The sequence below is a fragment of the Streptomyces sp. CB01580 genome (assembly GCF_001905795.1).
In the GTDB taxonomy this organism is placed as follows: Bacteria; Actinomycetota; Actinomycetes; order Streptomycetales; family Streptomycetaceae; genus Streptomyces.
The window spans coordinates 115,343-172,574 of the sequence record NZ_LIXJ01000020.1 but is presented as its reverse complement, the minus strand read 5'-3'; the positions used below and the strand labels follow the sequence as shown (position 1 = coordinate 172,574).

Genomic DNA, 57,232 nt, shown 5'->3' with positions numbered 1-57,232 from the left:
CGGGCACCAACGCCCCCGTGATCCTGACCATCCCCACCGTCAAGGTCACCCCGCCCATGGTCAGCCGCCTCGGCGAGGTGCTCAGCAACCACCGGGGCGACACCGAGGTGCGGATCAGGCTCCAGGGCCCCCGCAAGACCACGGTGCTCCGGCTCGACCGGCACCGGGTGAAGCCCGACCCGGCGCTCTACGGCGACCTGAAGGTGCTGCTCGGACCGTCCTGCCTGGCCGGCTGAACAACCGGTCCCGCGACGGCGGGACTCGCGCACCGGGACACACGCCTCGGGCACGCGCACACCGGGAGACATTGCCGGGGCGTGCGCGCACGGAAGGCGGGTGTGCACGTGAGGAGCACACAGGGGCGCCCCCGCACATGGCGGGGGCGCCCCTGTCGGTCCCGCGGCCTGTCACCGGACGACCGGACATTATCGGTCAGTTGTGGCCGAAGCGGCGCTGGTGCTTACGGGCGGCATCGGAAGGGCTGCCCTGGGCCTGCGACTGCTGTATCTGCGACTCGTACGAGGTCTGCTTGGCCTCTTCCGCGCCCTGCTGGGGTGCGGACGTGCGGTTCTGCCGGCTGCTCTGCTTGCGGTTCTTGTTCTTGGCCATGGTGTTCCTCCTGGGGGACTCTCGGGGCCAGGACCGCGTCCAGGCTCACATAATGGGATGAACCGTGCATGTTGGATCATTACCGTGCGTTATGACGATGTGGCCAGGGTGTACAATTCGCGCCTTCCCGGGTTCGCCACGCCGATGATCGAGTTCCGGCCGTTTACCCCCGCGCATTCGGGCAGACTCGAAGGAAACTCTTCGCAAAGACCACACCCGAACTCCCGGAAGAGGGTGGAACGCGTGGACCGTTGCGTCGTCCTGGTGGACGCCGGCTACCTGCTGGGTGCGGCCGCGAGCCTGCTGGCCGGGGAACCTGCCCGTTCCCGCATCACCGTCGACCACGCGGCTCTCATCCGAGGGCTGCGCGAGCTGGCGGAGGCCGATACGCGGCAGCCGTTGCTGCGGATCTACTGGTTCGACGGCGCCCCCGACCGGGTGCCGCAGCCCGAGCACCGCAGACTGCGCGTGATGCCCCGGGTGACCGTCCGGCTCGGCGCCCTGACCCGCAGCGACGGGCGCTGGGCACAGAAGGGCGTCGACGCCGCGATGCACGCGGAGCTCACCGAACTGGCCAGGAACCGGGCCTGTTCCGACGTGGTGCTGGTGACCGGCGACGGGGACCTGCTGCCGGGCCTGATGTCGGCGAAGGAACACGGCGTCGCCGTCCATCTGTGGGCCGTGCAGGCCGCCGACGGCGACTACAACCAGTCCGAGGACCTGGTCGCCGAGGCCGACGAACGCCGGGTGCTCGACCGGACCTGGATCACCCAGGCCGTACGGGCCAAGGAGACCGGCGGCGTCTGCGCCCCACCGCCCGCACCCGGTCCGGAGATCGCCGCGATCCTCTCCGCGCCGCTCCCGGAGGCGGCCCTCGCGGCGTCCGCCGAGCGGGCGTCGGAGGCGCGGGTGGCGGCCGAGGCCGACGGGAGCGCCCCGCAGCCCGAGGAGGACGGCGCCGCCGAGCGGCCCGGCCCCGGGGGAAGGGGCGTGCCCACCCCGAAGGACCTGGCGGGCAGCCTGCGCGGGCCCGGCACCCAGCCCTCCGCCCCTTCCGCGTCGGCGGGCGCCACGCTGCGCTGGTCCTCCGACAAGGGCTGGATCGAGCGCGGCGGACCGCTCGGCGAACCCGCCGACACCGCGTCCCTCCCCACGCTGGCCCAGCTCACCAGCGCCGAGCAGCGCTGGGCGGACCGGGAGGAGGACATCACCACCGTCGGCGGCGACCCCTTCGAGGTGGGCCAGGTCTTCGCCCGCCGCTGGATGGAGCGGCTGTCCGACCACACCCATCTGCAGAAGCTGTCGACGATGTACCCGCGCGTCCCGCACCGCATCGACGGCGAACTGCTGCGCTACGCGGCACGCTTCGGCCTGCTCGCCCACAAGGACGACCAGATCGACGAGCACGACCGCTATGCCATCCGTGCGGGATTCTGGCGGGAGATCGACGTACGCGCGGCGGCGGGGCGCACCCCGGTGCCGGAGCGCACGGGTTCTTCCGGGGACTGACGGCGTCCGGGGCGCCCGGTCCGGGACCGGACGCGCCCCGTCCGCGCGCCCGGAGGCGCACCGGGCGCGCGGACGGACGAAGCGGCCGGTGGGAGCGGTGCCTACGTCGGCCGGGCCCGGCCCCGGGCGTGATCCGGGTCGCGCGACCCCGTACTCTCGTACCTCGTGAGTACGGGCACGGCACAGGCGCAGACGCGGACCGGGACCGTGTGCGCGGTGCGTGACCTGGTCAAGACCTACCCCGCCGCACGCGGCCGTCGCGGCGCACCGGCCACACCGGAGGTCCGCGCCACCGACGGCATCAGCCTGGACGTGCGGCGCGGCGAGATCTTCGGACTGCTCGGCCCCAACGGTGCCGGGAAGTCCACCCTGGTACGGCAGCTCACCGGGCTGATGCGGCCCGACTCCGGCAGCGTCACCGTGCTGGGCCACGATCTGGTGCGCCACCCCGAACGGGCCTCCCGGCTGATCGGCTACCTCGGGCAGGAGTCCACCGCCCTCGACGAGCTGACCGTGTCGCTCGCCGCCGAGACCACCGGCCGGCTGCGCGGTCTCGCGGTGGCCGAGGCCCGGGCCGAGCGCGACGACGTGCTCGACGAACTGGGCCTCACCGGCATCGCCGGACGCCCCCTGAAGAAGCTCTCCGGGGGACAGCGGCGGCTCGCCTGCTTCGCCGCCGCGCTGGTCGGCGAGCGGCCCGTGCTCGTCCTGGACGAACCGACCACCGGAATGGACCCGGTCGCGCGCCGCGCGGTGTGGGCCGCCGTGGACCGGCGCCGGGCCGAGCGCGGCACGACCGTCCTGCTGGTCACTCACAACGTCATCGAGGCCGAGACGGTCCTCGACCGGGTCGCGGTGATCGAGCACGGCCGCGTCATCGCCTGCGACACGCCGAACGGACTCAAGGAGCGCGTCGCCGGTGAGGTCCGGGTGGAGCTGGTGTGGCGCGAGCGGGCGCCGCTGGACGTCCCCGAGGTGGCCGCGTTGCGCGGTTCGGCGCAGGAGTCCGGGCGGCGCTGGGTGCTGCGGCTCGGGCCCGACGAGGCACGGGCCGCGGTCGCCGCGGTGACCGGCGGCGCGGCGTTCGCCGCGCTCGACGACTTCACCCTGGCGACGCCCAGCCTGGAGGACGTCTATCTCGCGCTCGGCGGGGACGTGCGCAAGGGGCTGGTGAAGTCGTGACCGGGGCGACCGGTACGGGCGGGACGGCGGGGGCGGCCGAGGTGTCGCGGGTGGCAGGGGCGGCCGGGTGCGCGCGCGTGGCCGGGCGGCGAGTGGACAGGAGCAGCGCCAGGTGACGAGCATCGTTCCCGCGCAGGCGGTGGCCGGACCGGTCGGTCCCGCCACCGACGTCCGGGCCGACGGCGGCGACGGCCACGACGGGGCGGCCCCCGTGCCGCTCGCGCCGCGGGCCCGGCTGTTCCCCTCGCTCGCGGCCGTGTACCGCGCCCAGCTGTCCCGGGCCCGGGTGGCCCGTATTCCGCTGCTGTTCGTCGCGACGTTCCAGTCCGTCGGGATCATGGTGCTGATGCGCGGGGTCGTCGACGGCGGCTCCGAGGCACGGGCGGTCGTCGCCGGTTCCAGCGTCCTCGTGGTGGCGTTCGTCGCGCTCAACCTGCTCGCCCAGTACTTCGGGCAGCTGCGGGCCGGGGGCGGACTCGACCACTACGCCACCCTGCCGGTGCCGCCCGCCGCCGTGGTGCTGGGCGCGGCAGGGGCGTACGCCTCCTTCACCGTGCCCGGCACGATCGTCACGGCGGTCGCGGGGAGCGTGCTGTTCGGGCTTCCGCTGACGCATCTGTGGGTGCTCGTCGCCGTCATCCCGCTGTCCGGGGCGGCGCTCTCCGGGCTCGGCGCCGCGCTGGGGCTGCTCGCGCCCCGGCAGGAGCTGGCCACGCTGCTCGGGCAGCTCGGCATGTCGGCGGCGCTGCTGCTCGGCGTCCTGCCGGCCGACCGGCTGCCCACCCCGGTCGACTGGGCGCGCGATCTGCTGCCGTCGACGTACGGGGTCGAGGCGCTCGCACGGTCCTTCGACGCCCATCCGGACTGGGCGGCCGTCGTCCTGGACCTCGCGGTCTGCGCGGTCGTCGGCGTCCTCTCGCTGGCCGCGGCCACCTGGGCGTACCGCAGGGCGGCGGTCCGATGAGGCGGTGCGCGGGGATGCCTGGCACGATGGCACGGTGACCGCACCTCTGACGCCGCCTCACCGGCCCTCGTCCGACAACCCCTGGCAGACCCCGCAGCACTGGGACGGTCCCGGGAAGGCGGGCCCCGGATCCCGGCCGGCTGCGGAGGGGGAGGGGGACCCCGGACCGGAACTGCTGCGCGCGGTGGCCGTCGCCCTGCTGGTGACCGTGGCCGGTGCCGGGCTCGGGCTCCTGTGGGTGTGGCTCGCGCCGAGGGTTCCGCTGATCTCGGACGGCACGGCCGTCTTCCTCCAGGACAGCGAGGGCGAGGAGGCGATCGGCGCCGACGGCACGTTCGTGCTGCTGGCCCTGGGTTTCGGGGCCCTGACCGCCGCGCTGGTCTTCTGGTTCCGGCGCCGCGGCGGTGTCGCCACGGTGGTGGCGCTCGCGGTGGGCGGGGTGCTCGGATCGCTGCTCGCCTGGCGGCTCGGCGAGTGGCTCGGGCCGGACCAGGACGTGGTCGCCCACGCGCGGGCGGTCGGCAAGGGCGTGGTCTTCGACGCGCCGCTCCAGCTGAGGACGGCGGTCGCGGCATGGCTGGCCTGGCCGGTGACGGCGATGGTGGTGCACCTCGCGCTGACGGCGCTGTTCGGGCCGAGGGACCCGGAGCCGGAGTGGGGCACCTTCCCGGGGTGGGCGGCCGGCGGCCCGGTCCCGGGCGCGGGACACGGGGCCGCAGGGCCGGGGACGGCCCCCGGCGGGAGTGTCCCGCCGGTTCCGCCGACCGGCTCGTAGGCACGGACGAGGGGTGAGGGAGCGCCCGCCCGGGTGCAGGCAGGTGCTACCCGCGGCCGATCTCCGCGAACACCGCCCCCGTCAGCGACGCCAGATCGTCGGGGGACAGCTCTACTTCGAGCCCGCGGCGGCCCGCCGACACACAGATCGTCCCGTGCGCGCGGGCCGACGCGTCCAGCACCGTGCGCAGCCGCTTGCGCTGGCCCAGCGGCGAGATGCCGCCCCGCACGTAACCGGTGGTGCGTTCCGCCGCGGCCGGGTCGGCCATCGAGGCCCGCTTGCCGCCCACGGCGGAGGCCAGCGCCTTGAGGTCGAGGGTGCCGGCCACCGGGACGACCGCCACGGTGAGGGTGCCGTCCACGTCGGCGACCAGGGTCTTGAAGACTCGGTCGGGGGAGACGCCCAGGGCCTCGGCGGCCTCCTCGCCGTACGAGGCCGACGCCGGATCGTGGTCGTAGGAGTGGACGGTGAAAGCCGCACCGGCCGCGGTCAGCGCGACCGTCGCCGGAGTGCCGCCGGACTGTTGCTGCTTCTTCGGCTTCTTCGCCACGGTGAGGATTCCTCGGGTGGTCGGTTCGTCGGTCGGAGCGATCCGGTTCGTCGGCCGGAGGTGCTCGGGCCCCGGTGGTCCGTCGGTCAGTTGGGGTGGGTCGGGGCGCGCGTCAGCTCCACGGCGGGCAGCGACGGGAGATGCCGTATGACGGCGGTCTCGGCGCGCAGCATCTTCAGCTCCTCGCGCAGCCTGGTCGCGGTGTCGGCGGCCTGGAGCAGCCGCTGCTTCGCCGGGACGTCCAGCACGGCCGCGGCGGCGACGAGGTAGGAGACGACCGAGGGGTCGTCGGGCAACTCCGCCCCCGTCGTCAGGGAACGTCGGCTCGCCCCGGCCAGGCGCTTCTGGTAGCCGCGGAAGGCCCGCAGCACGCCCTCGGCGAGCGCGCCCGCCTCCTCGCCCGGTTCCTCGTCCAGTTCGCGGAGCTCCGCCGTCAGGTAGGGGCCGCTCGCGTCGACGGAGAGCAGCTCGACGCGGGTGGTGCCGGTCGCGAGGACCTCGAAGGTGCCGTCCGGCCGTTCCCGGATCTTCGCCGCGTCGGCGATGCAGCCCACCGGGTGGAAGGCCCGGATCGGGTCGGGACCGAAGCCGTCGGCGGGGCCGCGCCCGGCGGAGTCGTGTGCCTCCCCCGGCATTCCGGTGGCCGTCGGGGCGACCTCGTGGCCGTCCCGGATCGCGACCACCGCGAAACGGCGGGGTTCGTCCTCGTCGGTCCGGAGCAGTTCGCGCATCATGGCGCGATATCGCTCCTCGAAGACGTTCAGCGGCAGCACGAGGCCCGGGAAAAGCACCGCGTTCAGCGGGAACAGGGGCAGGCGAGCGGTGGTCACAGCGGTCAAGCGTAATGGCCGCGCGGACGGCCCCTGCGGGCCCGCCCCGGCAGGGGCCCCGTACCGGGCGTCCGGGACCGTGCCTCCTCCCGCGCTTCGAGGAACCGTCCCAGCGGGTCCTCGGAGACCGACGCCCACGGGAACGACGTCGCGTGGGGCCCGATCCGCCGGAACTGTTCCAGCGCCGCGTCCCACCGGCCCCGGGCCACCAGCACGTACGCCAGCAGGTTGCGGACCTCGGCGGGCCAGGGGTCGCCCGGCGCGAACGAGGCGGACAAGGCCGCCGCCAGGTCCGCCGCCGCGTCGACCCGTTCCTCCTGCACCGGGGTGGTCCGTCCCCCGGACCCCTCGACCAGCAGGGAGTACGCCGCGCGCAGGGGCAGCGCCCGCACCAGCGAGCCGGGCAACGAGTCCTCGGCGGCCCGCTCGGCGAAGTCGAAGCACTCGCGGTGCGAGCCGTACCAGGCGGCCGAGAGGTACCGCAGGGCCGCGACATGGCAGCCGTAATGGTGCGAGGAACGCCGGACCGCCTGCTCCCACAGCGCCTCGAACGCGGTGTGCGTGGCCCGGGTGCCGCGGGCGTGGTCGAGCGCGAGCCGCCACGGCACCGGGTCGCGCGGATCGCTCTGTGCCGCCGCGGTGATCAGCGGCATCACCTCGCGCAGCTGCTCGGCCCGTACGGGCGACTCCCAGGCCCTGCGGACCGCCAGCTCGGCCTTGACGAGCAGCGCGTCGGGATCGTGCGGGGCGGCGGCCAGCCACGCGGTCAGCCAGCCGTCACGACTGCGGGCGAACGTGACGAGCCGGCCGAGGTACCGGTCGCGGTTCTCCCACTCGGCGCCGTCCCGGGTGGCGGCGAGGAGCTCCGCGGCCGGTTCGTACGTCCCGGCGGCGGCGGCGACGAGCGCGGGGGAGAGCCGTTCGTCGGGAGCGTCGAGCAGCACCGCGCCGTCCGCTGTCGGCCCGGCGGACTCCTGCGGGGAGCGCCGGGCCGTGCGCGTGGCACGGAGCAGGGAACGAAGGAGTGACATGGTGCAGACCATTGAAAAGCGCTGGTCGGGACGGCGCCAGTGGGGTGCTGTGAAGCTTTGGTGCCGAGTGAACGGGTTGTACCGGGCAAGGGCAATAAAAAAGCAAAGGAACGCGGGGCCGGGCGGTCGGTCCACGGCGAGGGGCGCTGCACGGCGGCCCGGCCCCGCGGGCGCCTCAGGGCCTGTCGGGTGACCTCTGGCCGGGCGGCCACGCCCTGGCACGCACGCTTCCGGCGTTGCCGGGATGTCCTGGTAGCGGCGCTACCAGGACATCCCGGCGCCTTGGAATCGCACGCACCACGTCGCGTCCGCTTTCCGGCCGAAGGTCACCCGACAGGCTCTCAGCCGCGGCGCAGCAGCCGGGAGGCGCCCGCCGCGACCGTCGTGGCCAGGATCCAGCCCAGCAGGATCAGCGCGGCCGACCCCCACTGCCAGCCGTCCTTCATCCGCCAGTAGCCGTCCTGGCCGAGGTTGATCACCGGTATCAGCAGGTCGAGCGCGTACAGCGCGGGGTTCCACTCCGGATGTTCGTCCTCCTTGATCGGCGCCGGGGCGTGCCGCGAGAAGGCCAGCGTCCCCGCCGCCCACAGCACCGCCATCCACACCGCGGCCCGCCCCGGCCGGTAGCCGTACGCCACCGTCCAGTCCTGGAGGAACCCCCAGAGCTTCGCGGCGAGCGGCAGCGTCTCGCGCCGCCGCCGCTGCTTGGCCAGCAGCACCTCGCGGGCGTCGGCGTCCTCCCCGCAGTTCCGCAGCACCGTCGCCAGGCGTTCGTACGGCTCCGGCACGTACTCCGGGGTCGCGGCGGCCACCCACTCCAGGCGCCGGGCGAGCGGGAAGTGCCCGTAGGGGACGAGGTTCTCGTACACGAAGCCGCCCATCGCCAGACCGCCGGGTCCCGGCCAGCTGGTCGACACGTCGATCAGCGTGGCCACCCGCGCGCCGTTCAGCACGACCCGGCCCTCCTCCGGCCGCTCCGCGTTGAACCGCAGCTCCGGGGTCACGATCCGGCGCAGCGACAGCTCCTCGTGCCGGGCCAGCACGAACCGCGCCTTGTGCAGGTCGACCGCGTCCCCGAACCGCCCGTCGTCCAGCCGCACCCCGCCCCGGCACTCGAAGGTCTGCGAACGCGTGCCGCGCGCCGGGGTCGGCGCCATGACGATGCCGTACGGGGGAGTGGTGCCCTGGATCCCGGTGTCGACGCTCACCCACGCCTCGCTCATGTACAGCGACCGCTCCACCGTCAGCTGGGGCGCGTTCAGCGCGCGCCGGCCCTCCCGGCCGCGCAGCCGGCTGCCGCGCAGACTGAGCGAACCGCCGACCTTCGCCCCGCGCAGGCTCAGCTCGCCGCGCGCCTCCACCAGCTCCGCCTGGAGGTCCTGGGCGACCGCGAGGCCGTCGGCGGCCAGGGCGCGCCCGTTGCGGTCGGGGCCGATCTCGATCTGGTTGATCAGCAGATCGGTGCCGATCTGTGCGTCGGTGAGCCGGATCCCGCGACGGACCCGGCAGCGCGGCAGATGCAGATCGCCCTCGGTCCGCAGCCGGGCCGCCTCCAGCCGGGGCATCGCGCAGCCGACGATCCGCAGTGTCGTGAAGTGGCACTCCGGGAACACCACCTCGTTCTCGAAGCGGCAGCCGGTCAGCTCGACGTACGGCGAGACACGCCCGCCCGCCAGATCCAGCGTGCCGGTGATCCGCACCCCGCGGAGCTTCAGCGCCGCGACCCGCCCGGGACGCGGCGGCGGCCCCGACAGCAGCAGCCGGGCCACGACACGCCCGTCCACACTCCGTTCCGGACCCCAGACGCACGGGGCGAACGGGTCGTCCCGCGCCGGGTCGCGGTCCCGCAGATCGTAGGTGCTGCCGTTCCGGAACGCCTGCCACATGCCCAGCTCCGCCGCGCTGAGACCATCCGGGAAATCGCCGTCGTGCGCTTCGGTCACGGGTGTACCCCCTTCCGCTCTCGGAGCTGTTCTTCCCTCTGCGTGACGACGTGAACGCTATGGGGCAGCGGTCACGGCCGGGACGCGTATCAGCCAGTGAAGCGGTGACGGCGGGGGGACACGTATCAGCCAGTGATACGGACACCGGGACGACGGGTGCGGTCTGCGAGAATTGCGGTGTGATCTCTCGAATCGATCTGCGCGGCGACGCCCTCCCCGAGGGCCGAGCACTGCGCGACCTGCTGCCCCGTGCCGAGTTCGACGTGGAAGCCGCCCTGGAGAAGGTGCGGCCCATCTGCGAGGACGTGCATCATCGGGGCGACGCGGCGCTGATCGAGTACGCGGAGAGGTTCGACGGCGTGCGCCTGGACCGGGTGCGCGTCCCCGCCGCCGCGCTCACCGAGGCGCTGGCCGGACTGGACCCGCTCGTCCGCGCGGCCCTGGAGGAGTCGATCGCGCGCGCCACCCTCGTCCACGCCGAGCAGCGCCGCGCCCCGCACCCCGTCCGGGTCGTGCCCGGGGGCACCGTCACCGAGAAGTGGGTCCCGGTCGAGCGGGTCGGGCTCTACGCGCCCGGCGGCCGGTCCGTCTACCCCTCCTCCGTGATCATGAACGCCGTGCCCGCGCAGCAGGCCGGCGTCGCCTCCGTCGCGCTCGCGTCCCCGCCGCAGAAGGAGTTCGGCGGCCTGCCGCACCCGACGATCCTCGCCGCCTGCGCCCTCCTCGGCATCGACGAGGTGTACGCGGCCGGCGGCGCCCAGGCCGTCGCGATGTTCGCGTACGGCACCGAGACCTGCGCGCCCGCCAACATGGTCACCGGCCCCGGCAACATCTGGGTCGCCGCCGCCAAGCGCTACTTCACGGGACGCATCGGCATCGACACCGAGGCCGGACCGACCGAGATCGCCGTCCTCGCCGACGACACCGCCGACCCGGTGCACGTCGCGTCCGACCTGATCAGCCAGGCCGAGCACGACCCGCTCGCGGCCGCCGTGCTCGTCACCGACTCCGAGGAACTCGCGAACGCGGTCGCCAAGGAACTGGAGCCGCAGGTCGCCGCCACCAAGCACGTCGAGGACCGGATCCTCCCCGCCCTGAGCGGCAGGCAGTCCGCGATCGTCCTGGTCGACGGCCTCGACGAGGGGCTGCGCGTGGTCGACGCGTACGGCGCCGAGCACCTGGAGATCCAGACCGCCGACGCCGCCGCCGTCGCCGAGCGCGTGAAGAACGCGGGCGCGATCTTCGTCGGCCCCTGGTCCCCGGTCTCGCTCGGCGACTACTGCGCGGGCTCCAACCACGTGCTGCCGACCGGTGGCTGCGCCTGTCACTCCTCCGGGCTCTCCGTGCAGTCCTTCCTGCGCGGCATCCACATCGTCGACTACACGCGCGGCGCCCTCGCCGACGTGGCGCACCACGTGGTCACGCTCGCCGAGGCCGAGGACCTGCCCGCCCACGGCGCGGCCGTCAAGGCCCGCTTCGGATGGAAGGTGCCGAACCGGTGAGCACTTCCTCCGAACGCCCCGTGCGCATCGACGACCTCCCCGTCCGGGACGAACTGCGCGGCAAGTCCCCCTACGGCGCGCCGCAGCTCGACGTGCCCGTACGGCTGAACACCAACGAGAACCCCTACCCGCTGCCCGAGGCGCTCGTCGACCGGATCGCCGAACGCGTCCGCGAGGCCGCCCGCGACCTCAACCGCTACCCCGACCGGGACGCCGTCGAACTGCGCACGCAGCTCGCCCGCTACCTCAGCCGCACCGCCGGGCACGAGGTCGGCCTCGCCAACGTCTGGGCCGCCAACGGCTCCAACGAGGTGCTCCAGCAGCTGCTCCAGACCTTCGGCGGCCCCGGCCGCACCGCGATCGGTTTCGAGCCCTCGTACTCCATGCACGCCCTCATCGCCCGCGGCACCGGCACCGGCTGGATCTCCGGTCCGCGCAACGAGGACTTCACCATCGACGTCGAGGCCGCCCGGAAGGCGATCGCCGAGCACCGGCCCGACATCGTCTTCATCACCTCGCCCAACAACCCCACCGGCACCGCCGTCGACGCGGAGACCGTCCTCGCCCTGTACGAGGCGGCCCAGGCGGCCGGGCCGTCGATGGTCGTCGTCGACGAGGCGTACGGCGAGTTCAGCCACCACCCCTCGCTGCTCCCGCTGATCGAGGGCCGTCCGCACCTGGTGCTCTCGCGCACCATGTCGAAGGCGTTCGGCGCCGCAGGGCTCCGCCTCGGCTACCTCGCCGCCGACCCGGCCGTCGTCGACGCGGTCCAGCTCGTGCGGCTGCCGTACCACCTGTCCTCCATCACCCAGGCCACCGCCCTCGCCGCCCTGGAGCACACCGATACGCTGCTCGGGTACGTCGCCCAGCTCAAGAGCGAGCGGGACCGGATCGTCGAGGAGCTGCGCGCCAAGGGCTTCGAGGTCGTCGAATCGGACGCGAACTTCGTCCAGTTCGGCCGCTTCGCCGACAGCCACACCGCCTGGCGTCGGATCCTCGACCGGGGCGTCCTGGTCAGGGACAACGGCGTACCGGGATGGCTGCGGGTCTCCGCGGGCACCCCGGCGGAGAACGACGCGTTCCTCGACGCGGTCGACGGACTGCTCGACGGACCCGCGGCCGACGCACCGACGGCATCGGTCGCACGTGAGATCAAGAAGGAGCACGACGCATGACCCGCGCGGCCCGCGTAGGCAGAGTGGAACGCACCACCAAGGAAACCTCGGTGCTCGTCGAGATAGACCTCGACGGCACCGGCTCGGTCGACGTGTCGACCGGCGTCGGCTTCTACGACCACATGCTCGACCAGCTCGGCAGGCACGGGCTGTTCGACCTCACGGTCAAGACCGACGGCGACCTGCACATCGACACCCACCACACCATCGAGGACACCGCCCTCGCGCTCGGCGCCGCGTTCAAGCAGGCCCTCGGCGACAAGACGGGCATCTACCGCTTCGGCAACTGCACCGTCCCACTGGACGAGTCGCTCGCCCAGGTCACCGTCGACCTCTCCGGACGCCCCTACCTGGTGCACACCGAGCCGGAGAACATGGCGCCCATGATCGGCACCTACGACACGACGATGACCCGGCACATCCTGGAGTCCTTCGTCGCCCAGGCGCAGATCGCCCTGCACGTCCACGTCCCGTACGGGCGCAACGCCCACCACATCGTGGAGTGCCAGTTCAAGGCGCTCGCCCGCGCCCTGCGCTACGCCAGCGAGCACGACCCCCGGGCCGCCGGGATCATCCCCTCCACGAAGGGCGCGCTGTGACCGGCCTCAACACCATATTGATCGTCGTCGGCCTGTTCCTGGCCGGCGGCGTCTACTCCTTCTCGAAGCAGAAGATGCCCAGGGGCGTCATCGTCCTGCTCGGGCTCGGGTCCGCGATGTGCCTGGTCGCGGGCGTCATGCGGATCCAGGGACTCTGGGACTGAGGTACGACTGGTGAGCGACAACACGAAGTGCGGGAAGAAGAAGGTCGTCGTCTTCGACTACGGCTTCGGCAACGTCCGGTCCGCCGAACGGGCCCTCGCCCACGTCGGCGCGGACGTCGAGATCACCCGCGACTACGACGCGGCGATGAACGCCGACGGGCTGCTGGTGCCCGGCGTCGGCGCGTTCTCCGCCTGCATGGAGGGGCTGCGCAAGGCCCGCGGCGAATGGGTCATCGGCCGCAGGCTGGCCGGCGGCCGGCCCGTCATGGGCATCTGCGTCGGGATGCAGATCCTCTTCGAGCGCGGCATCGAGCACGGCGTGGAGGCCGAGGGGCTGGACGAGTGGCCCGGCACCGTCGGCCCGCTGAAGGCCCCGGTCGTGCCGCACATGGGCTGGAACACCGTGCGGGCGCCCGAGGACTCCCAGCTGTTCGCCGGGCTCGACCCGGACGCCCGGTTCTACTTCGTGCACTCCTACGCCGTGCACGAATGGAGCCTGGAGGTCACCAACCCCAAGATCCGCGCGCCCCGGGTCACCTGGGCCACCCACGGCGAGCCGTTCGTCGCAGCCGTGGAGAACGGTGCCCTGTGGGCCACCCAGTTCCACCCCGAGAAGTCCGGCGATGCCGGCGCCCAGCTGCTGACCAACTGGATTGAGACGCTGTAATGCCGAAGCTTGAACTCCTCCCCGCCGTCGACGTCCGCGACGGCCAGGCCGTCCGCCTCGTCCACGGCGAGTCCGGTTCCGAGACCTCCTACGGCGACCCGCTGGAGGCGGCCCTCGCCTGGCAGCGGTCGGGCGCGGAATGGCTGCACCTCGTCGACCTGGACGCCGCCTTCGGCACCGGGGACAACCGGGAGCGGATCGCCGAGGTCGCCCGCTCCATGGACATCAAGGTCGAGCTCTCCGGCGGCATCCGCGACGACGCCTCGCTCGCCGCCGCCCTCGCCACCGGCTGCACCCGGGTCAACCTCGGCACCGCCGCCCTGGAGACCCCCGAGTGGGTCGCCAAGGTCATCGCCGAGCACGGCGACAAGATCGCCGTCGGCCTCGACGTGCGCGGCACCACGCTGCGCGGCCGGGGCTGGACCCGCGACGGCGGCGACCTCTACGAGACGCTCGCCCGCCTCGACTCCGAGGGCTGTGCCCGCTACGTCGTCACCGACATCGCCAAGGACGGCACCCTCCAGGGCCCCAACCTGGACCTCCTGAAGAACGTCTGCGCCGCCACCGACAAGCCCGTCGTCGCCTCCGGCGGCGTCTCCTCGCTCGACGACCTGCGCGCCGTCTCCGCGCTCGTCCCGGACGGCGTCGAGGGCGCGATCGTCGGCAAGGCGCTCTACGCGAAGGCGTTCACCCTCGAAGAAGCACTGAGGGTGGTCTCGGAATGACCGAATCCGTCAACCGCGTCTCCTCGGGCGCCCCCTGGGAGGAGAGATTCGGCTACTCCCGTGCGGTCCAGCTGCCGAACGGCCTCGTCCTGGTCTCCGGCTGCACCTCGGTGGAGAACGGGCAGATCTCCGCAGGCGGCCCGTACGAGCAGACCGTCACCTCCTTCAGGGTCGCCTTCGACGCGCTGAAGCAGCTCGGCCTGGGCCGCGAGGACGTCGTCCGCACCCGGATGTACGTCACCCACGCCCGGGACGTGGACGAGGTGGGCCGCGCCCACAAGGAGCTGTTCGACGACGTCCGCCCCGCCGCGTCGATGCTGATCGTGGCGGGCCTCGTGGACCCGAGCCTGGTCGTCGAGGTCGAGGTCGAGGCGTACCGGGGAGGTGCGCGATGAGCCTCGCGGTACGCGTCATCCCGTGCCTGGACGTGGACGCCGGCCGGGTCGTCAAGGGCGTCAACTTCCAGAACCTGCGCGACGCGGGCGACCCCGTCGAGATGGCGAAGCTGTACGACGCCGAGGGCGCCGACGAGCTGACCTTCCTGGACATCACCGCGTCCAGCGGCGACCGCGAGACCACCTACGACGTGGTGCGGCGCACCGCCGAACAGGTGTTCATCCCGCTCACGGTCGGTGGCGGCGTCCGCACCGCCGACGACGTCGACAGGCTGCTGCGGGCCGGCGCGGACAAGGTCGGCGTCAACACCGCCGCGATCGCCCGCCCCGACCTCGTCCGGGAGATCGCCGAGCGCTTCGGCCGCCAGGTCCTGGTGCTCTCCGTGGACGCCCGGCGCACCCCCACCGGCGGCTTCGAGGTGACCACGCACGGCGGGCGCCGGGGCACCGGCATCGACGCCGTCGAATGGGCGCACCGGGCCGCCGAGCTGGGCGCGGGCGAGATCCTGCTCAACTCGATGGACGCCGACGGCACGAAGGACGGCTACGACACCGAGATGATCACGGCCGTGCGCAAGCACGTGACCGTTCCCGTCATCGCCTCCGGCGGCGCCGGCCGGCTCGCGGACTTCGCGCCGGCCATCGCCGCGGGAGCCGACGCCGTGCTCGCCGCGTCCGTCTTCCACTTCGGCGACCTGCGGATCTCCGAGGTCAAGGCGGCGCTCAGAGAAGCCGGACACCCGGTCCGCTGACCGTACGGGCATCCCGTCCGCCGTACCCGCCGCGCATCGGCCGGTACGGCGGACGGCTCCTGCCGAACGCCGTCGGGGCAGCCCCGGGCCTACATCCCCAGCTCCGCCGTCCGCAGCCGGGACACCGCCTCCTGGTCGCCGTCCAGCCCCACCACCGCCGCGTCCTGGCGGCCGAACGCGAACAGCAGCAGCTCGCCCGGCTCGCCGGTCACCGTCACCACCGGGGTGCCCTTGTGGGCCACCACCGTCTGGCCGTCCGGGCGGCGCAGCACCAGCCCCACCGGGGACCTGCGGCCCAGCATCCGGGCCGTCCGCTCGGCCCGCGACCACAGCAGATCGGCGAAGACCGGGTCCAGCTCGCGCCGCGACCAGTCCGGCTGGGCCCGGCGCACGTCCTCCGCGTGCACGTAGAACTCGACGGTGTTGGCCGCCTCGTCGATCTGCTTCAGGCCGAACGGGGACATCCGCGGCGGCCCGGTGCGGATCAGCTGGATCAGTTCCTCGTACGGCTTCGCCGCGTACTCCGCCTGCACCCGGTCGAGCCGGTTCTTCAGGACGCCCAGCACCACACCTCCCGCCGCGTCCGGCCGGCGCTCCCGCACCACCACATGGGCGGCCAGGTCCCTGGTCGTCCAGCCCTCGCACAGGGTCGGGGCCTCCGGTCCCGCCGCTTCCAACAGGTCGGCGAGCAGGAGTCGTTCACGCTTCGCATGGGTCGACATGCCCGCCAGCGTACGACCACCGCGCCCGGTCCGCCCAGCGGACGCCGCCCCGGACCGACCCCCGGCCACGGCACAATGGGCGCATGACCAGCGCGCCCGCCCCAGGCACCCCGACGCCGCAGAGCAACCTCGACCCGGACATCGCCGCCCGCCTCAAGCGCGGTGCCGACGGGCTCTTCCCGGCCATCGCCCAGCAGTACGACACCGGCGAGGTGCTGATGCTCGGCTGGATGGACGACGAGGCCCTGCACCGCACCCTCACCACCGGCCGCTGCACCTACTGGTCCCGCAGCCGTCGCGAGTACTGGGTCAAGGGCGACACCTCGGGCCACATCCAGACGGTCAGGTCCGTCGCCCTCGACTGCGACGCCGACACCGTCCTCGTCAAGGTCGACCAGACGGGTGCCGCCTGCCACACCGGCGACCGCACCTGCTTCGACGCCGACGTCCTCCCGCTCGCCCAGTAGGGTTCGGCGCCATGGATCTCGACACGTTCCGCAAGCTGGCCGTCGAACGGCGCGTCATCCCCGTCAGCCGCAGGCTCCTCGCGGACGGCGACACCCCGGTCGGCCTCTACCGCAAACTCGCGGGCGGGCGCACCGGCACCTTCCTCCTCGAATCCGCGGAGAACGGCCGCACATGGTCGCGCTACTCCTTCATCGGCGTGCGCAGCGCCGCCACCCTCACCGCACGCGACGGCCGGGCGCACTGGCTGGGCACCCCGCCCGTCGGCGTCCCCGTCGACGGCGATCCGCTGGAGGCCCTGCGCGCCACCGTCGAAACCCTCCACACCCCGCGCGACCTGGTCGCCGACGCCGGGCTGCCCCCGTTCACCGGAGGCATGGTCGGCTACCTCGGCTACGACGTCGTGCGTCGCCTGGAGCGGATCGGCGACAGCACGACGGACGACCTGCGCCTCCCCGAGCTGACCATGCTGCTCACCTCGGACCTGGCCGTCCTCGACCACCGGGACGGCAGTGTCCTGCTGATCGCCAACGCGATCAACCACAACGACCTCGTGACCGGCGTCGACGAGGCGTACACGGACGCCGTCGCCCGCCTCGACGCCATGGAACGGGACCTCTCGCGCCCCGTCGAGAACGCCCCCGCCGTCCTCCCGCCCTCCGAGCTGCCGCCGTACACCGCGTGCTGGGGCGGCGAGTCGTACCAGCGCGCCGTCGAGGACGTGAAGGAACGCATCAGGGCCGGCGAGGCGTTCCAGGTCGTGCCCTCCCAGCGCTTCGAGACCCCGTGCACGGCGAGCGCGCTGGACGTCTACCGGGTGCTGCGCGCCACCAACCCGTCCCCGTACATGTACCTCTTCCGGTTCGACGGATTCGACGTCGTGGGCTCCAGCCCGGAGGCCCTCGTCAAGGTCGAGGACGGACGGGCCATGGTGCACCCGATCGCCGGGACCAGGCACCGCGGCGCCACCCCGCAGGAGGACCAGGCCCTCGCCGAGGAACTCCTCGCCGACCCGAAGGAACGCGCCGAGCACCTCATGCTCGTCGACCTCGGCCGCAACGACCTGGGGCGGGTCTGCGAACCCGGCACCGTCGAGGTCGTCGACTTCATGTCGATCGAGCGGTACTCGCACGTGATGCACATCGTCTCCACCGTCACCGGCCGGGTCGCCGAGGGCCGCACCGCCTTCGACGTGCTGACCGCCTGCTTCCCCGCGGGCACCCTCTCCGGCGCCCCCAAGCCCCGCGCGATGCAGATCATCGAGGAGCTGGAACCGAGCCGCCGCGGCCTGTACGGGGGCTGTGTGGGCTACCTCGACTTCGCCGGGGACTCCGACACCGCCATCGCGATCCGGACGGCGCTGCTCCGTGACGGCACGGCGTACGTCCAGGCCGGGGCGGGCGTCGTCGCCGACTCCGACCCGGTCGCCGAGGACACCGAATGCCGCAACAAGGCCGCGGCGGTGCTCCGGGCCGTCCACACCGCCAACCGGCTCGGCGGCGTATGAGGCGGCGGGGGCCCTCGCGGCGGGCGGGGGACCCCGCGTCCGGCCACGGACCGGGCCGTGAGGGATAGTGGGGTACGTGAGTGCTGTCCCCGTACCCCAGCCCCGTACCCGCACGGCCGCCGCACCCGGCGCCGCGGCGAGCCGCCGCAGCCTGGCCGCCGGCCTGCTCCTCGGGGCGGCCGGCGCCACCGTCGTCCTGCTCGCCTCCGGCCAGACCTGGGCCGAGGGCCGGGCGTCCGTCGTCGGCGGCTCCCTGCCCCTGACGGCCGACGGCCAGGACGTCACCGGCCTCCCGGCGGCCCTCGCCGTCGTCGGCCTGGCCGCCCTCGTCGCCGTCTTCGCCGTCCGCGGCGGCGGACGGCTGGTCGTCGCCGGGCTGCTCGCCCTCAGCGGCCTCGGCGCCGCACTGAGCGCCGGCCTCGGCGCCTTCGACAGCTCCGCGCTGGACGAGAAGGCCGCGCGGACCACCGGCGACACCTCGGCCACCGTGCAGGCCCTCGCCCACACCGCGTGGCCCTACGTCACCGCCGCGGGCGGCCTGCTGATCCTCCTCGCCGGGCTGCTCGCCCTGCGCTACGGCAGACTCTGGCCCGGCATGTCGGGCCGGTACGAGCGGGACGGCACACCCCGCCCGCGCCGGGCCGCGGGCAGGGCCCCGGACCCGGACCGGCCCGAGGACCTCTGGAAGGCCCTGGACCGGGGCGAGGACCCGACGGGCTAGACCCCCAGCTCACGCCCTACCCGCACGTACGGGACAATGGGGCGGAGCTTTCTGCACAGCGGCACCACAGCGCCACCAGCTTTGCGTACAGCGACACCAACAGCGCAACACCAACAAGGAGCAACTCATGGCGGGCAGCAGCCACGGACACACCCCGGCCGCCTGGACCGGTGTCCTCATCTCCTTCTTCGGCTTCTGCGCCGGGGGCATCTTCATGGTCGCGGCCAACCCGGTCGGGTTCTGGGCCAGCATGGGCATCATCCTCCTCGGCGGGGTCGTCGGCCTCGCGATGAAGATGGCCGGCCTCGGTACGCCGAAGGAGACGCCGGAGGTGGCCGCCGCCCGGGCACGCGCCGCACAGGCGCAGATCTCCTGACACGCGCGAAAGCCGCACGAACGCGAGGCGCAGCCCGGGTACGGGCTGCGCCTTTCCGCGTCAGCGGGGACAATCACCGGGTGGACGCATCGCCGACTTCTGCCGCACCGCCGTCGCACGGCCCCGGGCCCGCGGACGCCGCCCGCCCGCCGACGCCCGGTCGGCCGCCGTTCCTGCCCCCTGCCCCGGCCCCCGGGCCCGGGCCCGGCGCACGCCTGCGGCGGCTCGCCGTCCCGGTGGGCGTCATGGCCGCTGTCGTCGGGGCCTTCGGCTACGTCGGTGCCGTCGACCCCAACGAGCCGGGCCACTACCCGGCCTGCCCGCTGCTCCGGCTCACCGGCCTGTACTGCCCGGGCTGCGGCGGTCTGCGCAGCGCCCACGCCTTCGCGCACGGCGACATCGCCGCCGCCCTCGGCTCCAATGCCCTAGCCGTGGCCGGATACGTGCTCTTCGCCGTCCTGTGGGTGGTCTGGACGGCCCGCGCCGCCCGGGGAAGGCCCATGAGCATCGCCGCGGGCCCCGCCGTCTGGTGGGGGATCGGGGCCGTGCTGATCGTCTTCTCGGTCGTCCGGAACCTCCCGTTCGGGGCGGCGCTGGCGCCCTGACCGTTCAGCTGGTGGGACGACCGCCGACCGGATTCGGGCCTCGGCCCTCCTGCGGATAGCATTGACATGGCTGATCCTGTTCCCTCATCACCTTCCAGGAAGGGGGGCCGCTCGCGTGAGTGTGCTCGACGAGATCATCGATGGCGTACGTGCCGACCTCGCGGAGCGGCAGGCGCGTGTCGGCCTCGACGAGCTGAAGGAACGCGCGCGGCGCGCTCCCGCGGCCAAGGACGGGGCCGCGGCCCTGCGCGGCGAGGGCGTCAGCGTCATCTGCGAAGTCAAGCGGTCCAGCCCCTCCAAGGGGGCGCTCGCCGCGATCGCCGACCCGGCCGCGCTCGCCGCGGACTACGAGGCGGGCGGCGCGTCCGTCATCTCGGTCCTCACCGAGGAGCGCCGGTTCGGCGGTTCGCTCGCCGACCTGGAGGCCGTCCGCGCCAAGGTCGACATCCCGATCCTGCGCAAGGACTTCATCGTCACCTCGTACCAGCTCTGGGAGGCCCGCGCCTACGGCGCCGACCTCGCCCTGCTGATCGTCGCCGCCCTCGACCAGGAGGCCCTGGTCTCCCTGATCGAGCGGGCCGAGTCCATCGGCCTGACCCCGCTCGTCGAGGTGCACGACGAGGAGGAGGTCGAGCGTGCCGTGGACGCCGGGGCGAAGGTGATCGGCGTCAACGCGCGCAACCTGAAGGACCTCAAGGTCGACCGCTCCACCTTCGAGCGCGTCGGCCCCGAGATCCCGGACCACATCGTCAAGATCGCGGAGTCCGGTGTCCGAGGCCCGCACGACCTGATCGCGTACGCCAACGCGGGCGCCGACGCGGTGCTCGTGGGCGAGTCCCTGGTCACCGGCCGCGACCCCCGGGGCGCCGTCGCCGACCTGGTCGCCGCGGGTGCCCACCCGGCGCTGCGGCACGGACGGGGCTGACCGCGACCGTGACCGCCGACCGTCCCGAGCCGTCCCGCACCCGGCAGGCCCCGCGCCCGGCCGGTGCGACGGCTGCCCGGGGCCCGTACGTGCCGTCGGCGCGCGGCGGTCACCCGCTCGTCCCCCTCGACCATCCCCAGCCGAGGCGCTGCGCGCCGCCCTTCTGGCACCGGGGCTGCCGCGCCCCGGCGCGCCGGGTGCACGGCCGAAGGGTGCGGTACGTGATCGGCGACGAGCCCGGTCAGGTCAACGGCATGCGATGGCGCACGGGGTCCGCGCCGTAGCGAGCCCCGGTCGACGTACCCGCACCACCTCTGTACGTATGCCCGCACCGCCCGACCGCTCCCGGTCGCGGCGGCGCTCCGCTCACGGCGCATACGGTGAACCCACCTGTTGCGATGTCGAGGAGCACGTCGGATGTCATCTGACTTCTTCATTCCGGACCCGGAGGGTCTGATCCCCAGCGCCGAGGGCTACTTCGGTGCGTTCGGCGGCAAGTTCATTCCGGAGGCGCTCGTCGCCGCCGTGGACGAGGTCGCCGTCGAGTACGACAAGGCGAAGGCCGATCCTTCCTTCGCCGCCGAGCTGAACGCGCTGATGGTCGACTACACCGGCCGCCCCAGCGCGCTGACCGAGGTCCGGCGCTTCGCCGAGCACGCGGGCGGGGCCCGCATCTTCCTCAAGCGCGAGGACCTGAACCACACCGGCTCGCACAAGATCAACAACGTGCTGGGCCAGGCGCTGCTCACCCGGCGCATGGGCAAGACCCGGGTCATCGCCGAGACCGGGGCCGGCCAGCACGGCGTCGCCACCGCCACCGCCTGCGCGCTCTTCGGACTCGACTGCACCATCTACATGGGCGAGATCGACACACAGCGCCAGGCACTGAACGTGGCACGGATGCGGATGCTCGGCGCCGAGGTCATCGCCGTGAAGTCCGGCTCCCGGACGCTCAAGGACGCCATCAACGAGGCGTTCCGCGACTGGGTCGCCAACGTGGACCACACGCACTACCTCTTCGGCACCGTCGCCGGACCGCACCCCTTCCCCGCCATGGTCCGCGACTTCCACCGGGTCATCGGCGTCGAGGCGCGCCGCCAGATCCTGGAGCACACCGGCCGGCTGCCGGACGCCGCGATCGCCTGCGTGGGCGGCGGCTCCAACGCCATCGGCCTCTTCCACGCCTTCATCCCGGACGCCCGCGTCCGGCTGATCGGCTGCGAGCCCGCCGGGCACGGCGTGGAGACCGGGGAGCACGCGGCGACCCTGACCGTGGGCGAGCCCGGCATCCTGCACGGCTCGCGCAGCTACGTCCTCCAGGACGACGAGGGCCAGATCACCGAGCCGTACTCCATCTCGGCCGGTCTGGACTACCCGGGCATCGGCCCGGAGCACGCGTACCTGAAGGACACCGGCCGCGGCGAGTACCGCGCGGTCACCGACGACGCCGCCATGCAGGCGCTGCGTCTCCTCTCCCGCACCGAGGGGATCATCCCGGCGATCGAGAGCGCCCACGCGCTGGCCGGGGCCCTGGAGGTCGGGAAGGAACTCGGCAAGGACGGACTGCTCGTGGTCAACCTGTCCGGCCGCGGCGACAAGGACATGGACACGGCGGCCCGCTACTTCGGGCTGTACGACGAGACCGACGGGGTCGTCGAGGCCGATGTGGCCGACGGGGAAGAGGAGGTCACCAAGTGAGCGGCAATGTCGAGTTGCTGAGTTCCACCCTCGCGCGGGCGAAGGCGGAGAACAGGGCGGCGCTCATCGCGTACCTCCCGGCGGGCTTCCCGACCGTCGACGGCGCGATCGCCGCGGTGAAGGAGGTCGTGGCGGGCGGCGCGGACATCGTCGAGGTGGGGCTGCCGCACAGTGACCCGGTCCTCGACGGGCCGGTCATCCAGACCGCCGACGACATCGCCCTGCGCGGCGGCGTCAGGATCGCGGACGTGATGCGCACGGTCCGCGAGGCGCACGAGGCGACCGGCGCTCCGATCCTCGTCATGACGTACTGGAACCCGATCGACCGGTACGGCGTCGAGCGCTTCACCGCCGAACTCGCCGAGGCGGGCGGCGCCGGGTGCATCCTGCCCGACCTGCCGGTCCAGGAGTCCGCGCTGTGGCGCGAGCACGCCGACAAGCGCGGTCTGGCGACCGTCTTCGTGGTCGCCCCCAGCAGCAAGGACGAGCGCCTGGCCACCATCACGGCGGCCGGTTCCGGATTCGTCTACGCGGCCTCGCTGATGGGCGTCACCGGCACCCGCGAGTCCGTCGGCGAGCAGGCCCAGGACCTGGTCGAGCGCACCCGCGCCACCACGTCCCTCCCGGTCTGCGTCGGCCTCGGAGTCTCGAACGCCCGGCAGGCCGCCGAGGTCGCGGGCTTCGCGGACGGGGTGATCGTCGGTTCCGCCTTCGTCAAGGGGATGCTCGACGCCCCCGACGAGGAGGCCGGCCTGGCCGCGGTCCGCACTCTGGCGGGTGAACTCGCCGAGGGCGTCCGAAAGCGCTGAGAAGGTCCGGCCGCGAGATCCGCGGCCGGACCACCCACCCGGACGACCCGCATCGGGAGTCATCCGAACGGGTGGACCTGGACCGGGGAGGCACGCGTGTGCCTCCCCGGTTCGTTGCTGCGGGTGTGAGCGAGAAGAACGAACAGGGAAAAAGGGCCGCGCGAGACCGGCTCGTCCAGCAGCGCGAGCGAGAGAAGGCCCGCGAGCGACGCAGGCGGTCGATGATCGTCGGCGGCGCCGTGGTGGGGGTGCTGGGGCTGGCCGCCGTCGTCGGCGTGATCGCCGCGAACACGGGCGGCAAGGGGGAGAAGGAGAAGGCGGCGGGTCCCCTCGTCGCACCGTCCGGCGCCACCGGCAAGGACGGCCTGGCCATCCGGTCCGGCCCGGACGACGCCCCGTCCACGCTCACCATCTGGGAGGACTTCCGCTGCCCGGTCTGCGCCCAGTTCGAGAACGCCTTCCGGGACACCTTCCACGAGCTGGAGCGGGCCGGACGGATCAGGACCGAGTACCACCTGGCCACGATCATCGACGGCAATCTCGGCGGCTCGGGATCGCTGCGGGCGGCCAACGCGGCGGCCTGCGCGCAGGACGCCGGCAAGTTCTCCGCCTACCACGACCTCCTCTACCGCAACCAGCCGCAGGAGTCCGTCGACGCCTTCGCCGACAACGACAAGCTGATCGATCTCGCGGGCAAGGTCCCGGGCCTCGACACCCCGGCCTTCCGCGGCTGTGTGAACGACGGGAAGCACGACAGCTGGGTCCAGAGGTCCAACGCGGTGTTCCAGAACAGCGGATTCGGCGGCACGCCGACCGTGCTGCTCAACGGCGACCCGATCTTCCCGAAGAAGGGGAACGAACCGATCACCGTGGCGAACCTGAAGAAGTGGGTCGCCGAGGCCGAGAAGGGCAGGAAGCCCGCCACGGGCACGCCCACGCCCGCGTCCGGCGCCCCCGCCTCCGGCACGCCTGCCTCCGGTGCGTCCGCGACCCACACGTCCGCCCCCGCGTCCGCCGCACCGACGCCCGCCGCGGGCGCGTCCGCCACGACCCGGCCGGCCGCGCCCCCGCCCGCCGTGGCACCGCCCGCTCCGTCGGGTTCCTGACCGCTGCGCGCTGACGGCCCGGGGAGCGCCTCGCCTTCCCGGGCCTGCGGAGAGCCGCCTCCCGGGCCGGGGAAACGGGTCGCGAAGGCATGAGCCGTGAGGGCGCGGGACGCGGGAAACGGGCGGGGGAGGCGTGGGCTGCGGGGCGCGGGGACGACGTGCCTGTTACGCAGACGTTGCCGAGCGGCTTGCCCCGGGCCCCACCCGGCAGGGTAGCGTCGACCTTGCCATGGACCTTGCCTACATTCCCAGCCCGTCGACCGGCGTGATCAATCTCGGCCCGATCCCGCTCCGCGGCTACGCGTTCTGCATCATCATCGGTGTCTTCGTCGCCGTCTGGTTCGGCAACAAGCGCTGGGTCGCCCGGGGCGGCCGTGCCGGCACCGTCGCCGACATCGCCGTCTGGGCGGTGCCCTTCGGCCTCGTCGGCGGCCGTCTCTACCACGTCATCACCGACTACCAGCTGTACTTCGGCGAGGGCGAGAACTGGGTCGATGCCTTCAAGATCTGGCAGGGCGGACTCGGCATCTGGGGCGCGGTCGCGCTCGGTGCCGTGGGCGCCTGGATCGGCTGCCGCCGTCGCGGCATCCCGCTGCCCGCCTGGGCGGACGCCCTCGCACCCGGCCTCGCGCTGGCCCAGGCGATCGGCCGCTGGGGCAACTGGTTCAACCAGGAGCTGTACGGCCGGCCGACCGATCTGCCGTGGGCGCTGAAGATCAGCGAGGGCCCCAACAGGGTCGCCGGCACGTACCACCCGACGTTCCTGTACGAGTCGCTGTGGTGCATCGGCGTCGCCCTGCTGGTGATCTGGGCGGATCGCCGTTTCCGGCTCGGACACGGCCGGGCGTTCGCGCTGTACGTCGCCGCGTACTGCGCGGGGCGCGGTTGGATCGAGTACATGCGGGTCGACGAGGCCCACCACATCCTGGGCCTGCGCCTGAACGTGTGGACCGCGCTGATCGTGTTCGTGCTGGCGGTCGTCTACATGGTGCTCTCCGCGAAGCTGCGACCGGGCCGCGAGGAGATCGTGGAGCCGGCGGCGGCCGAGGAGGCGGCGCTGGACGCCGACGCCGCGAAGGACGCGACGGACGGCAAGAACGTCGAGGACGGTGACGTCCCGGGCACGGCGGGCGGTTCGGACACCGCGGCCGCGTCCGACACGAAGCCGTCGGAGAAGAACGCTGCCGCGAAGGCGGCCGAGAAGGCTTGAGCCTTGTGCGCGGGGACACCGGGCCGTTCGGCCCGGTGTCCCCGCGCCGCCGACCGCCACCGGTGCCGTGATGCGCAGTAGCGACGGCACCTCCCGGACGTCGCGGCGCAGTTCTTCGAGTCCGTTGTGCGGCTGGTCCACGTCCCGACGCGAGGCGGTCACCGCGGTGACCGCCTCGCTCGCACGTTCGTCCGCGTTGCAGGCGCTGGTCCGCGTCTCGTGCCAGGACGTCTTCGGATCACCTGGACCGGGCCCGGTCGGCTTGGCGATCTCCGGCCCAGGCGCAGCAGCATCGTGAAGTCGGCCAGGCTCACGCCGCGCAGCCCTCCCAGGGTTGCGTCGAACCGCTTCACCAGGGCCGTCCGGGCCCTCAAGACGCAGGGGAGGCGTGGCCGGGAACGCTCGACGCCGCGGTGCCGGGAGTGCGGCCGAAGGGCCGGAATCAACCCGCCGACAAGGCAAGGAGCGCTTCAGTCGGCCCGACTGGCCGACTGAAGCGCTCACCGGAGAGGCCCGGGCGGGGCGGTCGCCGGAGGTGGCGGGTCAGCGGGTGGCGAGGAGTTCGAGCGTATCGATCACGCGGTTCGAGAAGCCCCACTCGTTGTCGTACCAGGCGACCACCTTGACGTGGCGTCCGTCGACCCGGGTGAGGGCCGAGTCGAAGATCGACGAAGCCGGGTTGCCCGTGATGTCGGACGACACGAGCGGGTCTTCCGAGTACTCCAGTACGCCGGCGAGAGGCCCCTCGGCGGCGGCGCGGTACGCGGCCAGCACCTCGTCGCGCGTCACGTCGCGGGCGACGGTCGTGTTGAGTTCGACGATCGAGCCCACCGGGACCGGCACACGGATCGAGTCGCCCGACAGCTTGCCGTCGAGGCTCGGCAGCACGAGGCCGATCGCCTTGGCGGCGCCCGTGGTGGTCGGCACGATGTTGACCCCGGCGGCGCGGGCGCGGCGGGGGTCGCGGTGGGGGCCGTCCTGCAGGTTCTGCTCCTGCGTGTAGGCGTGCACCGTCGTCATGAAGCCGTGCTCGATGCCGGCGAGCTCGTCGAGCACCGCGGCCAGCGGCGCGAGCGCGTTGGTGGTGCAGGAGGCGTTCGAGACGATGGTGTGCACGTCAGGGTCGTACGCGTCGGTGTTGACGCCGTACGCGAGCGTCACGTCCGCACCGTCCGACGGGGCGCTGACCAGGACCTTCTTCGCACCCGCGTCGAGGTGGCCGCGGGCGGCCTTCGCCGAGGTGAAGCGGCCGGTGGCCTCCAGGACGATGTCCACGCCGAGCTCCGCCCACGGCAGCTGCGACGGCTCGCGCTCGGCCAGCACCTTGATGCGGCGGCCGTCCACGACGAGGACGTCCCCGTCGACGCTCACCGGGCGGCCGAGGCGGCCGGACGTCGAGTCGTAGGCCAGCAGCCGGGCGAGCGCGGTGGGCTCCGTGAGGTCGTTGACGGCGACGACCTCGAAGTCGCTGTCGCGCTCCAGCAGTGCGCGCAGCACGTTGCGTCCGATGCGGCCGAATCCGTTGATGGCGATGCGAGTCATGAATGGTGTCCCTTCGGTTCGCCATCACTGTCGCCTGCTTCGTCCGCCCGCGACAGCGGCATGATCGCCACGGTTCAAAAGCATCTCGCCAGGTGGTAGTGGGTTACTCCCCCTGTGTGAAGGTGCGCCGGTACTCGCTCGGCGTCGTGCCGAGGATCCGCTGGAAGTGCAACCGCAGGTTGGCGCCGGTGCCGAGACCGACGTCGGTGGCGATCTGCTCGACGCTCCGCTCCGAACGTTCGAGCAGTTCGCGGGCCAGGTCGACGCGGGCCCGCATGACCCACTGCATCGGCGTGTATCCCGTGTCCTCGACGAAGCGCCGCGAGAACGTGCGCGGCGACACCGCCGCCTGCCGGGCGAGTGCTTCGAGGGTGAGGGGCTGGTCGAGCCGGTGCAGCGCCCACTCGCGGGTGGCGGCGAAGCGCTCGCCGAGTGGCTCGGGCACGCTGCGTGGCACGTACTGTGCCTGACCGCCGCTGCGGTAGGGGGCTGCGACGAGGCGTCGGGCCGCATGGTTCGACGCGGCCACTCCGAGGTCGCCGCGCAGGATGTGCAGGCACAGGTCGATGCCCGAGGCGGCGCCGGCCGACGTCAGGACGCTGCCCTCGTCGACGAACAGAACGTTCTCGTCGACCTGAACGAGCGGATGCCGTGTCACCAGTGCCCGCGTGTAGTGCCAGTGCGTCGTGGCGCGCCTGCCGTCGAGCAGGCCCGTGGCGGCGAGCGCGAAGGCGCCCGTCGAGATGGCGGCGAGCCGGGCGCCCCGGGCATGGGCGGCGACCAGTGCGTCGAGGACGGCCCGCGGGGGGTCGTCGCGGTCAGGGAACCGGTAGCCGGGGACGAAGACGATGTCGGCCCACGCAAGTGCGTCGAGGCCGTGGGCGACACCGTACGACAGGCCGTCGCCGCCGGTCACGGGACCGGGTGCCGCCCCGCACACCCGCACCTCGTACGGCATGCTCGCGCGGGTCGCGAAGACCTGCGCGGGAATTCCGACGTCGAGCGGCTTCGCACCTTCGAGCACGAGGACGGCGACGCGATACAGGCGGGAGGCTGGCACGTAAGAGAGGTTACGTGGGGTGTGCACGCCCACTGCGCGGACCAGGCGGATGACACCGGCCGGACCGTCTTCCCCCGTCATGGGACCGCCGGCCGTCCCACTCCTCGCCCCGCCTCCGGCCGTTCCGGGAAACACCCCGAAGGCACTCCTGTGACGTGACACGCTGGCCGTCCCGGTCCGTGTCCGCCTCGGATCCGGCCCGTCAGCGCGCCCGGTGTGCCAGGGCGAGGGTGCGGCGGGCCGAGGCCACCACGGCCGCGTCGACGAACCGGCCGTCCGGCAGGGCGAGTGCGCCCTGCTCCGTCACCACCGCCGCCACGATCTCCTCCGCCGCCTCGACCTCCTGGGCCGTGGGCCGGAACGCCCGCTCGATGACGGGGAGCTGGCGGGGGTGGATCGCCGCCCGGCCCAGGAAGCCCAGGGACCGGCCGTGTGCGCAGGACGCGCGCAGCCCGTCCAGGTCGCGCACGTCGGGGAACACCGACTGGGTGGGGGGAGCGAGCCCGGCCGCGCGGGCGGCGACCACGACCCGGCTGCGCGACCAGTCGAGCCCGGAGTCGTCCCGTACCCCCAGATCGGCCCGGAGGTCGGCCTCGCCCAGGGCGACGGAGCGCACCTGGGGATGGGCGGCGGCGATCGTGTACGCGTGCTCGATGCCGAGGGCGGATTCCAGCAGCGGGCACAACGCCACCCCCGGGGCCACGGCCGCGAGGTGGTGGACGGTGGCCGCGTGCGTGATCTTGGGCAGCCGGAGCTCGGTGAGACCCGGCAGGTCGGCCAGGGCGCGCACGTCCGCCTCGGTGTGGACCCGGACGTGGAGCGGCACGGCGGTGTCGTCGGACGCCTCGGACAGCAGTTCGGCGGTGGCCGACCGGGCGTACTCCTTGCGGTCGGGGGCGACCGCGTCCTCCAGGTCGACGATCACCACGTCCGCGCCCGCGCCGCGCGCCTTGCGCACCACCTCCGGCCGGTCGCCGGGGACGTAGAGCAGGGTGAGCGGGACCGCCGTCGTCACAGGACGTGCTCCGCCCGCAGCGCGGCGATCTCCGGGGCCGACAGGCCGAGCCCGGTGAGGATCTCGTCGGTGTCCGCGCCGTGCGGCCGTCCCGCCCAGCGGATCGCGCCGGGTGTCCCGGAGAGGCGGAACAGGACGTTCTGCATCCGCAGCGGTCCGAGCTCCGGGTCGTCGACCTCGGCGATGGAGCCCAGTGCCCGGTACTGGGGGTCCTCCATCACGTCGCGGATGTCGTACACGGGCGCGATCGCCGCCTCCGCCTTCTCGAACGCGCGGAGCGCCTCGGCGCGGGTGTGCAGGGCGATCCAGTCGCCGACCGCCTCGTCGAGTTCTTCGGCGTGCTCGGCGCGGGTGGTGCCGGAACCGAACCAGGGCTCGTCGATCAGCTCCGGCCGGCCGACCAGCCGCACGACCCGTTCCGCGACCGACTGCGCGGAGGTGGAGACCGCGACCCACTCCCCGTCCGAGGTGCGGTACGTGTTGCGCGGGGCGTTGTTGCGGGAGCGGTTGCCGGTGCGCGGCTGGACGTGGCCGAGCTGGTCGTACCAGAGGGGCTGCGGGCCGAGCACGGTCAGGATCGGCTCGATGATCGCCATGTCGACGACCTGCCCCTCGCCGGTCCGGTCGCGGCCGGCGAGCGCGGTCATCACGGCGTACGCGGTGGCGAGCGCCGCGATCGAGTCGGCGAGTCCGAACGGCGGCAGCGTGGGCGGGGAGTCCGGCTCCCCGGTGATCGCGGCGAACCCGCTCATCGCCTCCGCCAGGGTGCCGAAGCCGGGACGGTGCGCGTACGGGCCGAACTGACCGAAGCCGGTGACCCTGGTCAGCACCAGCCGGGGGTTGACGGCGTGCAGCTCGGCCGGGCCCAGGCCCCAGCGCTCCAGCGTCCCGGGCCGGAAGTTCTCGATGATCACGTCGGTGCCCGCGGCCAGCCGGAGCAGGAGGTCGCGCCCGGCGGGGGCGGAGAGATCGAGGGTCAGATTGCGTTTGTTGCGGCCGAGAATCTTCCACCACAGGCCGACACCGTTCTTCGAGAGGCCGTGCCCGCGCGAGGGGTCGGGCCTGCGCGGGTGCTCCACCTTGATCACCTCGGCGCCGAAGTCCCCGAGCATGGTGGCGGCGAGCGGGCCCGCGAAGAGTGTGGCGAGGTCGACGACCCGCAGACCGGTCAGGGGTGCCTGCGCGGGCGCGTTCACGCGGCGTCGATCTCGCTGCGGTACGGCATGGAGACCGACGCGCCCGGCCGCTGCACGCACAGCGCGGCGGCGGACGTCGCCCAGGCCAGTGCCTCGGACACGGGCCGTCGTTCACCGAGCGCCACAGCCAGGGTGCCGACGAAGGTGTCCCCGGCACCGGTGGTGTCGACGGCGGTGACCTCGGGGGCGGGGAGGAGGACGGGTTCGCCGTCCCGGGCCGCGTACAGACAGCCCTTCGCGCCGAGGGTGACGACGACCTCGGGGACCCGGCCGAGCAGGATCTGGGCCGCCGCGTGCGGGTCGGTGACGCCGGTCAGGGCGGACGCCTCGCGCTCGTTGGGGATCAACAGGTCGACGCAGTCCAGGAGTCCGGAAGGGAGCGGCCGTACGGGGGAGGGGGTGAGCAGGGTGCGCACGCCGTGGTCGCGGGCGACCCGCGCCCCGTCCATCACGACGGACAGCGGCAGCTCCAGCTGGAGGAGCAGCAGCTCGGCGGCGGCGATCGCGGCCGTCTCGCCGTGGCCGAGCGCGGTGACGGTGCCGTTGGCGCCGGGGATCACCACGATGGAGTTGCCGCCCAGGTCGTCGACGACGATGTGCGCGGTGCCGCTGGGGCCTTCGGCGGTGTGCAGCAGATCGGTGTCGACGCCCGCGTGCTCCAGTCCGCTGCGGAGCAGGGTGCCGTACGTGTCGTTGCCGACCGCGCCGATCATCGTCACGTCGCCGCCCGCGCGGGCGGCCGCGACGGCCTGGTTGGCGCCCTGGCCGCCGGGAATGGTGCGGAACTCCCGTCCCGTGACGGTCTCTCCGCGCCGCGGGGCCCGTGCGACGTATACGACAAGGTCCATGTTGGTGCTGCCGAGCACCGCGATGCCGGTCATGGGCGGTGTGCCTCCTCGGGGTCGGTCCGGTGGGCCGGTCCGGTGGGCCGGTCCGGTGGCCGGCCCGGTGAGTGCGTCGTCGAAGGGCGTCCCGGTGCGGCGCTCAGCGGGAGCGGGTGCCGCGGCTCCCGTCCCGGACCCCGGTGCCGTCACGGCCGTCGTGGACGCCGGGAAGGTCATGGGCCTCGGGAACGCCGGGAACGTCATGTCCGAATTGTCCACCCCGGGGTCTCGGTTCCGTGTCTGCCAGCAGCCCGGCGAGTTCGACGAGATCGGTCCCCGCGAGCCGGGGCAGTGCGCATCCGGCGAGGGTGCGGCACGCCTCGCGCCATCCGTCCGGTACCGCGCCGAGCGCACCGGTCAGCGCACCGGCCAGGGCGGGCGCGGAGTCGGCCACCCGCGACAGGCACGCCGCCGCGGGGACGGCCTCGGCGATCCGGCCGCGTGCGGCGGTGGCCAGGGCGAGGGCGACCGGGACGGTCTCGGCGGCGGCGATCCCGTAGCTGTAGACGTGGTCGACGATCTGGTGCTCCAGTACCGGTACGAGGGAGAACACGCCCGCCTCCTCGCCGACGAAGCCGCGCGCGATCCGGACGGCGTGGGCGGCGTTGCGGGCGATCTCCGTGCCGTCGGGGAGCTGCGCGAGCGCGGCGTCCACCGCCTCGTCCACGTCCGCGCCGCCCAGTGTCGAGGCAATCGCGGCGGCCATGGCGCGGGCACCGTGCACCCCGTCGCCGTCCTGGGTGTAGCGGGCGTCGAATTCGGCGAGGTCGGCCGCAGCGGCCGGATCCCCCGGGTGGGCGGCGGCGAGGACGGCGGCCCGCACGCAGGCCGCGTCGTCGAAGTAGTGCGGGTTGTCGTGGCCGGTGGCGGGCGGGCGCAGTCCGGCGGCGAGATTGCCGAGCCCGGCCCGCACCGAGATCCGGGCCCGCAGCGGAAGCACCGCCGACTCAACCTCGGGGGCCCGGGCGGCGGCCTCGGCGACCTCGGCGGCCAGCGCGTTCCAGGCGATGTCGACGGCGGCGCGCAGCCGTCGCCCCGGGGACGGCCCGTGCGGCGGTCCGGCCGCCGACGCGAGCACGGTCCCGGCGGCGAACGCCGCCCATTCGGCGTCGTCGGAGGGGCCGAGCCGCAGGGGCTCGGGCGGCTGGTTGAGCGCGATGGGGACGGGCAGCGTGGTCGTGGCGTTCTGCTCGGCGAAGGTGTCGAGCTCACGGGTGAGGCGACGGGTCCACTCGGGCATCCGGGCCGCCCGGTGCCGCGCGGCCGGCCAGCCCGCGGCGTCCCCCGCGGCGAGCCCGAGCAGCAGCCCCTCGACCCGGGCGCGGTGCCCGGGAGTGCGCCCGGAGCCGGTCCGGTACCGGGCGACCGGGGCGTCGCGCTCGGTCCGGGCGCCGTGCGGCGGCGGTGCCGGGGGAGGGGGCGCGTCCCGGCGGGCGGTGGCGCACGGGGCGGGTGCGGAGCCCGGCCGGTCCGTCCCGGGGGCCGTGCCCGCTTCCGCGCGGGGCGTGCCGGTGGTCCTGCGGGGTGTGCCCGCCTCCGTGCGGGTCGTGTCGGTGGCCGTGCCTGTCTCCGTGCGGGGCGCTTCGGCTTCGGTGCGGAGAGTGTCGTCGGTCGCACGGGACGTGTCGGCGGTCGCGGGGGCCGTGCCGACCCCGGTACGGGCCGTGCCTGCCCCCGTGTGCGGCGTGCCGGTGGTCGCGGGGGGCGCGACCGGGCTGGAGGCGCGCGCCCCGGCCGGTGCGCCGGGCCTGTCCCGTAGGGCACCACCCGCCGCCTCGTCCCCCCGCACGGTGCCGGGCGGCTCCCCGGCGTCTTTCCCAAGCGTCGCGTCCGGCAGGGTGAGGAGTTCCGCGACGTCCAGGACGTGGTGGCCCCGCATCGACGGCAGACAGCTGCCCCGGACCGGGCCGATCGCCTCCGCCCAGGGCCGGGGGATCGCGGACGCCCCGTTCAGCGCGCCAGCCAGGGCCCCCGCCACCGCGGCCGTGGTGTCCGCGTCCCGGCCCATGTTGACGGCGGTCAGCACCGCCGTACGGAAGTCGCCGCGCGCCGCCGCGAACGCGCCGAAGGCCAGGCCGACCGCCTCGGGCGCCAGGTCCGTCCACGGGTAGCCGCCGACGACCACCGCGGAACGCACCGCCCGCTCCATGGTCAGCCGGTCGGGGTACGCGCGCTGCGCGGCTGTCACCGCGCGCCGCAGGGAGCGCGCCGTCCACGAGTCCATGGGGACGACGGACAGCGCGGCGGCGATCACCGGCACGACCCCGGCGCCCGCCATCGCGGCGGCCACCCCCGCGGCCACCGCCCGGCCCCCGTAGATGCCCTCCCCGTCATGGCTGACCTGTCCGTCCACCGCGACCAGTCGTGCCGCCTCGTCCGGCCGGCCCGCCGCGAAGACTCCGAAGGGCGCGGCCCGCATCGCCAGCCCGTCGCTCCAGGCGTGCCGGTGCTGGGCGGAGATCGGGGCGGCGAGGCCCCGGCGGAGGTTCTCCAGCGTGCCCCGTTCGCTGAACCCGGCGCCCCGGAACGGCCCCTCGTCGAGATCGGCGATCCACAGGTGCCAGGCCCGCTCCACATGGGTCACGGTCAGTGCCGAACCGTGCCGGGCGAGCAGCAGCCCGGAGAAGATCGCGTACTCCGTGTCGTCCGTGCCCGCCGGGTCGTCCCGCACGAAGCCCTCGATACGGCCCCAGCGACGACGGATCTCGGACGGCCGGAGGTTCTCCGCGGGTGCGCCCAGCGCGTCACCGACCGCGAGGCCGAGCAGACAGCCGCGGGCCCGGTCGGCCCGGTCGAGGCGGGGCACCTCGCCCGGGACGTCCCGCGCCCGCGTCCGCGCCGGACTTCCTGAAGTCGAATCCATCGTGCGCCGACCCTTCGCTCGTACCGGACCGGTTCTGGTACTTGATCGATCTGTGCCACATCACGACCCGACAAAGGCTGACATTCAAGACAAAAGGTCCAGTCGGATGAGGGGGTCCAGACAGCAAGGAAGGCCGTACTTACTCGGTCACTCAGGGTGGTAAGTACGGCCTTCCTTGCTGGCGGGAGCCATTTTTCGTGCGTACTTTCGATGGTGCTGGGCGGGGTGGAGCACATGAACCCGCCGCCGGAAGGGGAGAACCGTGGCCATCATCGAGACCGACGCCGTACNCTTCGCTCGTACCGGACCGGTTCTGGTACTTGATCGATCTGTGCCACATCACGACCCGACAAAGGCTGACATTCAAGACAAAAGGTCCAGTCGGATGAGGGGGTCCAGACAGCAAGGAAGGCCGTACTTACTCGGTCACTCAGGGTGGTAAGTACGGCCTTCCTTGCTGGCGGGAGCCATTTTTCGTGCGTACTTTCGATGGTGCTGGGCGGGGTGGAGCACATGAACCCGCCGCCGGAAGGGGAGAACCGTGGCCATCATCGAGACCGACGCCGTACTGCACGAGGCACACCGCGACAACCACACCCACCGCGATGTGAACGGTGGCTGGCTGCGCCCGGCGGTCTTCGGTGCGATGGACGGCCTGGTCTCCAACCTCGCGCTGATGACCGGGGTCGCGGGCGGTGCCGTCTCCCAGCAGACGATCGTGATCACCGGTCTCGCGGGTCTCGCTGCGGGCGCGTTCTCCATGGCGGCCGGTGAGTACACCTCCGTCGCCTCGCAGCGCGAGCTGGTCGAGGCGGAGCTGGACGTCGAGCGGCGCGAGCTGCGCAAGCATCCCAAGGACGAGGAGCGGGAGCTCGCCGCGCTGTACGAGGCCCGGGGTGTCGAGCCGGGGCTCGCCCGCGAGGTGGCGCGGCAGTTGTCGCGCGACCCCGAGCAGGCCCTGGAGATCCATGCCCGCGAGGAGCTCGGCATCGATCCCGGCGACCTTCCCTCGCCGCTCGTCGCCGCCGTGTCGTCCTTCGGTTCGTTCGCGCTGGGCGCCCTGCTGCCGCTGCTGCCGTATCTGCTGGGGGCGAGCGCGCTGTGGCCGGCCGTGCTGCTGGCGCTGATCGGACTGTTCGCCTGTGGTGCGGTGGTGGCCAGGGTGACGGCGCGTAACTGGCTGTACAGCGGACTGCGTCAGCTGGCGCTGGGCGGGGCCGCCGCGGCGGTCACCTACGGTCTGGGCACGCTGTTCGGGGTGGCCGTCGGCGGCTGACGGGTCCCCGGGCGCCGGGGAGACCCGGAACGGAAGGGGCGGGCGAGCATGCCCGCCCCTTCGGCGTGCGGAGTGGGACCGTTCGGCGCCGGGCGTGTGCCCGCCCGGCGTCCGGGCCGTTCGTCGCCCGGTACGCGGCCGTTCGTCGCCCGGTACGAGGCGCCGTTCGTCGCCCGGTGCGCGGCCGTTCCGTGTCCGGTCCCGGGCCGTCCGCCGCGGACCCGGTCGGCCTTCCTCCGTCCGTGTGACGGGCTTCGGCCGGTCGTGTGATGTACGTCCTGGGAGCCGGCTCTGGGCGGGACGGCTCCGCCCGGCGTAAAATCGTCCTCCACGACAGAGCTGCTCATCAGCAGCCGTTACCCGGCGGTTTTGTTCTCGCCGCCGCCGGGCAAGAGCCGTAGACACCGCGGGCAACGACGCCTGCTCTCTGCGGTCCCCCTTCCGGGCGCCGATCTCCGACTGCGACATTCCCCCCTCATCGCGTCATCCCGTATCACCCGATGTCCGCATGTTGGAATGAACTTTTCGCCTCTTGAGAAGCGCCCCATTATGTGATCTGCACGCACTTTCGCAGAGGGCCAACGTCGTCCCTCGGCACAGCACATGCCACGACGACGACGGGAGAGCCCATGCGTACCGACGCCTGGTCGCCCATGGACGGTCGCCCCGCCCAGCAGGGGCTGTACGACCCCCGTGACGAACACGATGCCTGCGGTGTCGGGTTCGTGGCCACCCTCACCGGTGTGGCCAGCCATGAGCTGGTCGAACAGGCGCTGACCGTACTGCGCAACCTCGAACACCGCGGTGCCACCGGATCCGAGCCCGACTCCGGCGACGGCGCCGGGATCCTGCTCCAGGTGCCGGACACCTTCCTGCGCGAGGTGGTCGCCTTCGACCTCCCCGAGGCCGGTGCGTACGCCGTCGGCATCGCCTTCCTCCCGGCGGGAGAGTCCGCCGAGGCCCTCCGGAAGCTGGAGAAGATCGCTGCCGAGGAGGGCCTGACGGTCCTCGGCCGGCGCGAGGTCCCGGTCGCTCCCGACATCCTCGGCAAGGGCGCCCGCGCCACCATGCCCGAGTTCTGCCAGTTCTTCGTCGCGGACGGCGAGTCCGCCGGCATCGCTCTCGACCGCAAGGCGTTCGTGCTGCGCAAGCGCGCCGAGCGGGAGGCCGGGGTGTACTTCCCTTCGCTCTCCGCCCGGACCATCGTCTACAAGGGCATGCTCACCACCGGGCAGCTGGAGCCGTTCTTCCCCGACCTCTCCGACCGCCGCTTCGCCACCGCCGTCGCCCTGGTCCACTCGCGGTTCTCCACGAACACCTTCCCGAGCTGGCCGCTCGCCCACCCGTACCGCTTCGTCGCGCACAACGGCGAGATCAACACCGTCAAGGGCAACCGCAACTGGATGCGCGCCCGCGAGTCGCAGCTGGCCTCCGACCTGTTCGGCTCCGCCGACCACGGGCACAGTGGCTCCGCCGACCACGGGTACAGCGGCTCCGCCGACCACGGGCACGGCGACTCCGCGCGGCTCGACCGGATCTTCCCCGTCTGCACCCCCGACGCCTCCGACTCCGCCTCCTTCGACGAGGTCCTGGAGCTGCTCCACCTCGGCGGCCGCTCGCTGCCGCACGCGGTGCTGATGATGGTCCCCGAGGCGTGGGAGAGCCCCGAGGCCACCCACACCATGGACGCCGACCGCCGCGCCTTCTACCAGTACCACTCCACGATGATGGAGCCCTGGGACGGCCCGGCCTGTGTCACCTTCACCGACGGCACCCAGGTCGGCGCGGTCCTCGACCGCAACGGGCTGCGCCCCGGACGCTACTGGGTCACCGACGACGGACTCGTCGTGCTCTCCTCCGAGGTCGGCGTCCTGGACATCGACCCCGCGAAGGTGGTCCGCAAGGGCCGCCTCCAGCCGGGCCGCATGTTCCTCGTCGACACGGCCGAGGGCCGCATCATCGAGGACGACGAGATCAAGGCGTCGCTGGCCGCCGAGCACCCCTACCAGGAGTGGCTGGAAGCCGGGGTCATCGAGCTCGGGGACCTCCCGGAGCGCGAGCACATCGTGCACACGCACGCCTCCGTCACCCGCCGCCAGCAGACCTTCGGCTACACCGAGGAGGAGCTGCGCGTCATCCTCGCGCCGATGGCCCGCACCGGCGGCGAGCCGCTGGGCTCCATGGGCACGGACTCGCCGATCGCCGCCCTGTCCGAGCGCCCCCGGCTGCTCTTCGACTACTTCACCCAGCTGTTCGCCCAGGTCACCAACCCGCCGCTGGACGCCATCCGCGAGGAACTCGTCACCTCGCTGCGCTCCTCGCTCGGCCCCCAGGGCAACCTCCTGGAGCCGACCGCCGCGTCCTGCCGCAGCGTCACGCTGCCGTTCCCGGTGATCGACAACGACGAGCTGGCCAAGCTGATACACATCAACGCCGACGGCGACATGCCGGGCATGAAGGCCGCCACGCTCTCCGGTCTCTACCGGGTCGCCGACGGCGCCGAGGCCCTCGCGGCACGGATCGAGCGGATCTGCGCCGAGGTCGACGCCGCCATCGTGGACGGCGCCCGCCTCGTCGTCCTGTCCGACCGGCACTCCGACGCCGAGCACGCGCCGATCCCGTCGCTGCTGCTCACGTCGGCCGTCCACCACCACCTCATCCGCACCAAGCAGCGCACCCAGGTGGGGCTGCTGGTCGAGGCGGGGGACGTCCGCGAGGTCCACCACGTCGCGCTGCTGATCGGCTACGGGGCCGCCGCCGTCAACCCGTACCTGGCGATGGAGTCCGTCGAGGACCTGGTCCGCGCCGGTACGTTCATCGAGGGCATCGAGCCCGAGAAGGCCATCCGCAACCTGATCCACGCGCTCGGCAAGGGCGTTTTGAAGGTCATGTCCAAGATGGGCATCTCCACGGTCGCCTCCTACCGGGGCGCCCAGGTCTTCGAGGCCGTCGGCCTGGACGAGGGCTTCGTCACGAAGTACTTCGACGGCACCGCCACCAAGATCGGCGGCGCGGGTCTCGACGTCGTGGCCCGCGAGGTCGCCGCCCGCCACGCCACGGCGTACCCGGCCTCCGGCATCTCCCCCTCGCACCGCGCGCTGGAGATCGGCGGCGAGTACCAGTGGCGCCGCGAGGGCGAACCGCACCTGTTCGACCCGGAGACCGTCTTCCGCCTCCAGCACGCCACCCGCACCAGGCGCTACGACATCTTCAAGAAGTACACCGACCGCGTGAACGAGCAGTCCGAGCGGCTGATGACGCTCCGCGGCCTGTTCGCCTTCGCGTCGGACCGTGCGCCGATCCCCGTCGACGAGGTCGAGCCCGTCCTTGAGATCGTCAAGCGGTTCTCCACCGGAGCCATGTCGTACGGATCGATCTCCCGCGAGGCGCACGAGACCCTCGCCATCGCCATGAACCGGCTGGGCGGCAAGTCCAACACCGGCGAGGGCGGCGAGGACCCCGAGCGCCTGCACGACCCGGAGCGCCGCTCGGCCATCAAGCAGGTCGCCTCCGGCCGCTTCGGTGTGACCAGCGAGTACCTGGTCAACGCGGACGACATCCAGATCAAGATGGCCCAGGGCGCCAAGCCCGGCGAGGGCGGCCAGCTGCCCGGCCACAAGGTCTACCCCTGGATCGCGAAGACCCGGCACTCGACCCCGGGCGTCGGGCTGATCTCGCCGCCGCCGCACCACGACATCTACTCCATCGAAGACCTGGCCCAGCTGATCCACGACCTCAAGAACGCCAACCCGGCGGCCCGCATCCACGTGAAGCTGGTCTCCGAGGTCGGTGTCGGAACGGTCGCCGCCGGTGTCTCCAAGGCACACGCGGACGTCGTCCTGGTCTCCGGCCACGACGGCGGAACGGGCGCCTCCCCGCTCACCTCCCTGAAGCACGCCGGCGGACCCTGGGAGCTCGGCCTGGCCGAGACCCAGCAGACCCTGCTGCTCAACGGCCTGCGCGACCGGATCGTCGTGCAGACCGACGGCCAGCTGAAGACCGGCCGCGACGTCGTCGTCGCCGCGCTGCTGGGCGCCGAGGAGTTCGGTTTCGCGACCGCGCCGCTCGTCGTCTCCGGCTGCGTCATGATGCGCGTCTGCCACCTGGACACCTGCCCGGTCGGCATCGCCACCCAGAACCCGGTGCTGCGCGACCGTTTCTCCGGCAAGGCCGAGTACGTGGTCAACTTCTTCGAGTTCATCGCCCAGGAGGTCCGCGAACTCCTCGCCGAGCTGGGCTTCCGCTCGATCGAGGAGGCCGTCGGCCACGCCGAACTCCTCGACACCGACCGCGCGGTCAGGCACTGGAAGGCACAGGGCCTCGACCTGGCCCCCCTCTTCCACGTCCCCGAACTGCCCGAGGGCGCCGTCCGCCACCGGCGCGTCGAGCAGGACCACGGCCTCGCCAAGGCCCTCGACAACGAGCTGATCCGGCTGGCCGCCGACGCCCTCGACGCGGACAGCGCCGAGAACGCCCAGCCGGTGCGGGCCCAGCTCCCGATCCGCAACATCAACCGCACCGTCGGCACCATGCTCGGCCACGAGGTGACGAAGAGGTTCGGCGGCGGCGGACTGCCCGAGAACACCGTCGACCTCACCTTCACCGGCTCGGCCGGCCAGTCCTTCGGCGCGTTCCTGCCCAGTGGGGTGACCCTGCGGCTGGAGGGCGACGCCAACGACTACGTCGGCAAGGGCCTCTCCGGCGGCCGGATCGTCGTCCGGCCGGACCGGAGCGCCGACCACCTCGCCGAGTACTCCACCATCGCGGGCAACACCCTCGCCTACGGCGCCACCGGCGGCGAGATGTTCCTGCGCGGCCGGACCGGTGAGCGGTTCTGCGTCCGCAACTCCGGCGCCACCGTCGTCTCCGAGGGCGTGGGCGACCACGGCTGCGAGTACATGACCGGCGGCCACGCCGTGGTCCTCGGCGAGACCGGACGCAACTTCGCCGCGGGCATGTCGGGCGGTGTCGCCTACGTCGTCGACCTCGACCGCGACCACGTCAACGCCGGAAACCACGGCGCGATCGAGGAGCTCCTCGACACCGACCGGCAGTGGCTGCACGACGTGGTGCGCCGCCACCACGAGGAGACCGGCTCCACGGTCGCCGAGAAGCTGCTCGCCGACTGGGACACCTCGGTGACCCGCTTCAGCAAGATCATCCCATCCACCTACAAGGCCGTGCTCGCCGCCAAGGACGCCGCTGAGCTCGCCGGTCTCTCCGAACAGGAGACCACCGAGAAGATGATGGAGGCGGCGATTCATGGCTGACCCCAAGGGCTTTTTGACCACCGGGCGCGAGGTCGCCGAGACCCGTCCCGCGGCCGAGCGCGTCAAGGACTGGAACGAGGTCTACGTCCGCGGCTCGCTGCTCCCGATCATCAGCAAGCAGGCCGGCCGCTGCATGGACTGCGGCATCCCGTTCTGCCACAACGGCTGCCCGCTCGGAAACCTCATCCCCGAGTGGAACGACTACGCCTACCGCGAGGACTGGACGGCCGCGTCCGAGCGCCTGCACGCCACGAACAACTTCCCGGAGTTCACCGGGCGGCTCTGCCCGGCGCCGTGCGAGTCGGCGTGCGTGCTCGGCATCAACCAGCCGGCCGTCACCATCAAGAACGTCGAGGTCTCCATCATCGACAAGGCGTGGGGCAACGGAGACGTCACCCCGCAGCCGCCCGAGCGGCTCTCCGGCAGGACCGTCGCCGTGATCGGTTCGGGCCCGGCGGGTCTCGCCGCCGCCCAGCAGCTGACCCGGGCCGGTCACACCGTCGCCGTCTTCGAGCGCGCGGACCGCATCGGGGGGCTCCTGCGGTACGGCATCCCCGAGTTCAAGATGGAGAAGTCGCACATCAACCGCCGCATCGAGCAGATGCGCGCGGAGGGCACCAAGTTCCGTACCGAGGTGGAGATCGGCCGCGACATCGACGCCGCGGGGCTCCGCCGCCGCTACGACGCGGTCGTCATCGCCGCCGGTGCCACCGTCTCCCGCGACCTGCCCGTCCCGGGCCGTGAGCTGAACGGCGTGCACTTCGCGATGGAGTACCTGCCGCTCGCGAACAAGGTGCAGGAGGGCGATCTGACGGTCTCCCCGATCAGCGCCGAGGGCAAGCACGTCGTCGTCATCGGCGGCGGCGACACCGGCGCCGACTGCGTCGGAACCGCCCACCGCCAGGGCGCGCTGTCCGTCACCCAGCTGGAGATCATGCCGAGGCCGGGCGAGGAACGGAACACCAACCAGCCCTGGCCGACGTTCCCCATGCTCTACAAGGTCACCTCCGCGCACGAGGAGGGCGGGGAGAGGGTGTACTCCGTCTCCACCACCCACTTCGAGGGCGATGAGGACGGCAACGTCCAGGCCCTGCACCTGGTCGAGGTGGAGTTCAAGGACGGCAGGCCGGCGCCGAAGCCCGGCACCGAGCGGCGGATCCCCGCCCAGCTGGTCACCCTGGCCATGGGCTTCACCGGCACCGACCGTTCCAACGGCCTGGTCCAGCAGTTCGGCGTGGAGCTCGACGAGCGCGGCAACGTCGCGCGCGACGCGGACTTCGCCACCAACGTCGATGGGGTCTTCGTCGCCGGTGACGCGGGGCGCGGCCAGTCGCTCATCGTGTGGGCCATCGCCGAGGGCCGTTCCGCGGCGCGCGGTGTGGACCGCTACCTGACCGGTGTCAGCGCCCTGCCGGCCCCGATCCGCCCGACGGACCGCGCCCTGGCGGTCTGATCACCCCCGAGGGTGTCCCGTACAACGGCGTACGGAACCGAACGCGGCGTCCGCCTGTCCCCGCCGGAGCATCGGCGGGCGCCGCGGAGTGCCCGGGGCGTGCGACGCCGTACGCGGGCGTGTCCCGGGGCGGGGGCGCGGTACGTCCGCGGGGCGGGTGATGCGGCACGTCGGGGGTGGCCGCCGTCCGTCGTGTGCCGCTGCCGCGAACGGGCCGCGGGCCGGCTCACTCCAGCAGCGCGGACGTCTTGAGCACCACCAGGAGCGCCAGCACGGCGAGCAGCACCACGCACGCGGCGGCCTGGACCGCGGTCCGGCCCTTCGCCGGGGCGTACGCGTACGCGACCGTGACGATGCCACCGGTCAGCAGCCCGCCCAAGTGCCCCTGCCACGAGGTGAATCCGGCCGAGATCAGCATCCAGACAAGGAAGCCGGCCATGAACCGGTTGACCGCCCGCATGTCGCGCCCCAGGCGCCGGTTGATGACGTAGAACGCCGCCCCGAGACCGAAGACCGCGCCCGAGGCCCCCACCGCGCCGTCGAACGGTGCGATCAGATACACGAGCACCGAACCGCCCAGCGCCGACAGCAGATACAGCGCCAGATACCGGGCCCGGCCCAGCTGCTCCTCGACGACCCGGCCCAGGTTCCACAGCGCGTACATGTTGAAGACGATGTGCAGGATCCCGAAGGGCAGCGCCCCGAACGACGTCCCGGTCGGCGGGAGATGCAGGAACGCCCCGGTCAGCAGCCGGTACCACTCCCCGTCCACCACCCCGATCACGTCGAAGCCGGTGAAGTCCCCGTTCTCGTACAGGTACTGGCTCCCGTCGGGGGCGGTCAGCCCGGCGCCCAGCATCGCGAACCGGTCGACGATCTCCGGACGGACCAACTCGCCCAGGTACGCGAGGACGTTGAGCCCGATCAGCACATACGTCACGAGCGGCACGGCGGTCCTCGACACCACACCGCCGAACACCGTACGGGCCTGCCGGATCGACCGCTGCCCCTCCTTCACGCACTCCACGCACTGGTGGCCGACGGCCGCCTCCCGCATGCAGTCGGGGCAGATGAACCGTTCGCAGCGGACGCAGCTCACATACGTCTCGTAGGACGGATGACGGAAGCAGGTGGTGGCCTCGGCATCCACGGCGGGCTCCTCACGGTGGGCGGACATGAAGCGGCCGGTGGGGGCGGCGGCGATCAAAATAGCGAACGGCCGCCGACGGGGGTGCGCGCGGGTGTCCTAACGACCTCGCCCACGAGGGGCAGTGGGAGAAGGAGCGGCGTCCGGGGCCTTCGAATCCAAGGCGGAGGGGCCCGCATACGGGGGGCGTATGCGGGCCCCTCCGACAACGCGGCGAGGTGCCGCAGCCGTCGTCGGGCGCCCGCCAGGGACTACGGGACAGCCCTTAAGCTCGGAAGTCCGGCACGCCGAGGATCGGAGCACCCGTATGGTCGGCTCGTTCAGCACCGCAGGTCCGGCGATCGGTCTCCGGCGGATCGAGGAGACCGCGCCCGCGCTGGTCAGCCTCTACAAGAGCGCGTCGGTCTCCCTGACGAAGAACGGCATGGGCGGGCTGCGGGCCGCTGTCTACCTCGTGCTCGACCACTCCGGCTCCATGCGCCCGTACTACCGGGACGGCAGTGTCCAGGCCCTGGCCGAGCGGGTCCTGGGCCTCTCGGCGCACCTGGACGACGACGGCCGGGTTCCCGTCGTCTTCTTCTCCACCGACATCGATGCCGTCACCGACATGGCCCTGGACAACCACCGGGGCCGGATCAACACGATAGCGGCGGGTCTGGGCCACATGGGGCTGACCAACTACCACCTGGCCATGGACGCGGTCATCGACCACTACCTGGACAGCGGGTCGACCGCCCCCGCGCTGGTGGTCTTCCAGACGGACGGCGGCCCGAGCAGCAAGCACGCGGCGGAACGCTACCTCTGCAAGGCCGCCGGGCTGCCGTTGTTCTGGCAGTTCGTCGGTTTCGGCAACAGGCGCAGCAGCCAGTTCGACTTCCTGCGCAAGCTCGACGAACTGCCCGTTCCGCAGCGGCGTCCCGTCGACAACGCGGGCTTCTTCCACGCCGGACGCAAGCCGAGCCGGATGCCGGACGCCGAGCTGTACGACCGGCTGATCGCCGAGTTCCCGCACTGGCTGGCCGCCGCACGGGCCCGGGGCATCGTCAGAGGGTGACCCGCCGCGCTCCCCAGCAGCCGGGGACGCCTCCACCGCGAGACGGCCTTCCGGGCGAATGCCCCGGGAAAACGGACAGAGGATGTCGGGTTTCCCGGATTTCCTGTCCCCATGACATCGACCTCATGGAATTCCTGGGCGGCGTTCGAGGCCGCCCACCCCGCCTTCGCCGGCACTGTCCGGACCCGCTTCGGGCTGTACCGGCACCACGTCCTGGCCACCCTCCGCAAGGACGGTGCGCCGCGGGTCACCGGACTGGAGGTGGACTTCCGCTTCGGCGAGCTGCTGCTCGGCATGATGCCCGACTCGCGCAAGGCGCTGGACCTGCTGCGCGATCCGCGCTTCGCCGTGCAGGCCAATCCGGGGCCGGACGCGGAGCTGGCGGACGGCGACGTCCGGGTCTCCGGCCGGGCGGTGGAGGTGACCGACCCCGCGTTCCTGGCCCGCTTCACCGAGGAGGCGAAACCGCCGGAGCCGTTCCAGCTCTTCCGTGCGGAACTGGGCGAGGTGGTCCTGACCAACCTGGACTCCGGCGAAATGGTGCTGCGGGTGTGGCGGCCCGGGGCACCGGTGCGCACCATCCACCGGCCCGCCGACGGCGCCCCGTACGAGACCTGACCGGCCCGGGCCTCTCAGGCTTCTCCCGTCGCCCCCCGCGGCGCGCGGGAGGAGTCCGCGAGCCCCGCCAGCACTCGCGCCCGGCAGGCCCCCGGCGTTCCCCACGCGTCCCGCAACGGACGTGCCCTGCGCAGCCACAGCGACAGGTCGAGCTCCTGCGTGTAGCCCACCGCGCCGTGCAATTGCAGCGCCGCGCGCGCCGCCGCGTACCCCGCCTCGCCCGCGCTCACCTTGGCCGCCGCCACCTGGGCGTCGGCGTCCGGCGCCCCCTCGGAGAGCGCGAGCGCGGCCCCGTACAGCAGCGGACGGGCGAACTCCAGCCCGGTCAGCACGTCCGCGAGCCGGTGCTTGACCGCCTGGAAGGATCCGATGGCCGTGCCGAACTGGGAACGCCGCTTCACGTGATCGACCGTGGCTCCGAGCAGCGCCTCGCCCGTGCCCAGCGCCTGCGCCGCCGTCGCGAACGCCGCCCACTGCCCGGCCCGCGCCGCCGCCCGGACCACCCCGGGCCCGGACGCCAGGACGTCTCCGCCCGGCGGGGGGCTCAGCAGCCGCCGGGCCGGGTCCGACGACGGCGAGAGCGCCCCTGGGCCCGGTGCCGACCACAACACCTCACCGGCCACCGTGAACACGGCGTCCACCGCGTCCGCGTCCAGCGCGTACGGTCCGTACCCGTCCATCCGCAACGTCGCCGACGCCGCGCCGGACGCCAGACGCGGCAGCCATTCCTTCGCCGCCGCGCCCCCGACGCCCGCCAGCAGCACCCCCGCCGCGACCGTCTCCACCGCCGGCCCCGGCATCGCGTGCCGCCCCAGCTCGGTGAAGGAGACGGCCAGTTCGACCGGGAGCGGCCCCACACCCCCGTACTCCTCCGGCACCGCCAGCGCGAACACCCCGGCCTCCGCCAGGCGCCCCCACAGCGCCCGCCCCGGCCCGAAGTCCCCCGCGGCCCAGGCCCGTACCACCGACGGGGTACCGGCCGCCGTCAGCATCGCGTCCAGCGAGCGGGCGAAGTCCCGTTGCTCGTCGTCGAGGAGGAAACGCATCAGCGCCGTCCCTTCGGCAGGCCCAGCAGACGCTCGGCGATGATGTCGCGCTGGATCTCGTTGGTGCCCGCGTAGATGGGGCCGGCGAGCGAGAAGACGTATCCCTCGGCCCATGCGGAGTCCGCCCGTTCCGCGTCCGGGCCCAGCAGATCGAGCGCCGTCTCGTGCAGCGCGATGTCGTACTCGGACCAGAACACCTTGTTGAGGCTCGATTCGGCGCCGACGGCCGACCCCGCCGCGAACCGCGAGGCGCCCGCGCAGGTGAACAGCTGGTACGCGCGCGCCCCGATCACCGCGTCCGCCACCCGGTCGCGCAGCGCGGAGTCGGACGGGTCGCCCCGGTCGAGCCACAGCGCGGCCAGCCGGTCCGCGGCGGCCAGGAAGCGGCCGGGGGAGCGAAGCGTCAGCCCCCGCTCGGCGCCCGTCGCCGCCATGGCGATGCGCCAGCCCTGTCCCGGCTCCCCGATGACGTCCTCGTCCGGCACGAACACCTCGTCCAGGAAGAGTTCGGCGAAGGCCGGTTTGCCGTCCAGCCTCCCGATCGGACGCACCGTCACCCCCGGCGCTGCCAGGTCGAACATCAGATAAGTCAGCCCGTGGTGCGGCTTCGCGGCCTCCGGGTCCGTACGGAAGATGCCGAACGCCCGGTCCGCGAACGCCGCCCGCGAGGACCAGGTCTTCTGCCCCGACAGCAGCCAGCCGCCCTCCGTGCGCACCGCCCGCGACCGCAGCGACGCCAGGTCCGAGCCCGCCTCCGGTTCGGACCACGCCTGCGCCCAGATCACCTCGCCGCTCGCCATCGACGGCAGGATCCGGGCCCGCTGCTCCTCGGTGCCGTGGTCGAAGAGGGTGGGGGCCAGCAGATGGATGCCGTTCTGCGAGACCCGGCCGGGGGCGCCGGCCGCGTAGTACTCCTCCTCGAAGGCCAGCCAGTGGAAGAGGCCGAGGCCCCGCCCGCCGTACGCGTGCGGCCAGGAGACGACCGACCAGCGGTCCGCGTGCAGCCGCGCCTCCCATTCCCGGTGCGCGGCGAAGCCCTCGGCGGTCTCCAGGGACGGCAGCGGCTCGTCGGGCACGTGGGCCCGCAGCCATGTCCGGGCCTCGGCCCGGAACGCCTCCTCGTCGGCGGTGCACGACAGGTCCATCAGCCCTCCGCCCGTCCCGCCGCCTCCGCCGCGCCCGCCCGTCCCGCAGTCTCCGCCGTGTGCGCCCGCGCTCCTGTCCCCGCCGTGTCCGGCGGTTCCGTGTTCCCCGCCCGCTTCATCGAGGCGACGTCCATGCCCCCGAGCGGGTCCTGTGCCGTCTCCGCGTTGTGCGCGTGCGCCAGGTGGTGCAGCCCGAAGACCGAGTCGAGGCCGGTGTGCAGCCCCTGGAGGTCCTCGGCCTGGTTGACCGCGCGCTTGGTGAGCGCCAGCCCCAGACGCGGCATCCGCGCGATCCGGAGGGCCAGATCCTCGGTGGCGGCGGCGAGTCCGTCGCGCGCCACCACCTTGTTCACCATGCCGATCTCGTAGGCGCGGCGGGCACTCATCCGGTCGCCGGTGTACAGGAACTCCTTCGCGATCCGGGGCGGCATCACCCACGGGTGCGCGAAGTACTCGACACCGGGGATGCCCATCCGGACCACCGGATCGGCGAAGAAGGCGTCCTCGCTCGCCACGATCAGGTCACAGACCCAGGCGAGCATCAGCCCGCCCGCCACGCACGCCCCGTGGACGGCGGCGACGACCGGCTTCGGCAGTTCGCGCCAGCGCCTGCACATGCCGAGATACACCTCCGCCTCGCGGGCGAAGCGGCTCTCCGCGCCCGCCTTGTCGGAGTGGTCCCACCACAGCCCCGCCCGGCGCCGGAACGGCAGATGGGCGTCGCGCCCGGGGGAGCCGATGTCGTGGCCCGCCGAGAAGTGGTCCCCGGCACCGCCCAGCACGACGACCTTCACCTCGGAGTCCTCGGCGGCCCGGTAGAACGCGGCGTCCAGGGCGTAGGTCATCGCCGAGTTCTGCGCGTTGCGGTAGCGCGGGCGGTTCAGCGTCACGTACGCGACGGGGCCCCGTCGTTCGTACAGCACGACCTCGTCGGTGTCGGTGCCGGTCTCGTCGTCGGTGTCGGTGTGGGGGCGACCGGCGGACGTCTCGTGGGCATCGGGCATCGGCTCATCCTTCCCTAACAAGTGTTTGGTAGGTTAACGTACGGGCTGGGCACCGTCGAGAACCCCGCGGACCGGGACCGAGGAGGCACGGGCGTGAGCGCACCGCAGTACGAACCCGGACACGGGCTGCTGGCCGGCCGGAGCGCGGTCGTCACCGCCGCCGCGGGCACCGGAATCGGCGGCGCCACCGCCCGCAGATTCCTGGAGGAGGGCGCGCGCGTCGTCATCGGGGACGCGCACGCCCGCCGCCTCGGCGAGACGGAGCGCGCCCTCGCCGGGGAGTTCGGCGCCGACCGCGTCGCCGCACTGCCCTGCGACGTCACCGACGAGGCGCAGGTCCGGGCCCTTCTCGCGCTCGCCGAACGCACCCACGGCGGACTCGACATCGTCGTCAACAACGCCGGCCTCGGCGGCACCGCGCCGCTCACCGAGATGACCGACGAGCAGTGGACCAAGGTCCTCGACGTCACCCTGAACGGCACCTTCCGCTGCACCCGGGCCGCCCTGCGCTCGCTGCGGGCGGCGGGGCGCGGCGGCGTCGTCGTCAACAACGCCTCCGTCGTCGGCTGGCGCGCCCAGAGCGGCCAGGCCCACTACGCGGCGGCCAAGGCGGGCGTCATGGCGCTCACCCGGTGCGCCGCGATCGAGGCCGCCGAGTACGGCGTACGCGTCAACGCCGTCGCCCCCAGCCTCGCCATGCATCCGCACCTGGTGAAGGTCACCTCCGCCGAGCTCCTCGACGAACTGACCGAGAAGGAGGCGTTCGGCCGGTACGCCGAACCGTGGGAGGTCGCCAACGTCATCGTCTTCCTCGCCAGCGGCTACTCCTCGTACATGACGGGCGAGGTCGTCGCGGTGAGCAGCCAGCGTGCCTGAGAGCCTGTCGGATGACCTCTGACCGGGCGGCCACGCCCTGGCACGCACGCTCCCGGCGTTGCCGGAATGCCCTCGTAGCTCCGCTACGAAGACATCCCGGCGCCTTGGAATCGCACGCACCATGCCACGTCCGCTTCCCGGTCGCAGGTCATCCGACAGGCTCTGAGCGGACGGACGCCGCCGTGCCCGCGACGTCCGGGGCAGGGGGCCGCGGGCGGAGAATGGGCAGGTGCCTACCAAGAAGAAGCCCCAGGTGACCCCCTCGCCCGAGCGCCGCCGCGAACTGCTCGACACCGCCGCCGAGGTGTTCGCCGCGCAGGGATACAACGCCACCACCGTCCGTAGGATCGCGGACGCGGCGGGGATGCTCGCGGGCAGCCTCTACTACCACTTCGACTCCAAGGAGTCGATGATCGACGAGATCCTCTCGACCTTCCTCACCGAGCTCCAGGAGGGCTACGAGGCGGTGCTCGCCGCCGGACTCGGCCCCCGGGAGACCATCGAGGCCCTCGTCACCGAGTCCTTCCGGGAGATCGACCGGCACCGCGCCGCCGTCGCCATCTACCAGAAGGAGTCCAAGCACCTGGCGACCCAGCCGCGCTTCCAGTACCTCGTCGACTCCCAGCGCGAGTTCGAGCAGGCGTGGCTCGGCACACTGGAACGCGGCGTCGCCGACCGGACCTTCCGCGCCGACCTCGACATCCGCCTCACCTACCGGTTCGTCCGCGACACCGTCTGGGTCGCGGCCTCCTGGTACCGGCCCGGCGGACAGCACAGCCCCGACGAGATCGCCCGTCAGTACCTCTCGATGGTCCTGGACGGCATCGCCCTGGACACCTGACCCCTGGGCGGACCCGAACCCGTGAGCCCCGTGAAGGAGTGGCAGTCATGGCCGAGGCATACGTGATCGAAGCGGTACGCACCCCGGTCGGCAGGCGCGGGGGCGGCCTCGGCGGGATCCACCCCGCCGACCTCGGCGCCCATGCGCTCAAGGCCCTCGTCGAGCGGGCCGGGATCGACCCGGCGGCCGTCGACGACGTGGTCCTCGGCTGCCTCGACACCGTGGGGCCGCAGGCCGGCGACATCGCCCGCACCTGCTGGCTGGCGGCCGGACTGCCCGAGGAGGTCCCCGGCGTCACCGTCGACCGCCAGTGCGGCTCCTCCCAGCAGGCCGTGCACTTCGCCGCCCAGGGAGTGCTCTCCGGCACCCAGGACCTGGTCGTCGCGGGCGGTGTCCAGAGCATGACGCAGATCCCGATCGCCTTCGCCTCCCGCCAGGCCGCCGCACCGCTCGGTCTGACGGAGGGGCCGTACGCGGGCAGCGAGGGCTGGCGCGCCCGGTACGGCGACGCGCCGGTCAACCAGTTCCACGGTGCCCAGCTCATCGCCGAGAAGTGGGGCATCAGCCGCCTCGACATGGAGGAGTTCGCCCTGCGCTCCCACCGGCGCGCGCTCCGCGCCATCGACGAGGGCCGCTTCGCGCGCGAGACCGTCGCCGTGGGCGACGTCACCACCGACGAGGGCCCGCGACGCGACACCACCCTGGAGAAGATGGCCGCGCTGAAGCCGGTCATGGAGGGCGGCACGATCACTGCGGCCTGCTCCTCGCAGGTGTCCGACGGGGCGGCCGCCGTACTGCTGGCCTCCGAACGCGCCGTGGCCGAGCACGGCCTCACTCCGCGCGCCCGCGTCCACCACCTCTCCGTGCGCGGCGAGGACCCGATCCGCATGCTGTCCGCCCCGATCCCGGCCACCGCCCGCGCGCTCGCGAGGACCGGCATGACCATCGACGACATGGACCTGATCGAGATCAACGAGGCTTTCGCCCCGGTGGTCCTGGCCTGGCTGAAGGAGACCGGCGCCGACCTCGACCGGGTGAACGTCAACGGCGGCGCGATCGCTCTGGGTCACCCGCTCGGCGCAACCGGTGCGAAATTGTTGACGACGCTGCTCCACGAATTGGAGCGCACCGGGGGCCGCTACGGGCTCCAGACCATGTGCGAGGGCGGCGGTCAGGCGAACGTGACGATCGTCGAACGGCTCTGATCTCCTCCGGCCCGGGCCGGAATCCACCGGCCGCGGCGTGGCGCGTCCCCGCCGCGGCCGACGGAACGTGCTACGGTTGCCGCGTTGCAGTTTTGGTACCCATGAACATGATGTGCGCCTGACGGGAATGCTTCGTCGGGCGCATTATTGTTTTCCGGCTTTCTCCGGATGGGGCTCAATGCGGCGACGCGGAATTCGTGAAGTGCGGATTTCCGGCACTGCACCTCTTGAGGAGAATGACATGGCCACTGGAACCGTGAAGTGGTTCAACTCGGAAAAGGGCTTCGGCTTCATCGAGCAGGACGGCGGCGGCGCCGACGTCTTCGCCCACTACTCCAACATCAGCTCCACCGGCTTCCGTGAGCTCCACGAGGGCCAGAAGGTCACGTTCGACGTGACGCAGGGCCAGAAGGGCCCGCAGGCGGAGAACATCGTCCCGGCCTGACCGTCGGACGCGCAACCCGCAGCCGGGGCCCGCACCGTCGAGGTGCGGGTCCCGGCTTGTGCTGTCCCCGTGGCCCCGGGCCCGCTCACGCGGTCCGTCGTCCCATCACGCTGTGTTCCCAGCGGTCCCGGCAGTTTCCCCGGGGTTCTGGGAAATTCCAGGAATCCCCAGGAGGGCAATTCCGTATGACCCGTTCCGAACGCCAGGACCGACCCGCCCGCAACCGCCCGTCGAGGGGGCGTGGCACGGCCCCGGCGAAGGCGGCCGCCAAGGGCGCAGGCAAGGGCTCCGGCAAGGCGTCGTCCCGTCGCAGGGCCGTGCCGCCGCAGGGAGAGTTCGCCCTGCCCGAGACCCTGACTCCCGCACTGCCCGCCGTCGAGGCGTTCGCCGAACTGGACATGCCGGCGGCCCTGCTGAAGACCCTGGCGGCGCAGGGGGTCACCGATCCCTTCCCGATCCAGGGCGCCACGCTGCCGAACTCGCTGGCCGGCCGGGACATCCTCGGCCGCGGTCGCACCGGATCCGGCAAGACCCTCGCCTTCGGCCTCGCGCTGCTCGCCCGTACCGCCGGGCGGCGTGCCGAGCCGCGGGCGCCTCTCGCGCTGGTCCTCGTCCCGACCCGCGAGCTCGCCCAGCAGGTCACCGACGCGTTGACGCCGTACGCCACCTCCGTGCATCTGCGCCTGACCACCGTCGTCGGCGGCATGTCGATCAACCGGCAGTCCCTCGCGCTGCGACGGGGCGCCGAGGTGCTCGTCGCCACGCCGGGCCGGCTGAAGGACCTCATCGAGCGCGGGGACTGCCGCCTCGACCAGGTCGCCGTCACCGTTCTCGACGAGGCCGACCAGATGGCCGACATGGGCTTCATGCCGCAGGTCGTGGCGCTGCTCAAGCAGGTCGAGCCGGGCGGTCAGCGGATGCTGTTCTCCGCGACGCTCGACGCGAACATCGACCGGCTGGTCAGGATGTTCCTCACCGATCCCGTCGTGCACTCGGTCGACCCGTCCGCGGGCGCGGTCACCACGATGGAACACCATGTGCTGCACGTGGTCGACGAGACGGACAAGAAGGCCGTCGCCGTCCGGATCGCCGCCCGCGACGGCAGGGTGATCATGTTCGTGGACACCAAGCGGTCCGCCGACCGCTTCGCCAAGCGGCTGCTCGCCAACGGGGTACGGGCCGCGGCCCTGCACGGCGGGCGCTCGCAGCCGCAGCGCAACCGGACTCTGGACCAGTTCAAGAACGGCCAGGTCACCGCACTCGTCGCCACGAACGTGGCGGCACGCGGCATCCACGTCGACGACCTCGACCTGGTCGTGAACGTGGACCCGCCGACCGACCACAAGGACTACCTCCACCGGGGCGGGCGCACGGCGCGGGCCGGTGAGTCCGGCAGCGTCGTCACCCTGGTGCTCCCCGAGGAGAAGCGGGAGATGAACCGGCTGATGGCCGACGCGGGCATCTCCCCGCGCACCACCCGGGTCCGTTCCGGCGACGAGGAACTCGTACGGATCACCGGGGCCCGGGAACCGTCCGGGGTCGCGGTCGTCATCGAGGTCCCGCAGCCGGTCACCCCGCCGAAGCAGCGCACCCGGTCCGGCGGTGCCGATCCGGGCGGTTCCGGCACCTCTTCGGGCGGGCGCCGTCGCCGCCGCGGCGGCACCGGCCGGGGCGGCGAAGGCACGGGCCGGGGCGCCGGAGGCGGCGAGCGCCGGGGTGCCGGGGACGGAGAGCGCCGGGGCTCGGGCGGTTCCACCGGCGGCGGTTCCTCCCGCGCGGCCGGTACCGGGCGTCCCCGGACCCGGACCCGGGCCGGTGCCGGGAACGGTGGCACCGAGCGGACGGGGCGTGGCCGCCGGGCCGCGTAGCCGTCGCTCCCGTACGAGCGACGTGCAAAGACGCGCGGTGGTGCACGGGAAACGTGCCGAGACGCGCGGGGCGCACGCACGGAGGCGTACGGGGGACGTGCCGAGACGTCCGGGCGCACACGCGGACGAGGTGCGGCGACCGTGGCCGTGACCACGGCCGTGACCGGGGTGCGCCCGGCCACGGCCACGGTCGTGGTCACCGCACCGCCGCTCCGTCGCCCGGCGGGGGCGAGGGCCGGGGCGGTGCCTCGGGGGACGGGGCCAGGGCGCGTGTCACCGTGCCCAGGGCCGCATGGGCCTCCGCCATCACCCGTTCCACCAGCTCCGCGCAGCCGGGCAGATCCTCGATCACCCCGGCCACCTGCCCCGACGCCATCACGCCGAGATCGGTGCGACCGTCGACCATGGACGCCTTCAGCAGCATGGGGGCGTTGGCGGCGAGCAGGACCTGGCTCCAGGACAGGTCCCTGCCGTGCCTCATCGCGAGACCGTCGCGCGCCATCCGGGACCAGCCGAGGCCGGAGATCCGCCGGAAGCCCGCCGCCCGGCGCACCGCCTGGGCCAGGGCCCGTACCCGGCCCGCGCGTTCCAGCGAGGCGACCATCTCCGTACGCAGCATCCGGTGCGGCAGCCCGTCCACCGCCGTGGTGACGGTGACGTCCTTGACGCCCGCGGCCAGATAGCGGGCCTTCACCGCGTCCGGCACCGTCGAGTCCGACGTCAGCAGGAACCGCGTGCCCATGGCGATGCCCGCCGCCCCGTACGCCAGCGCCGCGACCAGGCCGCGGCCGTCGTGGAAGCCGCCCGCCGCGATCACCGGGATATCCACCGCGTCGACCACCTGCGGCAGCAGCACCGTGGTCGCGACGTCACCGGTGTGGCCGCCGCCCTCGCCGCCCTGCACGACCACCGCGTCCGCGCCCCACGCCGCCACCTTCTCCGCATGGCGCCGGGCACCGATCGACGGGATGACCACCACCCCCGCGTCCTTCAGCTCGGCGATCAGGTCCTTCGAAGGGGCCAGCGCGAAGGACGCCACCTTCACGCCCTCGTCGATGATGATCCGTACCCGCTCGCGCGCGTCCCCGGCGTCGGCCCGCAGATTGACGCCGAACGGCTCGTCCGTGCGGGACTTGACCTCGCGCACCGCCTCCCGCAGCCGCTCCGGTGTCATCGTCGCGGAGGCCAGGATGCCGAGCGCTCCGGCACGGGCGGTGGCGGAGACCAGCCGGGGGCCCGCGACCCAGCCCATGCCGGTCTGCACGACGGGGTGGCGGACCCCGACGAGTTCGGTGAGCGCGGTCCGCATCAGCCCCGCACCTCGCGGTTCCGGGCGCCCGCCGGGTCGATGACCTCGCGGATCAGGCGCAGCTCCGCGGCGGTGGGTTCCCGGGTGGACGGGACGCCGTCCTGCGCGACGGCGAGCGTGAAACCGGTGGCCGCGCGGACCTGTTCGACGGTGACGCCCGGGTGTAGCGAGACCAGGCGCATCGAGTGGTCCGGGGTCGCGAAGTCGAGAACGGCGAGATCGGTGACGACACGCCGGAGGCCGTGGTGGCGCCGCGCCGACGGACCGGCCGTCGCCGCGCTGTCGTACCCGACGCCGCAGATCATGTCGACATGCTCGACGAAGACCCGGCGGGAGTGCTTGGGCACCCAGTAACTCACCGGATTGTTCAGGGTGTTGACCGGTGCGCCGCGCGCCCCGAGCAGCTGCCGGTCGGGCCGGTGCCAGTCGCCGATGCAGGAGATGTTCTGGTTGCCGAACCGGTCGAGCTGGCTCGCCCCCATCATCACGTGACGCCTGCCGCCCGTGACCATGGTGAGGTGCTGACGGTAGGGCAGCCAGCCCTCCGGTGTGCCGTCCGGGCCGACGATCAGCGCCTCGCCGTCGGTGAGCAGAAGATCGGGGGCGAAGGTGAGCCGGGCGAGCCGCGCGCCGATGGACGGGACGGCGCCCATCGGACTGGCCAGTACCTCGCCGTCGCCCCGCCAGGCGTCGGCGCAGGCGATCACGCAGTACTCGGCCCGGGTGGCGGGGGGCGCGCCGGTGCCGGCAGGGGCGCGGTCGGCCGCTTCGGCCGTCATGTGGTCGTTGGTGCGATCCGTGATGCGATCCGTGGTCACTGCTGCTCCTCGTGCCAGGTCCGGACGGTCGCCTGATAGCTCTTCTCGTCGCCGTGCGCGGGCAGGAAGCGATCACCGAACTCCGCCCAGGCGGCGGGGTCGGCGGCGGCGGTGGCGTACGCCCTCTGGAACGCCTCGTCGCGGGGGTGGTCGGGCGCGCACGAGGTGAAGTGCGCGCCGTTGGGCGTCTCGACCACCCCGGTGACGTAGTGCCGTTTCACGAGGAGGGTCTGCGGCGCGGCCTTCTCCGTCAACTCGGCGGTGTCCACGAGGCGTTCGCAGGAGACGTACGCGGTGTCGGCGGCCTCGCAGAACAGGTCGTCGAAGTACGGGTCGGGGCCCAGGTACTGGCCGTTGCCGAACCGGTCGGCGCGGTTCATGTGGACCAGCGCCGCGTCCATCCGCAGGGCGGGCATCGCGACGAACTCCTCGCCGTCCGCGTACGGTGAAGTGACCGTGCGCAGAACGGGGTTGACCCGCATCACGTCCGAACCGATACCGGCGCGGACGGGGAGGAAGGGCAGTCGGTTCGCGGCGGCGTGCAGCCCCCACATGAGCATGGCCTCGTCGAGCTCCATCAGTTCGAACGCGCCGCGCTGGCGGGCCGCCCTGAAGTGCGGTTCGAGCGGGATCGAGTCGAGCGTGACGAAGGCCGCGACCAGCTTGCGGATCCGGCCGGCTGCGGCGAGCAGGCCGACATCGGGGCCGCCGTAGGAGACCACGGTGAGATCGGTGACGTCGGAACGCAGCAACTCCCGTACCAGAGCCATCGGTTTGCGGCGCGAGCCCCAGCCGCCGATGCCGATCGTCATCCCGCTGGAGAGGCGGGAGACGACCTCGCGCGCGGTCATGCTCTTGTCGGTCCTCGCGTCCGGACCGGCCCCGGTTCCGGTCCCGTCGGCGGGGTCGGGGTCGGGGCCGGAGCCGCCGGTCCCGGCTTCGGTCCTGGCTGTGGCCCTGAGGTCGGTTTCGGTCACGGTCGTGCCTCCCTGCCGAAGGTGTCGCGGACCCGGTCGGCGACACCGCTGAGACCTGCCTCGAAGGTGAAGCCCTGTTCGAAGCGGTAGCTGCGGTGGACGTCGACCGGGTCGATGCCGTTGATGGCAGCCTTGGCCAGCCGGATCAGATATCCGTCCTTGCGGGCGATCTCGCCCGCCAACTCCATTGCCGCGTCCAGGAGTTCGTCGCGCGGTACGACCTTCCAGACCGATCCGTGGGCGTGCAGCTCGGCGGCGGTGGCGGTGCGCGAGGTGTAGTACAGCGCGCGCATCAGGTGCTGCGGCACGAGCCGGGCGAGATGGGTCGCCGCACCCAGCGCGCCCCGGTCCAGCTCCGGCAGGCCGAACGTGGCGTCCTCGCTCGCGACGATCGCGTCCGCGTTGCCGACGAGCCCGATGCCGCCGCCGAGACAGAAGCCGTGCACCGCGGCGACGACCGGCACCTCGCACTCGTACACCGCCGAGAACGCTTCGTAACAGCCGCGGTTGGCGCCGATCAGGGCGTCGTGTCCGGTGTCGCGCTGCATCTCCTTGATGTCGACGCCCGCGTTGAAACCGCGCCCCGCGGCGGTCAGGACGACACAACGGACCTCCGGGTCGCGCCCCGCCGCGCGCAGGGCGTCGGCGAGGTCGTACCAGCCCCGCACGGGCAGCGCGTTGACGGGCGGGTGGTCGACCGTGATCAGGCGGATGCCCTTGTCCGGGCTCGTGGTGGAGACACCCATGAGCGAATCAGCTACCTTTCCACCAAACATTTGTTAGGTGTGGAAGGTAGCAGTCTGC

Annotated in this window: 53 protein-coding genes and 1 pseudogene (1 of these 54 only partly in view); 33 read left to right on the top strand and 21 right to left on the bottom strand. The window is 72.9% G+C overall.

Going from position 1 to position 57,232, the window contains the following annotated elements; translation table 11 throughout:
- Positions 1–236 carry the final stretch of a DNA polymerase III subunit alpha gene (gene dnaE / locus AMK22_RS25880; RefSeq protein ID WP_073788789.1) on the top strand. It extends 3,304 nt beyond the left edge of the window, so only the last 236 of its 3,540 coding nucleotides appear in the window; the start codon falls outside the window, past its left edge; it ends in the stop codon at positions 234–236.
- 196 nt (positions 237–432) lie between these two features.
- Here the strand turns inward: dnaE and AMK22_RS40195 are convergent, their stop codons facing one another.
- Positions 433–609, bottom strand: a complete 177-nt coding sequence (locus tag AMK22_RS40195) for a hypothetical protein (RefSeq protein WP_199883316.1) — start codon at positions 607–609, stop codon at positions 433–435.
- A 234-nt stretch (positions 610–843) separates the two neighbouring features.
- On the opposite strand from AMK22_RS40195, the gene AMK22_RS25875 reads away from it, so the two are divergent.
- The 4 genes from AMK22_RS25875 to AMK22_RS25860 all read left to right on the top strand — a co-directional run bounded on the left by AMK22_RS25875 (position 844) and on the right by AMK22_RS25860 (position 5,039).
- Complete coding sequence (locus AMK22_RS25875; protein WP_073788787.1) at positions 844–2,118, top strand: NYN domain-containing protein; 1,275 nt, start codon at positions 844–846, stop codon at positions 2,116–2,118.
- 207 nt (positions 2,119–2,325) lie between these two features.
- Positions 2,326–3,300: an ABC transporter ATP-binding protein gene (locus AMK22_RS25870; RefSeq protein ID WP_073788785.1), complete on the top strand. Its 975-nt coding sequence runs from the start codon at positions 2,326–2,328 to the stop codon at positions 3,298–3,300.
- A gap of 112 nt (positions 3,301–3,412) precedes the next feature.
- Positions 3,413–4,264 (top strand): ABC transporter permease, encoded by an 852-nt coding sequence (locus AMK22_RS25865; RefSeq protein WP_073788783.1) that lies wholly within the window; start codon positions 3,413–3,415, stop codon positions 4,262–4,264.
- Positions 4,265–4,298: 34 nt separating this feature from the next.
- Positions 4,299–5,039, top strand: a complete 741-nt coding sequence (locus tag AMK22_RS25860; protein WP_073788781.1) for an ABC transporter permease — start codon at positions 4,299–4,301, stop codon at positions 5,037–5,039.
- A gap of 46 nt (positions 5,040–5,085) precedes the next feature.
- On the opposite strand, the gene ybaK is transcribed toward AMK22_RS25860, so the two are convergent.
- From ybaK to AMK22_RS25840, 4 genes are all read right to left on the bottom strand, one after another.
- On the bottom strand, positions 5,086–5,589 hold the full coding sequence (ybaK, locus tag AMK22_RS25855; protein WP_073788779.1) for a Cys-tRNA(Pro) deacylase: 504 nt from the start codon (positions 5,587–5,589) through the stop codon (positions 5,086–5,088).
- Positions 5,590–5,675: 86 nt separating this feature from the next.
- Complete coding sequence (locus AMK22_RS25850) at positions 5,676–6,419, bottom strand: LON peptidase substrate-binding domain-containing protein (RefSeq protein ID WP_073788777.1); 744 nt, start codon at positions 6,417–6,419, stop codon at positions 5,676–5,678.
- Positions 6,420–6,424: 5 nt separating this feature from the next.
- Entirely contained in the window at positions 6,425–7,462 is a 1,038-nt protein-coding gene (locus AMK22_RS25845) for a hypothetical protein (RefSeq protein ID WP_073788776.1), read from the bottom strand.
- Between the two features lie 329 nt (positions 7,463–7,791).
- On the bottom strand, positions 7,792–9,393 hold the full coding sequence (locus AMK22_RS25840; protein WP_073788775.1) for an oxidoreductase: 1,602 nt from the start codon (positions 9,391–9,393) through the stop codon (positions 7,792–7,794).
- A 179-nt stretch (positions 9,394–9,572) separates the two neighbouring features.
- Between AMK22_RS25840 and hisD the strand changes: the two genes are divergently transcribed.
- Genes hisD through hisF form a run of 8 tightly spaced genes read left to right on the top strand, consistent with a single transcriptional unit; the run spans position 9,573 to position 15,372 of the window.
- The gene (hisD, locus tag AMK22_RS25835; RefSeq protein ID WP_073788774.1) at positions 9,573–10,895 is read left to right on the top strand and encodes a histidinol dehydrogenase; all 1,323 of its coding nucleotides are present in this window, start codon (positions 9,573–9,575) and stop codon (positions 10,893–10,895) included.
- A complete protein-coding gene (locus tag AMK22_RS25830) occupies positions 10,892–12,070 on the top strand; it encodes a histidinol-phosphate transaminase (protein WP_242434133.1) in 1,179 nt (392 codons plus the stop codon). Before hisD ends, AMK22_RS25830 begins: the two co-directional genes overlap by 4 nt.
- Positions 12,067–12,669 carry an imidazoleglycerol-phosphate dehydratase HisB gene (gene hisB / locus AMK22_RS25825; RefSeq protein ID WP_073788772.1) on the top strand — a complete coding sequence of 201 codons (603 nt, stop codon included), beginning with the start codon at positions 12,067–12,069 and terminating at the stop codon, positions 12,667–12,669. Before AMK22_RS25830 ends, hisB begins: the two co-directional genes overlap by 4 nt.
- The gene (locus tag AMK22_RS40190; RefSeq protein WP_199883315.1) at positions 12,666–12,833 is read left to right on the top strand and encodes a hypothetical protein; all 168 of its coding nucleotides are present in this window, start codon (positions 12,666–12,668) and stop codon (positions 12,831–12,833) included. Before hisB ends, AMK22_RS40190 begins: the two co-directional genes overlap by 4 nt.
- Before the next feature lie 10 nt (positions 12,834–12,843).
- Positions 12,844–13,500 (top strand): imidazole glycerol phosphate synthase subunit HisH, encoded by a 657-nt coding sequence (hisH, locus tag AMK22_RS25820; RefSeq protein WP_073788771.1) that lies wholly within the window; start codon positions 12,844–12,846, stop codon positions 13,498–13,500.
- Positions 13,500–14,225, top strand: coding sequence for a bifunctional 1-(5-phosphoribosyl)-5-((5-phosphoribosylamino)methylideneamino)imidazole-4-carboxamide isomerase/phosphoribosylanthranilate isomerase PriA (gene priA, locus AMK22_RS25815; protein ID WP_073788770.1), 726 nt, complete (start codon positions 13,500–13,502; stop codon positions 14,223–14,225). Before hisH ends, priA begins: the two co-directional genes overlap by 1 nt.
- Positions 14,222–14,620, top strand: coding sequence for a RidA family protein (locus tag AMK22_RS25810; RefSeq protein WP_073788769.1), 399 nt, complete (start codon positions 14,222–14,224; stop codon positions 14,618–14,620). The genes priA and AMK22_RS25810 overlap by 4 nt, the downstream gene beginning before the upstream one ends.
- Complete coding sequence (gene hisF / locus AMK22_RS25805) at positions 14,617–15,372, top strand: imidazole glycerol phosphate synthase subunit HisF (protein ID WP_073788768.1); 756 nt, start codon at positions 14,617–14,619, stop codon at positions 15,370–15,372. Before AMK22_RS25810 ends, hisF begins: the two co-directional genes overlap by 4 nt.
- 89 nt (positions 15,373–15,461) lie before the next feature.
- Here hisF and AMK22_RS25800 read toward each other — a convergent pair whose 3' ends face one another.
- The gene (locus tag AMK22_RS25800; protein ID WP_073788767.1) at positions 15,462–16,094 is read right to left on the bottom strand and encodes a TIGR03085 family metal-binding protein; all 633 of its coding nucleotides are present in this window, start codon (positions 16,092–16,094) and stop codon (positions 15,462–15,464) included.
- An 83-nt stretch (positions 16,095–16,177) separates the two neighbouring features.
- On the opposite strand from AMK22_RS25800, the gene hisI reads away from it, so the two are divergent.
- From hisI to lgt, 10 genes are all read left to right on the top strand, one after another.
- Complete coding sequence (gene hisI, locus AMK22_RS25795; RefSeq protein WP_073788766.1) at positions 16,178–16,561, top strand: phosphoribosyl-AMP cyclohydrolase; 384 nt, start codon at positions 16,178–16,180, stop codon at positions 16,559–16,561.
- A gap of 11 nt (positions 16,562–16,572) precedes the next feature.
- Entirely contained in the window at positions 16,573–18,066 is a 1,494-nt protein-coding gene (locus AMK22_RS25790) for an anthranilate synthase component I (protein WP_073788765.1), read from the top strand.
- A 67-nt stretch (positions 18,067–18,133) separates the two neighbouring features.
- Complete coding sequence (locus AMK22_RS25785; protein WP_073788764.1) at positions 18,134–18,787, top strand: TIGR02234 family membrane protein; 654 nt, start codon at positions 18,134–18,136, stop codon at positions 18,785–18,787.
- A 127-nt stretch (positions 18,788–18,914) separates the two neighbouring features.
- Positions 18,915–19,163: an HGxxPAAW family protein gene (locus tag AMK22_RS25780; RefSeq protein WP_073788763.1), complete on the top strand. Its 249-nt coding sequence runs from the start codon at positions 18,915–18,917 to the stop codon at positions 19,161–19,163.
- Positions 19,164–19,243: 80 nt separating this feature from the next.
- Positions 19,244–19,768, top strand: a complete 525-nt coding sequence (locus AMK22_RS25775; protein ID WP_073788762.1) for a DUF2752 domain-containing protein — start codon at positions 19,244–19,246, stop codon at positions 19,766–19,768.
- 115 nt (positions 19,769–19,883) lie between these two features.
- The gene (trpC, locus tag AMK22_RS25770; protein WP_073788761.1) at positions 19,884–20,693 is read left to right on the top strand and encodes an indole-3-glycerol phosphate synthase TrpC; all 810 of its coding nucleotides are present in this window, start codon (positions 19,884–19,886) and stop codon (positions 20,691–20,693) included.
- A gap of 417 nt (positions 20,694–21,110) precedes the next feature.
- Positions 21,111–22,391 (top strand): tryptophan synthase subunit beta, encoded by a 1,281-nt coding sequence (gene trpB, locus AMK22_RS25760; RefSeq protein WP_073788759.1) that lies wholly within the window; start codon positions 21,111–21,113, stop codon positions 22,389–22,391.
- On the top strand, positions 22,388–23,200 hold the full coding sequence (trpA, locus tag AMK22_RS25755; protein WP_073788758.1) for a tryptophan synthase subunit alpha: 813 nt from the start codon (positions 22,388–22,390) through the stop codon (positions 23,198–23,200). The genes trpB and trpA overlap by 4 nt, the downstream gene beginning before the upstream one ends.
- Positions 23,201–23,325: 125 nt before the next feature.
- The gene (locus tag AMK22_RS25750; protein WP_073788948.1) at positions 23,326–24,306 is read left to right on the top strand and encodes a DsbA family protein; all 981 of its coding nucleotides are present in this window, start codon (positions 23,326–23,328) and stop codon (positions 24,304–24,306) included.
- A gap of 229 nt (positions 24,307–24,535) precedes the next feature.
- Positions 24,536–25,516, top strand: a complete 981-nt coding sequence (gene lgt / locus AMK22_RS25745; RefSeq protein ID WP_073788757.1) for a prolipoprotein diacylglyceryl transferase — start codon at positions 24,536–24,538, stop codon at positions 25,514–25,516.
- 543 nt (positions 25,517–26,059) lie between these two features.
- Here the strand turns inward: lgt and gap are convergent.
- The 7 genes and pseudogenes from gap to AMK22_RS25705 all read right to left on the bottom strand — a co-directional run.
- Positions 26,060–27,058, bottom strand: coding sequence for a type I glyceraldehyde-3-phosphate dehydrogenase (gene gap / locus AMK22_RS25735; protein WP_073788756.1), 999 nt, complete (start codon positions 27,056–27,058; stop codon positions 26,060–26,062).
- A gap of 103 nt (positions 27,059–27,161) precedes the next feature.
- Positions 27,162–28,118 carry a GlxA family transcriptional regulator gene (locus tag AMK22_RS25730; protein WP_073788946.1) on the bottom strand — a complete coding sequence of 319 codons (957 nt, stop codon included), beginning with the start codon at positions 28,116–28,118 and terminating at the stop codon, positions 27,162–27,164.
- 202 nt (positions 28,119–28,320) lie between these two features.
- Positions 28,321–29,133 carry an HpcH/HpaI aldolase/citrate lyase family protein gene (locus AMK22_RS25725; RefSeq protein WP_073788755.1) on the bottom strand — a complete coding sequence of 271 codons (813 nt, stop codon included), beginning with the start codon at positions 29,131–29,133 and terminating at the stop codon, positions 28,321–28,323.
- Positions 29,130–30,329 carry a CaiB/BaiF CoA transferase family protein gene (locus AMK22_RS25720; RefSeq protein ID WP_073788754.1) on the bottom strand — a complete coding sequence of 400 codons (1,200 nt, stop codon included), beginning with the start codon at positions 30,327–30,329 and terminating at the stop codon, positions 29,130–29,132. The genes AMK22_RS25725 and AMK22_RS25720 overlap by 4 nt, the downstream gene beginning before the upstream one ends.
- Positions 30,326–31,210, bottom strand: coding sequence for a ribokinase (rbsK, locus tag AMK22_RS25715; RefSeq protein ID WP_073788944.1), 885 nt, complete (start codon positions 31,208–31,210; stop codon positions 30,326–30,328). The genes AMK22_RS25720 and rbsK overlap by 4 nt, the downstream gene beginning before the upstream one ends.
- A 103-nt stretch (positions 31,211–31,313) precedes the next feature.
- Entirely contained in the window at positions 31,314–32,519 is a 1,206-nt protein-coding gene (locus AMK22_RS25710; protein ID WP_073788942.1) for an ADP-ribosylglycohydrolase family protein, read from the bottom strand.
- A 477-nt stretch (positions 32,520–32,996) separates the two neighbouring features.
- Positions 32,997–34,076, bottom strand: a pseudogene (locus tag AMK22_RS25705) (ADP-ribosylglycohydrolase family protein); the annotation flags it as partial.
- 541 nt (positions 34,077–34,617) lie between these two features.
- Here AMK22_RS25705 and AMK22_RS25700 point away from each other — a divergent pair.
- From AMK22_RS25700 to AMK22_RS25690, 3 genes are all read left to right on the top strand, one after another.
- Entirely contained in the window at positions 34,618–35,352 is a 735-nt protein-coding gene (locus AMK22_RS25700; RefSeq protein ID WP_073788753.1) for a VIT1/CCC1 transporter family protein, read from the top strand.
- Positions 35,353–35,981: 629 nt separating this feature from the next.
- Complete coding sequence (gltB, locus tag AMK22_RS25695; RefSeq protein ID WP_073788752.1) at positions 35,982–40,622, top strand: glutamate synthase large subunit; 4,641 nt, start codon at positions 35,982–35,984, stop codon at positions 40,620–40,622.
- Complete coding sequence (locus AMK22_RS25690) at positions 40,615–42,075, top strand: glutamate synthase subunit beta (RefSeq protein ID WP_073788751.1); 1,461 nt, start codon at positions 40,615–40,617, stop codon at positions 42,073–42,075. Before gltB ends, AMK22_RS25690 begins: the two co-directional genes overlap by 8 nt.
- Before the next feature lie 226 nt (positions 42,076–42,301).
- Here AMK22_RS25690 and AMK22_RS25685 read toward each other — a convergent pair whose 3' ends face one another.
- Entirely contained in the window at positions 42,302–43,225 is a 924-nt protein-coding gene (locus tag AMK22_RS25685; protein WP_073788940.1) for a rhomboid family intramembrane serine protease, read from the bottom strand.
- 304 nt (positions 43,226–43,529) lie between these two features.
- Here AMK22_RS25685 and AMK22_RS25680 point away from each other — a divergent pair, with 304 nt between their 5' ends.
- Together AMK22_RS25680 and AMK22_RS25675 are read left to right on the top strand one after the other, a co-directional pair.
- The gene (locus AMK22_RS25680) at positions 43,530–44,276 is read left to right on the top strand and encodes a vWA domain-containing protein (RefSeq protein WP_073788750.1); all 747 of its coding nucleotides are present in this window, start codon (positions 43,530–43,532) and stop codon (positions 44,274–44,276) included.
- 111 nt (positions 44,277–44,387) lie between these two features.
- Positions 44,388–44,894 (top strand): pyridoxamine 5'-phosphate oxidase family protein, encoded by a 507-nt coding sequence (locus tag AMK22_RS25675; RefSeq protein ID WP_073788748.1) that lies wholly within the window; start codon positions 44,388–44,390, stop codon positions 44,892–44,894.
- A 14-nt stretch (positions 44,895–44,908) separates the two neighbouring features.
- On the opposite strand, the gene AMK22_RS25670 is transcribed toward AMK22_RS25675, so the two are convergent.
- The 3 genes from AMK22_RS25670 to AMK22_RS25660 are packed head-to-tail and all read right to left on the bottom strand — an operon-like array spanning position 44,909 to position 48,089.
- Positions 44,909–45,940, bottom strand: a complete 1,032-nt coding sequence (locus AMK22_RS25670; RefSeq protein ID WP_073788746.1) for an acyl-CoA dehydrogenase — start codon at positions 45,938–45,940, stop codon at positions 44,909–44,911.
- Complete coding sequence (locus tag AMK22_RS25665; RefSeq protein WP_073788744.1) at positions 45,940–47,085, bottom strand: acyl-CoA dehydrogenase family protein; 1,146 nt, start codon at positions 47,083–47,085, stop codon at positions 45,940–45,942. The genes AMK22_RS25670 and AMK22_RS25665 overlap by 1 nt, the downstream gene beginning before the upstream one ends.
- The gene (locus AMK22_RS25660; RefSeq protein WP_079186399.1) at positions 47,085–48,089 is read right to left on the bottom strand and encodes an enoyl-CoA hydratase; all 1,005 of its coding nucleotides are present in this window, start codon (positions 48,087–48,089) and stop codon (positions 47,085–47,087) included. The genes AMK22_RS25665 and AMK22_RS25660 overlap by 1 nt, the downstream gene beginning before the upstream one ends.
- A 93-nt stretch (positions 48,090–48,182) precedes the next feature.
- Between AMK22_RS25660 and AMK22_RS25655 the strand changes: the two genes are divergently transcribed.
- From AMK22_RS25655 to AMK22_RS25635, 5 genes are all read left to right on the top strand, one after another.
- Complete coding sequence (locus AMK22_RS25655) at positions 48,183–48,965, top strand: SDR family oxidoreductase (RefSeq protein WP_073788742.1); 783 nt, start codon at positions 48,183–48,185, stop codon at positions 48,963–48,965.
- 229 nt (positions 48,966–49,194) lie between these two features.
- Complete coding sequence (locus AMK22_RS25650; protein WP_073788740.1) at positions 49,195–49,806, top strand: TetR/AcrR family transcriptional regulator; 612 nt, start codon at positions 49,195–49,197, stop codon at positions 49,804–49,806.
- 47 nt (positions 49,807–49,853) lie between these two features.
- Complete coding sequence (locus tag AMK22_RS25645) at positions 49,854–51,011, top strand: acetyl-CoA C-acetyltransferase (RefSeq protein ID WP_073788739.1); 1,158 nt, start codon at positions 49,854–49,856, stop codon at positions 51,009–51,011.
- A 241-nt stretch (positions 51,012–51,252) separates the two neighbouring features.
- Positions 51,253–51,456: a cold-shock protein gene (locus tag AMK22_RS25640; protein ID WP_073788737.1), complete on the top strand. Its 204-nt coding sequence runs from the start codon at positions 51,253–51,255 to the stop codon at positions 51,454–51,456.
- Positions 51,457–51,641: 185 nt separating this feature from the next.
- Positions 51,642–53,324, top strand: a complete 1,683-nt coding sequence (locus AMK22_RS25635) for a DEAD/DEAH box helicase (protein WP_073788735.1) — start codon at positions 51,642–51,644, stop codon at positions 53,322–53,324.
- A gap of 196 nt (positions 53,325–53,520) precedes the next feature.
- Here AMK22_RS25635 and AMK22_RS25630 read toward each other — a convergent pair whose 3' ends face one another.
- The 4 genes from AMK22_RS25630 to AMK22_RS25615 all read right to left on the bottom strand — a co-directional run bounded on the left by AMK22_RS25630 (position 53,521) and on the right by AMK22_RS25615 (position 57,174).
- The gene (locus AMK22_RS25630) at positions 53,521–54,633 is read right to left on the bottom strand and encodes an NAD(P)H-dependent flavin oxidoreductase (RefSeq protein WP_073788733.1); all 1,113 of its coding nucleotides are present in this window, start codon (positions 54,631–54,633) and stop codon (positions 53,521–53,523) included.
- A complete protein-coding gene (locus AMK22_RS25625) occupies positions 54,633–55,412 on the bottom strand; it encodes a CoA-transferase subunit beta (protein ID WP_073788938.1) in 780 nt (259 codons plus the stop codon). Before AMK22_RS25625 ends, AMK22_RS25630 begins: the two co-directional genes overlap by 1 nt.
- 35 nt (positions 55,413–55,447) lie before the next feature.
- Positions 55,448–56,302: a CoA transferase subunit A gene (locus AMK22_RS25620; protein WP_073788936.1), complete on the bottom strand. Its 855-nt coding sequence runs from the start codon at positions 56,300–56,302 to the stop codon at positions 55,448–55,450.
- Positions 56,303–56,424: 122 nt separating this feature from the next.
- Positions 56,425–57,174: an enoyl-CoA hydratase family protein gene (locus AMK22_RS25615; protein WP_073788731.1), complete on the bottom strand. Its 750-nt coding sequence runs from the start codon at positions 57,172–57,174 to the stop codon at positions 56,425–56,427.
- Positions 57,175–57,232: the final 58 nt, after the last annotated feature.

Excerpts from the sequence above, each read along its gene's own strand:
- AMK22_RS40195 (WP_199883316.1), bottom strand. The coding sequence starts at position 609 with ATGGCCAAGAACAAGAACCGCAAGCAGAGCAGCCGGCAGAACCGCACG.
- AMK22_RS25845 (WP_073788776.1), bottom strand. The coding sequence starts at position 7,462 with ATGGTCTGCACCATGTCACTCCTTCGTTCCCTGCTCCGTGCCACGCGC.
- hisB (WP_073788772.1), top strand. The coding sequence starts at position 12,067 with ATGACCCGCGCGGCCCGCGTAGGCAGAGTGGAACGCACCACCAAGGAA.
- priA (WP_073788770.1), top strand. The coding sequence starts at position 13,500 with ATGCCGAAGCTTGAACTCCTCCCCGCCGTCGACGTCCGCGACGGCCAG.
- AMK22_RS25810 (WP_073788769.1), top strand. The coding sequence starts at position 14,222 with ATGACCGAATCCGTCAACCGCGTCTCCTCGGGCGCCCCCTGGGAGGAG.
- hisF (WP_073788768.1), top strand. The coding sequence starts at position 14,617 with ATGAGCCTCGCGGTACGCGTCATCCCGTGCCTGGACGTGGACGCCGGC.
- AMK22_RS25800 (WP_073788767.1), bottom strand. The coding sequence starts at position 16,094 with ATGTCGACCCATGCGAAGCGTGAACGACTCCTGCTCGCCGACCTGTTG.
- hisI (WP_073788766.1), top strand. The coding sequence starts at position 16,178 with ATGACCAGCGCGCCCGCCCCAGGCACCCCGACGCCGCAGAGCAACCTC.
- AMK22_RS25790 (WP_073788765.1), top strand. The coding sequence starts at position 16,573 with ATGGATCTCGACACGTTCCGCAAGCTGGCCGTCGAACGGCGCGTCATC.
- AMK22_RS25780 (WP_073788763.1), top strand. The coding sequence starts at position 18,915 with ATGGCGGGCAGCAGCCACGGACACACCCCGGCCGCCTGGACCGGTGTC.
- trpB (WP_073788759.1), top strand. The coding sequence starts at position 21,111 with ATGTCATCTGACTTCTTCATTCCGGACCCGGAGGGTCTGATCCCCAGC.
- lgt (WP_073788757.1), top strand. The coding sequence starts at position 24,536 with ATGGACCTTGCCTACATTCCCAGCCCGTCGACCGGCGTGATCAATCTC.
- gap (WP_073788756.1), bottom strand. The coding sequence starts at position 27,058 with ATGACTCGCATCGCCATCAACGGATTCGGCCGCATCGGACGCAACGTG.
- rbsK (WP_073788944.1), bottom strand. The coding sequence starts at position 31,210 with ATGACCGGCATCGCGGTGCTCGGCAGCACCAACATGGACCTTGTCGTA.
- gltB (WP_073788752.1), top strand. The coding sequence starts at position 35,982 with ATGCGTACCGACGCCTGGTCGCCCATGGACGGTCGCCCCGCCCAGCAG.
- AMK22_RS25690 (WP_073788751.1), top strand. The coding sequence starts at position 40,615 with ATGGCTGACCCCAAGGGCTTTTTGACCACCGGGCGCGAGGTCGCCGAG.
- AMK22_RS25680 (WP_073788750.1), top strand. The coding sequence starts at position 43,530 with ATGGTCGGCTCGTTCAGCACCGCAGGTCCGGCGATCGGTCTCCGGCGG.
- AMK22_RS25675 (WP_073788748.1), top strand. The coding sequence starts at position 44,388 with ATGACATCGACCTCATGGAATTCCTGGGCGGCGTTCGAGGCCGCCCAC.
- AMK22_RS25670 (WP_073788746.1), bottom strand. The coding sequence starts at position 45,940 with ATGCGTTTCCTCCTCGACGACGAGCAACGGGACTTCGCCCGCTCGCTG.
- AMK22_RS25665 (WP_073788744.1), bottom strand. The coding sequence starts at position 47,085 with ATGGACCTGTCGTGCACCGCCGACGAGGAGGCGTTCCGGGCCGAGGCC.
- AMK22_RS25660 (WP_079186399.1), bottom strand. The coding sequence starts at position 48,089 with ATGCCCGATGCCCACGAGACGTCCGCCGGTCGCCCCCACACCGACACC.
- AMK22_RS25645 (WP_073788739.1), top strand. The coding sequence starts at position 49,854 with ATGGCCGAGGCATACGTGATCGAAGCGGTACGCACCCCGGTCGGCAGG.
- AMK22_RS25640 (WP_073788737.1), top strand. The coding sequence starts at position 51,253 with ATGGCCACTGGAACCGTGAAGTGGTTCAACTCGGAAAAGGGCTTCGGC.
- AMK22_RS25635 (WP_073788735.1), top strand. The coding sequence starts at position 51,642 with ATGACCCGTTCCGAACGCCAGGACCGACCCGCCCGCAACCGCCCGTCG.
- AMK22_RS25630 (WP_073788733.1), bottom strand. The coding sequence starts at position 54,633 with ATGCGGACCGCGCTCACCGAACTCGTCGGGGTCCGCCACCCCGTCGTG.
- AMK22_RS25625 (WP_073788938.1), bottom strand. The coding sequence starts at position 55,412 with ATGACGGCCGAAGCGGCCGACCGCGCCCCTGCCGGCACCGGCGCGCCC.
- AMK22_RS25620 (WP_073788936.1), bottom strand. The coding sequence starts at position 56,302 with ATGACCGCGCGCGAGGTCGTCTCCCGCCTCTCCAGCGGGATGACGATC.
- AMK22_RS25615 (WP_073788731.1), bottom strand. The coding sequence starts at position 57,174 with ATGGGTGTCTCCACCACGAGCCCGGACAAGGGCATCCGCCTGATCACG.